This is a genomic window from Janibacter corallicola NBRC 107790 (assembly GCF_001570965.1).
Lineage (GTDB): Bacteria > Actinomycetota > Actinomycetes > Actinomycetales > Dermatophilaceae > Janibacter > Janibacter corallicola.
The window spans coordinates 1-44,600 of record NZ_BCSR01000025.1 but is presented as its reverse complement, the minus strand read 5'-3'; the positions used below and the strand labels follow the sequence as shown (position 1 = coordinate 44,600).

At 71.4% G+C, this 44,600-nt stretch carries 36 protein-coding genes and 1 riboswitch; of the genes, 12 read left to right on the top strand and 24 right to left on the bottom strand.

Annotated elements, in window-relative coordinates; translation table 11 throughout:
• Positions 1-62: 62 nt before the first annotated feature.
• The gene (gene hchA / locus JCO01S_RS10120; RefSeq protein WP_084342822.1) at positions 63-923 is read left to right on the top strand and encodes a glyoxalase III HchA; all 861 of its coding nucleotides are present in this window, start codon (positions 63-65) and stop codon (positions 921-923) included.
• Positions 924-973: 50 nt separating this feature from the next.
• On the opposite strand, the gene JCO01S_RS10115 is transcribed toward hchA, so the two are convergent.
• Entirely contained in the window at positions 974-1,870 is an 897-nt protein-coding gene (locus JCO01S_RS10115) for a dihydrodipicolinate synthase family protein (protein WP_218002259.1), read from the bottom strand.
• Between the two features lie 80 nt (positions 1,871-1,950).
• Positions 1,951-2,676 (bottom strand): hypothetical protein, encoded by a 726-nt coding sequence (locus JCO01S_RS10110; RefSeq protein WP_068254781.1) that lies wholly within the window; start codon positions 2,674-2,676, stop codon positions 1,951-1,953.
• Positions 2,677-2,750: 74 nt separating this feature from the next.
• Here JCO01S_RS10110 and JCO01S_RS10105 point away from each other — a divergent pair, with 74 nt between their 5' ends.
• On the top strand, positions 2,751-4,415 hold the full coding sequence (locus JCO01S_RS10105; protein ID WP_084342821.1) for a DNA polymerase: 1,665 nt from the start codon (positions 2,751-2,753) through the stop codon (positions 4,413-4,415).
• A 6-nt stretch (positions 4,416-4,421) separates the two neighbouring features.
• Here the strand turns inward: JCO01S_RS10105 and JCO01S_RS10100 are convergent, their stop codons facing one another.
• The 8 genes from JCO01S_RS10100 to JCO01S_RS10065 all read right to left on the bottom strand — a co-directional run bounded on the left by JCO01S_RS10100 (position 4,422) and on the right by JCO01S_RS10065 (position 14,482).
• Positions 4,422-5,333 carry a proteasome assembly chaperone family protein gene (locus tag JCO01S_RS10100; RefSeq protein WP_245634399.1) on the bottom strand — a complete coding sequence of 304 codons (912 nt, stop codon included), beginning with the start codon at positions 5,331-5,333 and terminating at the stop codon, positions 4,422-4,424.
• A 79-nt stretch (positions 5,334-5,412) separates the two neighbouring features.
• Complete coding sequence (gene hrpA, locus JCO01S_RS10095; protein ID WP_068254778.1) at positions 5,413-9,198, bottom strand: ATP-dependent RNA helicase HrpA; 3,786 nt, start codon at positions 9,196-9,198, stop codon at positions 5,413-5,415.
• A gap of 56 nt (positions 9,199-9,254) precedes the next feature.
• Positions 9,255-10,508 carry a GNAT family N-acetyltransferase gene (locus JCO01S_RS10090; RefSeq protein ID WP_068254775.1) on the bottom strand — a complete coding sequence of 418 codons (1,254 nt, stop codon included), beginning with the start codon at positions 10,506-10,508 and terminating at the stop codon, positions 9,255-9,257.
• Positions 10,509-10,548: 40 nt separating this feature from the next.
• Complete coding sequence (locus JCO01S_RS10085; protein WP_068254773.1) at positions 10,549-11,721, bottom strand: hypothetical protein; 1,173 nt, start codon at positions 11,719-11,721, stop codon at positions 10,549-10,551.
• Positions 11,718-12,011 carry a hypothetical protein gene (locus tag JCO01S_RS10080; protein WP_068254770.1) on the bottom strand — a complete coding sequence of 98 codons (294 nt, stop codon included), beginning with the start codon at positions 12,009-12,011 and terminating at the stop codon, positions 11,718-11,720. The genes JCO01S_RS10085 and JCO01S_RS10080 overlap by 4 nt, the downstream gene beginning before the upstream one ends.
• 192 nt (positions 12,012-12,203) lie before the next feature.
• Positions 12,204-13,520, bottom strand: coding sequence for a bifunctional o-acetylhomoserine/o-acetylserine sulfhydrylase (locus JCO01S_RS10075; RefSeq protein ID WP_068254767.1), 1,317 nt, complete (start codon positions 13,518-13,520; stop codon positions 12,204-12,206).
• Positions 13,521-13,537: 17 nt separating this feature from the next.
• Positions 13,538-13,652: riboswitch (SAM riboswitch) on the bottom strand.
• A gap of 43 nt (positions 13,653-13,695) precedes the next feature.
• On the bottom strand, positions 13,696-14,127 hold the full coding sequence (locus tag JCO01S_RS10070) for a hypothetical protein (protein WP_068254764.1): 432 nt from the start codon (positions 14,125-14,127) through the stop codon (positions 13,696-13,698).
• Positions 14,114-14,482, bottom strand: a complete 369-nt coding sequence (locus tag JCO01S_RS10065; protein ID WP_157074563.1) for a hypothetical protein — start codon at positions 14,480-14,482, stop codon at positions 14,114-14,116. Before JCO01S_RS10065 ends, JCO01S_RS10070 begins: the two co-directional genes overlap by 14 nt.
• Positions 14,483-14,523: 41 nt before the next feature.
• Between JCO01S_RS10065 and JCO01S_RS10060 the strand changes: the two genes are divergently transcribed.
• Positions 14,524-16,029 (top strand): carboxyl transferase domain-containing protein, encoded by a 1,506-nt coding sequence (locus JCO01S_RS10060; RefSeq protein WP_068254759.1) that lies wholly within the window; start codon positions 14,524-14,526, stop codon positions 16,027-16,029.
• On the opposite strand, the gene JCO01S_RS10055 is transcribed toward JCO01S_RS10060, so the two are convergent.
• The gene (locus JCO01S_RS10055; protein ID WP_157074562.1) at positions 16,012-16,446 is read right to left on the bottom strand and encodes a hypothetical protein; all 435 of its coding nucleotides are present in this window, start codon (positions 16,444-16,446) and stop codon (positions 16,012-16,014) included. The two genes, JCO01S_RS10060 and JCO01S_RS10055, sit on opposite strands and share 18 nt — an antisense overlap.
• Positions 16,447-16,604: 158 nt before the next feature.
• Between JCO01S_RS10055 and JCO01S_RS10050 the strand changes: the two genes are divergently transcribed.
• On the top strand, positions 16,605-17,978 hold the full coding sequence (locus JCO01S_RS10050; RefSeq protein WP_068254755.1) for an L-serine ammonia-lyase: 1,374 nt from the start codon (positions 16,605-16,607) through the stop codon (positions 17,976-17,978).
• 21 nt (positions 17,979-17,999) lie between these two features.
• Here the strand turns inward: JCO01S_RS10050 and JCO01S_RS16255 are convergent, their stop codons facing one another.
• From JCO01S_RS16255 to JCO01S_RS10035, 3 genes are all read right to left on the bottom strand, one after another.
• Entirely contained in the window at positions 18,000-19,232 is a 1,233-nt protein-coding gene (locus JCO01S_RS16255; RefSeq protein WP_068254752.1) for a DUF2510 domain-containing protein, read from the bottom strand.
• A 52-nt stretch (positions 19,233-19,284) separates the two neighbouring features.
• Complete coding sequence (locus tag JCO01S_RS10040; RefSeq protein WP_245634398.1) at positions 19,285-20,826, bottom strand: DEAD/DEAH box helicase; 1,542 nt, start codon at positions 20,824-20,826, stop codon at positions 19,285-19,287.
• 122 nt (positions 20,827-20,948) lie between these two features.
• Positions 20,949-21,443, bottom strand: coding sequence for a hypothetical protein (locus JCO01S_RS10035; protein ID WP_157074561.1), 495 nt, complete (start codon positions 21,441-21,443; stop codon positions 20,949-20,951).
• A 150-nt stretch (positions 21,444-21,593) separates the two neighbouring features.
• On the opposite strand from JCO01S_RS10035, the gene JCO01S_RS10030 reads away from it, so the two are divergent.
• On the top strand, positions 21,594-22,955 hold the full coding sequence (locus JCO01S_RS10030) for a glycoside hydrolase family 5 protein (RefSeq protein ID WP_218002258.1): 1,362 nt from the start codon (positions 21,594-21,596) through the stop codon (positions 22,953-22,955).
• Positions 22,956-22,981: 26 nt separating this feature from the next.
• On the opposite strand, the gene JCO01S_RS10025 is transcribed toward JCO01S_RS10030, so the two are convergent.
• A complete protein-coding gene (locus tag JCO01S_RS10025) occupies positions 22,982-24,529 on the bottom strand; it encodes an HNH endonuclease signature motif containing protein (protein WP_068254744.1) in 1,548 nt (515 codons plus the stop codon).
• Positions 24,530-24,705: 176 nt separating this feature from the next.
• Here JCO01S_RS10025 and JCO01S_RS10020 point away from each other — a divergent pair, with 176 nt between their 5' ends.
• On the top strand, positions 24,706-25,107 hold the full coding sequence (locus JCO01S_RS10020; protein WP_068254736.1) for a (deoxy)nucleoside triphosphate pyrophosphohydrolase: 402 nt from the start codon (positions 24,706-24,708) through the stop codon (positions 25,105-25,107).
• Positions 25,108-25,117: 10 nt separating this feature from the next.
• Entirely contained in the window at positions 25,118-28,210 is a 3,093-nt protein-coding gene (locus JCO01S_RS10015; RefSeq protein ID WP_068254791.1) for a DEAD/DEAH box helicase, read from the top strand.
• Here JCO01S_RS10015 and JCO01S_RS10010 read toward each other — a convergent pair whose 3' ends face one another.
• The 4 genes from JCO01S_RS10010 to JCO01S_RS09995 all read right to left on the bottom strand — a co-directional run bounded on the left by JCO01S_RS10010 (position 28,211) and on the right by JCO01S_RS09995 (position 33,942).
• The gene (locus JCO01S_RS10010) at positions 28,211-29,575 is read right to left on the bottom strand and encodes a hypothetical protein (protein ID WP_068254732.1); all 1,365 of its coding nucleotides are present in this window, start codon (positions 29,573-29,575) and stop codon (positions 28,211-28,213) included. It lies immediately after the preceding gene.
• Between the two features lie 158 nt (positions 29,576-29,733).
• Entirely contained in the window at positions 29,734-32,607 is a 2,874-nt protein-coding gene (locus JCO01S_RS10005) for a vitamin B12-dependent ribonucleotide reductase (protein WP_068254729.1), read from the bottom strand.
• 99 nt (positions 32,608-32,706) lie between these two features.
• A complete protein-coding gene (gene nrdR / locus JCO01S_RS10000; protein ID WP_068254726.1) occupies positions 32,707-33,174 on the bottom strand; it encodes a transcriptional regulator NrdR in 468 nt (155 codons plus the stop codon).
• A 372-nt stretch (positions 33,175-33,546) separates the two neighbouring features.
• Positions 33,547-33,942 carry a LysM peptidoglycan-binding domain-containing protein gene (locus tag JCO01S_RS09995; protein WP_068254721.1) on the bottom strand — a complete coding sequence of 132 codons (396 nt, stop codon included), beginning with the start codon at positions 33,940-33,942 and terminating at the stop codon, positions 33,547-33,549.
• Between the two features lie 238 nt (positions 33,943-34,180).
• On the opposite strand from JCO01S_RS09995, the gene lexA reads away from it, so the two are divergent.
• Positions 34,181-34,921 (top strand): transcriptional repressor LexA, encoded by a 741-nt coding sequence (lexA, locus tag JCO01S_RS09990; RefSeq protein ID WP_068254718.1) that lies wholly within the window; start codon positions 34,181-34,183, stop codon positions 34,919-34,921.
• A gap of 8 nt (positions 34,922-34,929) precedes the next feature.
• Positions 34,930-35,352, top strand: coding sequence for a glutaredoxin domain-containing protein (locus JCO01S_RS09985; protein ID WP_084342819.1), 423 nt, complete (start codon positions 34,930-34,932; stop codon positions 35,350-35,352).
• On the opposite strand, the gene JCO01S_RS09980 is transcribed toward JCO01S_RS09985, so the two are convergent.
• Positions 35,291-36,157, bottom strand: a complete 867-nt coding sequence (locus JCO01S_RS09980; protein WP_084342818.1) for a Sir2 family NAD-dependent protein deacetylase — start codon at positions 36,155-36,157, stop codon at positions 35,291-35,293. The two genes, JCO01S_RS09985 and JCO01S_RS09980, sit on opposite strands and share 62 nt — an antisense overlap.
• Before the next feature lie 38 nt (positions 36,158-36,195).
• Here JCO01S_RS09980 and JCO01S_RS09975 point away from each other — a divergent pair, with 38 nt between their 5' ends.
• Entirely contained in the window at positions 36,196-37,116 is a 921-nt protein-coding gene (locus tag JCO01S_RS09975) for a LysR family transcriptional regulator (RefSeq protein WP_068254708.1), read from the top strand.
• A 9-nt stretch (positions 37,117-37,125) separates the two neighbouring features.
• Here JCO01S_RS09975 and JCO01S_RS09970 read toward each other — a convergent pair whose 3' ends face one another.
• The 3 genes from JCO01S_RS09970 to JCO01S_RS09960 form a co-directional block, all read right to left on the bottom strand.
• Positions 37,126-39,477, bottom strand: coding sequence for a ComEC/Rec2 family competence protein (locus tag JCO01S_RS09970; RefSeq protein ID WP_068254706.1), 2,352 nt, complete (start codon positions 39,475-39,477; stop codon positions 37,126-37,128).
• Positions 39,474-40,229 (bottom strand): ComEA family DNA-binding protein, encoded by a 756-nt coding sequence (locus tag JCO01S_RS09965; RefSeq protein WP_084342817.1) that lies wholly within the window; start codon positions 40,227-40,229, stop codon positions 39,474-39,476. The genes JCO01S_RS09970 and JCO01S_RS09965 overlap by 4 nt, the downstream gene beginning before the upstream one ends.
• Before the next feature lie 87 nt (positions 40,230-40,316).
• Positions 40,317-41,174, bottom strand: a complete 858-nt coding sequence (locus JCO01S_RS09960) for a DegV family protein (protein WP_068254700.1) — start codon at positions 41,172-41,174, stop codon at positions 40,317-40,319.
• A gap of 59 nt (positions 41,175-41,233) precedes the next feature.
• Between JCO01S_RS09960 and JCO01S_RS09955 the strand changes: the two genes are divergently transcribed.
• Positions 41,234-41,698 carry a carboxymuconolactone decarboxylase family protein gene (locus tag JCO01S_RS09955; RefSeq protein WP_068254692.1) on the top strand — a complete coding sequence of 155 codons (465 nt, stop codon included), beginning with the start codon at positions 41,234-41,236 and terminating at the stop codon, positions 41,696-41,698.
• Between the two features lie 10 nt (positions 41,699-41,708).
• Complete coding sequence (locus JCO01S_RS09950) at positions 41,709-42,698, top strand: pirin family protein (RefSeq protein WP_068254690.1); 990 nt, start codon at positions 41,709-41,711, stop codon at positions 42,696-42,698.
• Between the two features lie 83 nt (positions 42,699-42,781).
• On the opposite strand, the gene JCO01S_RS09945 is transcribed toward JCO01S_RS09950, so the two are convergent.
• A partial coding sequence (locus JCO01S_RS09945; RefSeq protein ID WP_084342816.1) for a class I tRNA ligase family protein occupies positions 42,782-44,600 on the bottom strand: 1,819 nt, incomplete at its 5' end.

Sequence of the window (44,600 nt, the reverse complement as noted above, 5' to 3'; positions counted from 1 at the left end):
ACGGGCGCTCTCGGGCGTTGCGCACACCGGGACGAACATCAGCGACCCCGAAGGGACATCCCATGACGGAGAACGCGCAGGACCGCACACCCACGCCGGACCACGCGGAGGACGGCGCCTACTTCCCCTCGCCGTACTCCCTCTCGCAGTACACGGCACCGACGACCGACTACGACGGCCTCGCCACCGAGGAGACGTACACCGGTGGCCGGTGGAAGGTCCTCGTGGTCGTCACCGACGAGCGCTACATGCGCATGACGAACGGGACCTTCTTCTCCACGGGCAACCACCCGGTGGAGACCCTCCTGCCCATCCACCACATGGAGCGGGCCGGCTACGGGATCGACGTCGCGACCGTCAGCGGCGGGCCCGGCAAGTTCGAGTGGTGGGCCTACCCCAGCCGGGACGAGGCGGTGCAGGCCGCCTGGGAGGCGACGAAGGGAGACTTCAAGGCACCCAAGAAGCTCGCCGACGTCGTCGCCGGTGGCCTGGACGACTACGCGGCCGTCTTCGTGCCCGGCGGGCACGGGGCCATGAACGGCCTCCCCTCCAGCACCGACGTGCGGGACGCGCTGGACTTCTTCGTCGGCCACGACCGGCTCGTGATCACGTTGTGCCACGGGCCCGCCGCGCTCCTCGCCGCCGGTCTGGGGCGCGAGGCGAACCCCTTCGCCGGCCACCGGATCGTCGCCTTCCCGGACGCCCTGGACGTCGGTGCGAACATCGAGATCGGGTACCTGCCGGGAGAGCTGCCGTGGACGCTGGGCGGGCGCCTGGAGGAGGACGGCATCGAGGTCACCAACGGTGACATGACCGGTGCCACGACCCGGGACCGCAACCTGCTCACCGGCGACAGCCCACTCGCGGCACACCGGCTGGGGAAGGAGTCGGCACTGGCGCTGCTGGAGAAGTTCGGCCGCTGAAGCCGTCCCGCTCGGTGCCCGGTCCGGCAGACCGTATCTCGCCCGGGCGGTCAGGGCCGCAGGTCGAGCTCGCTGACGACACGGGCGATCCTCGCGCGCCCCTCGTCGGGGACCGGCTGGATCGGCAGCGGCAGACAGCCGCGCTCGGCATGGCCGAGGTGCTCGGCGATCGCCGCCATGACGCGCAGGCTGCCCCCGAACTGCGCGAACAGCTCCCAGAGCGGGGCGAGTCGCTCGGACTCCGCCACGGCATCGCCTGCCCGGCCCCGCTGGGCGTCCCGGGTGATCTCCAGCGCCGGCTCGGGCAGGGTGCCCCCGAGGACGGAGTACCAGGCGTCGCACCCTGCATTGAGGCCGGTCGCGGCCGAGGCATCGCCGGAGACGCCGATCGTGACGTGCTCGGGGACGACGGCGCGCAGGGCGGAGACGTGTCGTCGTGCCGCCTCCGCGTCGGCGGGGACGCCGGGAATCTTGATCGAGGCGACTCCGGGAAGCTCGGCGATGCGGGCGTAGAGCTCCCTGGAGAAGGCGAAATGGGTCGTGCCCGGGTTGTCGTAGACGATCACCGGCAGGTCGCTCGCCTCGGTGACCGCGCGGAACAGCTCGAAGACGTCGTCGTGCGTCAAGGGTTGGTAGGTCATCGGTGCCAGCAGCACCCCGTCGGCGCCCGCCGCTGCCGCTGCCTCGACGTGGGCCAGGACCTGGGAGGTTCGCAGCGCTCCCACCCCGACGACGACCGGGACATCACCGGAGTGCTCGACTGCGAGCCTCGCGACTCTCGCTCGCTCCTCAGCGGTGAGGTACGCGTAGGAGCCCGTCGAGCCGAGCGCGGTGATCGAGTCGACGCCTGCACGGGCCAGGCGCTCGACGAGCGACACGAAGGAGCGCTCGTCGAGCGCATCCTCCTTCAGCGGGGTCAGGGGGAAGGCGCTGAGACCGGTGAACACGTCCACACTCTCCTGTACCGACGACGATCCATCACCCAGCATGCACGCTCGTCCGGGGACGGCTCGTGGTCCCTCGAGGTTCAGGCGGTGATGGACGGCAGCGCCCCCGCGGGCGGGAACTCCTCGCGGACGTGGTCGGCCAGCTGCTTCATCAGCCACAGGTCCATGCCGCCGCCGACGGCGCCCCCGACGAGCGGGACCGCCCGGCCGAAGCGGGCGAAGGCGCCCTTGCCCGCCTGGGAGAGCAGCCGGAAGCCGACGGCCTTGTTCACCACCATGAGCGCCGGACCGGGCAGCTGGTCGGCGGCCAGGCCGGCCAGCCGTCCTCCGGGCACGGCCATCCCGGCCTTGGCCATGAGGTCCTGGGCGTCGGCCCCGACGAGGCTCAGCAGGACGGCCGAGCGCACCTCCCGCTGCGCCAGGTCGTAGCCCCGGATCCGCGCGACCGCTGCCGCCATCCGGGTGGCCAGCACGTAGAAGCCGGCGACATTGGCCGGCATCGCGACCACGAGGGTGGTGAAACCGCCGAGGCTGGTGAGGAAGCCGGAGCCGGTGGCCAGCTTCAGGTGCCGCGCGATGACGTCGTCGACCGCCTTGTCGGGGTCGCCGCCCCGGGCGGAGAGCGCCTCGTCGGCCACGACGGTGGCCGAGTGGAAGCGCCCACGACCGTCGATACCGACCTCGAGCAGGCTGGTGACGAGCCGTGTCGCGGCGGCCTCGATGCCGCCCTTCGGCTCCGGCCCGCGTGCCTGCTGCAGCGCCGTGTGGCGTCCGCCGCGGCGCTCGCTGCGTCCGAAGATGCCCATGGTGTCCTCTCGTGTCGCCGGCCTGGTCCGAACTGCCGGTCATCCTCCCACGCGGACCGGTAACGTCACTGCCCGTGCAGGTACAGCGGGTGGGCGCGGTCGTCCTCGGGGTCGGCGGTGTCGCCGCCGTGCGCTCCCCCGACGGGTCCGTCACCGAGTGCGCCGACCCGGCCGAGGCGGCCGCGGCCATGACGGAGGGCACCCGGTGGGTGACCTGGTCCGCGGAGGCGATCGCGCCGCTGGTGACGGCACGCGCACCGCTGGACCGCACCTGGGACCTCGCGGAGGCCCACCGGCTGCTCCACGGCGGCTGGGCCGCCGACCCGACCCTCGTGTGGGCCGCCGCCCACGGGCTCGACCCCTCGGCTGCCCCGAGCGTCCCCACCGGGGACCTCTTCGACCTGCTCGCCGAGGAGACACCCGCCGAGGAGCTGCTCGTCGACGGCCACCTGCGCGGGGACGCCGCGACGGGCGCCTGGCTGACGACCGCCGGGCGCTGCGCGACCTTCGCCGCCGCGGCGCTCGAGGTCGCCCGGATCCAGCACGAGGCGCTCTCCGCCCGGGGACCACGGGCCGTGAGCACGGCCCGTGCCGAGTCCGCCGCGGCGGTGCTGTGCGTGGAGCTGGAGCAGGAGGGCCTGCCGATCGACCGTGCGGCCGCCCGGGAGCTCGTCACCGACGCGGCCGGGCCGGAGCCGCGCACGATCGAGGAGGAGCTCGCCGCCCGGGAGGTACGCGACCGTCCGGTGCTGGCCGCGGTGCCCGGCATCGGGTCGGTCGACCTGCGCAACCCCGCCGCCGTGAAGACACTCCTCTCCCGGGCCGGGGTGGAGGTCCCCTCGACGCGGCGGCACGTCCTCGAGGCCAATGCCGGCGCGCACCCAGTCGTGCCCGCCCTGCTGGAGTGGCGCCGGCGCGAACGCATCGCGACGACCTACGGCTGGCGCTGGCTGCGCGAGCACGTCGGCACCGACGACCGGCTGCGTGGTCGCTGGGCCGCCTGCGACGGTGCTGCCGGGCGGATGACCGCCCAGGCCGGGCTGCACAACCTGCCGGCCGAGCTGCGCCCGGCGGTGGCGGCGGATGCCGGATGGGTCTTCGTCCGGGCCGACCTCGGTCAGGTCGAGCCCCGGGTGCTCGCCGCGGTCTCCGGGGACCGGGCCTTCGCCGCCGCCACGCGTGCGGACGACCTCTACGCCCCGGTCGCGCAGCACCTGGGGGTGGAGCGGGCGATCGCGAAGGTGGCCGTGCTCGCGGCGATGTACGGGCAGCGCTCGGGGCAGGCGGCGGAGGCGCTGCGGGGGCTGGAGCGCGCCTACCCGGTGGCGATGGACCACCTGCAGCGGGCGCAGGAGGCGGGGCGTCGCGGCGAGACGGTGCGCACCTTCGGCGGGCGGCTCGTGCCCACCGACTTCCCCGGCTCGTCGGAGGCGTCCCCGGAGACGCTCGCCGCGGCCCGTGGCCGGTTCGCGCGCAATGCGGTGATCCAGGGCTCGGCGGCCGAGCTCTTCAAGGCGTGGGCCGCGACCGTCCGGGTGGCGGTGCGCCCCCTTCGCGGCCGGATCGTGCTGTGCCTGCACGACGAACTGCTCGTGCACGTGCCCGCGGAGCACGCGGACGAGACGGCGGCCGTCGTCGACCGGGCGCTCGGTGACGCCGCCCGGCGCTGGCTGGGCAGCGAGGAGGTCCACTTCGTCGCCGACACCTCGGTCGTGCGGCGGTGGTCCGAGGCGACGTAGCGGCCCTCAGGCCTCCGGGTCGTCCACGGTGCGCAGGAAGTCCTCGAACTCCGCGCCGAGCTCGTCCGCCGAGGGCAGGTTCTGCCCTTCCGCGGCGAGCAGGCTGGGGCGCTCCAGACCCCGCAGGTGCACGTCGTACTGGCGTTCGAGGGCCTCGACGGCCTCCTTCACCTCGCCGTTCTCGGCGACCTCGCGCTCGATCTGCAGCCGGCCCTCGCGGGCGGCCTCGGCGAGCGCGTCGTTGGGCAGGTTGAGCCCGGTGAGGTCGACGATGGCGTTCAGGGCGGTCAGGGCCCCGTCGTGGAAGGTGGACTGCGCGAGGTAGTGCGGCACGTGGATGCTGAAGCCGGCCGCGTCGCGACCGGACTCCCCCAGCCGCATCTCGAGCAGTGCGGCGAGGCTGGCAGGCACCTGCACGGTGCCGAAGACCGGCTTGTGCTCGCCGATGAGCCGCTCGTCCGAGCCGTGCACGGTCATGCCGATCGGCCGGGTGTGCGGAACCGCCATCGGGATGCCGTGGGCGTGCACCGCCAGGCTGATCCGGAGGGTGTCCATGATCTCGGTGACCGCCTCGACGACGGCCTCCCAGCGGTAGTCCGGCTCGGGGCCGGCGAGGACGTAGTACGTCTGCCCGTCGCGGTCGAGCAGGTGGTAGAGGATCAGCGAGGGGTCTTCGTAGTTCGTGTACCGGTTGGCGTCGAAGGTGATGACCGGGCGCCGGCTGCGGTAGTCGACGAGGGAGTCGACGTCGAAGGACGCCACGACGGTGGGGTCGCCGGCCTCGAGCAGGTGGTCGACGAGGAGGCGCTGGGCCATGCCGGCGTCGAAGTAGCCGTCGAGGGCGACGATCATCGGCCCGGGCTGCAGCAGCGCCGGGTCGGTGTCGGCCTCGTAGCGGTAGAGGCGCGATTGCTGCACGGTGATCCTCCTGATCTGTGGTGCTCTCATCATGTCAACGGGTGGCACCCCTGCGCCATTCCCCGGGGAGTGCATCGCCTTACGTGGGGATCGCCCTGATGGCGGCCCGGACCCGCTTGGCCGAGACCGAGTACGCGGTGCCGAGGCCCTGGGCGAAGAGCGAGACGCGCAGCTCCTCGATCATCCAGCCGATGTCGCGGACGTCCTGCCCCTGCCGGCGAAGGGGGTCCAGCGCCTCGAGCAGGTCCGCGTAGGCGGACTCCACGGAGTCCACCGCCTCCATGTGGCAGGCGTCGCGGCGGGGGTTCTCCGCCGCCTTCTCCAGGCGGACGGTGATCCCCCGCAGGTACCGGCGCAGGTCCGGCAGTCGCGCCAGCCCGGTGTCGGTGACGAAGCCCGGCCGCACGAGCTGGTCGAGCTGGGCCCGCACGTCGGCGACGGTGGCCGAGAGTGCCGGTGCCTGCATCCGCTCCAGCAGCGCGAGGACCTCGGTGCGCAGCCCGAGCACCGGCTCGATCTCGGCGACGATCGTCAGCACCCGTTGGGCCGCGTGGGTGCGCACGGCCGCGAGCGCCTCGTCGTAGTCGGACCGGCTGCGCACCGGCCGGCCGACGTGCTGGGTGACGATGTCCTCGACCGCGGCGGCGAGGGCGTCCTCGAGGAGCGCGGGCACCGAGCCGTGCGGGTTGTCGGCGAGAGCGAGCTTCTGGGCATTGGTCAGCCGGGCGAGCACCCGCTTCCAGGGCGGGGTGGTGTTCAGCAGGAGCAGCCGACGTACGCCGGCCCGGTGGGCGGCGGTGGCCTCCTGCTCCTCGGGGAGCACCCGGAGGGCGACGCTGCCCCCTTCGTCCACGAGCGCGGGGTGGCCCAGCACGGTGTGCCGCCCGATCGTGGTCTCGAAGGTCTGCGGCAGGTCGCCGACGTCCCAGTCGGTCAGCCCGGAGCGCTCGATGGAGGCACCGGCCTTGGACACGCCCTGCTGCAGGTGCCCGGCGAGCTCCTCGCGCAGGCCGGCCAGGTCCTGCCCGCGGCCGAGCGGTCGGCGGCGCTCGTCCTCGACGGCGAAGGTGACCCGCAGGTGGGACGGGACCTTGGACCAGTCCCACTCCCCCTCGTCGATGCGGATGCCGGCGCGGCGGCCGAGGATCCTCGAGAGCTGGCTCGTGATGGAGGTGCCGGCCTGCGGGTCGAGCTCCTCGAGGGCGGCGCGGGCGGTCTCGGGGGCGGGCACCAGGTGGCGGCGGGTCGCCTTCGGCAGCGACTTGATCAGGGCGGTGACCAGCTCCGCGCGCAGCCCGGGTACCTGCCACTCGAAGCCCTCGGCGCCCACCTGGTTCAGCGAGGTGACGGGCAGGTGGACGGTGACCCCGTCATCGTCCCTGCCCGGCTCGAACTGGTAGCTCACGGCGAGGTCGCCGCCCTCGCTGGTCCACCGCCGCGGGTAGTCCCGGGTGTCGACGGCCTCGGCGCCCTCGCGGGTGAGCAGCTCCTCGGTGAGGGTGAGCCGGTCGGGGTCCTCGCGGCGGGCCTGCTTCCACCAGGTGTCGAAGTGCGCTCCGGAGACGACCTCCTCGGGGATGCGCTCGTCGTAGAAGGCGACGATGTCCTCCTCGTCGACGAGCAGGTCGCGGCGGCGGGCGCGCTCCTCGAGCTTCTCCAGGCGCCGGATGAGGCGGCGGTTCTGCTTGAGGAAGTCGTGGTGGGCCTCCCAGTCGCCGGCGACGAGGCCCTCCCGGATGAAGAGGTCCCGGCTGACGACGGGGTCGATCGTGCCGTAGGCGACGGGCCGGCCGATGACGAGCGGCACCCCGTAGAGGGTGACCCGCTCGGTGGCCAGGACGGCGGCGGCCCGCTTGGACCAGCGCGGCTCGGAGTAGGAGCGCTTGACCAGGTGGGCGCCGGCCCGTTCGGCCCACGAGGGGTCGATGCGGGCCGTGGAGCGGGCCCACAGCCGGGAGGTCTCGACGAGCTCACCGGCCATGACGAAGGGGGGTTGCCGCCGGAAGTTCGTGGTGCCCGGCTGGATGGAGAAGTGGGCCCCCCGGGCACCGAGGTAGTTGCGCTTGTCCTCGTCCCGGACGCCGACGTGGCTGAGCAGCCCGGTCAGCAGCGCCCGGTGGATGGTGTCCCAGTCCGGCTCGGCGCCCGGGGCGGAGGTGCGCCGGCGGGTGTCGATGCCGACCTGCTTGCCGGCCCGCACGAGCTGGTGGTGCAGGTCCTGCCACTCGCGGACCCGCAGGTAGTGCAGGTACTCCCGCTTGCACATCCGCCGGAAGGCGCTGCCGGAGAGTTCCTTCTGCCGGTCCTCGAGGTAGGTCCACAGGTGCCACCAGGCGGCGAAGTCGGAGCCCTCCTGCCGGAAGCGGGCGTGCTGCTGGTCGGCCTGCGCGCGCTTCTCGGTGGGGTGCTCCCGCGGGTCCTGCACCGACATGCCGGCGACGATGACGAGGACCTCGCGGGCGCACCCGAGCTCGTCGGCGGCGATGAGCATCCGCGCCATGCGGGGGTCGAGGGGCAGGCGCGCCAGCCGCCGGCCGGTCCGGGTGAGGCGCCGGTCCCCCTTCGCCGTGCCGACGGAGAAGGCGTGCAGCTCCTGGAGCAGGCGGACACCGTCGGTGATCTGACGCGGGTCGGGCGGCTCGACGAAGGGGAAGCGGGCGACGTCGCCGAGACCGAGGGAGGTCATCTGCAGGATGACGCTGGCGAGGTTGGTGCGCAGGATCTCCGGATCGGTGAACTCCGGCCGGCCGAGGTAGTCCTCCTCGGAGTAGAGGCGGATGCAGATGCCCTCGGCGATGCGCCCGCAGCGACCGGCGCGCTGGTCCGCGCTGGCCTGCGAGACCCGCTCGATGGGCAGCCGTTGGACCTTGGTGCGCTGGCTGTACCGGGAGATGCGCGCGGTGCCGACATCGATGACGTAGCGGATGCCGGGCACGGTCAGCGAGGTCTCGGCGACGTTCGTGGCCAGCACGATCCGCCGGCCCGGGTGCCCGGCGAAGACCCGGTGCTGCTCGGCGGAGGAGAGGCGGGCGTAGAGCGGGAGGACCTCGGTCTCGGGCAGCTTCATGCCCTCGAGGGCGTCCTGGGCGTCGCGGATCTCCCGCTCGCCGGAGAGGAAGACGAGGATGTCGCGGGGGCCGCCGGGGTCCGGCTCGGTCCACAGCTCCTCGACCGCCCGGCAGATGCCGGTGACCTGGTCGATGTCCTCGTCTCCCCCGTCGCCCTCGCCCTCCAGCGGCCGGTAGCGGACCTCCACGGGGTAGGTGCGTCCGGAGACCTCGAGGACCGGTGCGGGCTCCTCTTCCTGCGCGAAGTGCGCCGCGAAGCGGTCCGGGTCGATCGTCGCCGAGGTGATGATGACCTTCAGGTCGGGGCGGCGCGGGAGGAGCTGGCGCAGGTACCCGAGGATGAAGTCGATGTTGAGGCTGCGCTCGTGGGCCTCGTCGATGATGATCGTGTCGTAGCGGCGCAGGTCGCGGTCGCGCTGCATCTCGTTCAGCAGGATGCCGTCGGTCATCACCTTCACGGCCGTCTCGTCACTGCTGCGGTCGGAGAAGCGCACCTGGTAGCCGATGAGGCCGCCGAGCTCGACCTGCATCTCCTCGGCGATGCGCTGGGCGACCGAGCGGGCGGCGATCCGGCGGGGCTGGGTGTGTCCGATCTGCCCGGTGGTGCCGCGACCGATCTCCAGGGCGATCTTCGGCAGCTGGGTGGTCTTGCCGGAGCCGGTCTCCCCCGCGACGACGATCACCTGGTGCTCCCGCAGCGCCTCGGCGATGTCGTCCTTGCAGGCGACGACCGGCAGCGCCTCCGGGTAGTGCAGGTCCGCCGCCGTCATGGGTTCACGGATGGCGGCGTCAGACATGCACCCCACGATATCCACGGTCCCTGAGGAGGTCGCGAAGCGACCGTCTCGAAGGGTCAGAAGTCCACCGAGGCCACCGGCCGGGTCGGGGTGCGCAGCGCGGCATCGAGCTCGGCGGCCGCCCCGGGCCGGTGCTCGAGGACGTGACCGGCACGCACCCGGGCACCGACGCTCTGGTCACCGAGGCACAGCGCGCCGAGGTCGGCGATGTCCAGGGTGAGTTCCGCCGGGCCCTCGGTGGGGCGCAGCGAGCCGCTCCCCTCCGTCGCGCTCCAGTGCCAGGTGCCGGCGTTCTCCGGGAGGTGCTCGTCGCTGACCCTCAGGTTCAGGTCGAGGTCGGCCGCGTGGCCACGGTCCGCCACGGCCCTCGGCAGGTCCGTGACCCTCAACCAGAGGTCGTCACAGATGCCGCTGCCGTGCGGCCGCTGCGTCGACTGCCAGAGCAGCAGCGGGTCGTCGGTCGCGGTCCAGTACACGGTCTCGCTCATCAGGTCGAAGCTCGTCAGCCGCCGTCCGAGCGCGAGCCGGGCGCCCGCGTCGAGGTCGAGGACCCACGAGACGTCGAGCCTCCCGTCGGGAGCGCCGCGGGACCACGTGGGGTGGCGCCGGAACCACGCGCACCCGACGTCCTCGCCGTGCCGGGTCGCCCAGAGCAGGTGGGCGGGCTCGCTGCCGACGCGGGTCTGCGGCACGTCGCGCAGGATGCGGGCGAGATCCTCGGCCGAGCGCAGCACGTGCCCGGCAGCCAGGCCGCCGCAACGACGGGCCAGCGCGAGGACGCGCTCGGCCTGCTCCGGCGCGCAGCGGCTCGTCCGGGTGCTCGTCGCGGCGGCGAGCTCCTCGACCTGCGCCGGCGCCTCGAAGCGCGCCCCGGCGGGGAAGGTCTTCATCAGCTCGTGGGTGGCCGCGCCGTACCCGAAGCGCCCGTAGATGGAGGCCTCGGAGGCCTTGAGGATGCTGATGGCCCGCCCCTGCTCCTCCCGGACCCAGCGCAGATGGTGGCGCATGAGGGCGGTGAGCACCCCCCTTCGCCGGAAGTCGGGGTGCACCCCGACCCACGTGAGCCCCTCCGCGGGGCGAAGGGAGGCACCACCTCCGGTCGCGGGGACGGAGACCTCGACGTCCCACGATCCGGCGATGCCGACGTCCTCGCCGTCGATCGCGGCGATGAAGCCGGCGCGGGTGGGCACGTCGCGCAGGGCCTCCTCGCGGGGGACCTGCTGCGGATCGGACCAGACGAGCTGGTCCATGTCCAGCATCGTGGCGGCGTCGGTGGGGTCGATGCGGCGCACCCGGATCTCGCTCGGCATGGCCTCAGGTTCGCACCGGCCCCGGGACGCGGCAACGGAATTATCGACGCCTGCCCGCCTGCTGCTCCCGCTCCTCCCGTGGGTCGGTCAGGCCCTGGTTGGCCAGCTGCCGCCGGGCGCTGTCGGCATTCCTGGCCACCCGCGCGGCGTGGCGGGCCGAGTGCCCGGTGACGACGACGGCCGACCCGGCCCGACTTCCGGCGACCGCGAGCACGTCCTCCTCGAACTGCTCGAGCTGGCTGACGCCCGTCATGTCCCGGACCTTCTGCGAGGTCTTCTCCGCCAGGTCGTGCTTCGCCCGCTGTGCCGCGGCCCCGATCCGGGTGCGGGCGCCGGTGACGTCGCGCAGTCGGCGCCCGGCGATCGGGCTGGCGAAGGCCTTCCCGGACGGGTAGCGGGCGCTGGGCGGCGGGTCGGTCCAGCGGTTCCTCGGGGCGGGCGCGGACGTGGCCTTCTTCGCCCGCGCGATCGCCGCGATGCCCGCGATGTCGATGACGTCCACGGCGGTGCCCGTGGCGGAGACGCCCACGTCGCGCCAGCTGCCCTCGTCGTAGACGATCTTGCGCCCCGTCATGCCGATCGCCTCCGCCGCGCCGGCCACCCGGATCGGCTTGTTGATCATGCCCAGCGGCGTCGAGCGGGCCGAGGTCCCGAGGTTCGTCAGGCCCTCGAGGGAGTCATAGCCCTTGGGGTCGGCCAGCTCGGGCAGCAGGTCGACCAGCCGGGCCGCGGCCCGCTTCTCGTCCCCGAGCGCCTCGTCGCTCTCCCGCTCGAAGCTGCCTGCCGCCGCCTGCGCGGCGGCAGCGGCCTCCCCGCGCTCGACGGTCAGGCGCGGCCGGTCGGGGTGCTCCGCGGGCAGCTCGGCGAGCTGCTCGTCACGGGCCTCGTGGGTCCGGCTGGCCTCGGCGTGGCGCTCGTCCAGGTCGCGCAGCCGACGCTGGTTGTCCTCCAGGCGGTCCGCGTAGGGGCCGATCACCGCGGCGGCGTCGTGCAGCCGGGCGCACACGAGGTCCAGGTCCCCAGGGGTGGAGCCGACCTGCGTCGCGAAGGTCTCCCCGGCCGGTGACTCCCACACCCCGTGGGTGGAGACCGTGCGTAGCAGTCGCACCACGACGTCGATGTTCTCGGTGACCGTGCGCAGCTGGTCCACTTCGTCGCGCAGTCGCTCGGGGTCACCGGTGGCGATGTCGTTCAGGTCGTGCAGGCTGCTCACAGCAGCCCCCGGTGCCGCTGGTCGATGACGTCCTCGGTCTCGAGGTAGCAGGCACCAGCGTCGTGGGCGAGGTCGCGCAGCCGGCGCAGGTCCTCGCAGATGGTCCGGCGGGCGAGCTCGTAGTCCCCGAGCACGCTGTCGTAGGCCCCGATCGCGGTGGCGTCGACGAAGCCGTAGGAGTCCCCGGACTCCGCCCGGGTGCCCGACGCCCGCTCCTGCAGGTAGTCCGCGATCTCGCCGAGCCGGTCTCCGAGACCCGCGACGCCCTCGCTGCTGATCCGCATCGCCATGGGCCCACGCTAGAACGAAACGCGGACGGGGCCCGTGGGGTTGTCCACAGGCCCCGTCCTTCGCCCTTCGCACCTCAGGGACCGGCGCTTGCTGAGGTGCGAGGAGCGCCAGCGACGAGCCTCGAAGCCCAGGGACCCCCGGTTGCTGAGGTGCGAGGAGCGCCAGCGACGAGCCTCGAAGCACCGGAACCGCTACTTCGCGGCGGCGAAGCCCTCCTCGAGGTCGGCGATGATGTCCTTGGGGTCCTCGAGCCCGACCGACAGGCGCACCAGGCCGGGGGTGACGCCGGCGGCGAGCCGGTCCTCCTCCGGACCCTGGGAGTGGGTCGTGGAGGCCGGGTGGATGACGAGGGAGCGGGTGTCACCGATGTTGGCCAGGTGGCTGTGCAGGTTCAGGCCCTCGACGAACTTCCTGCCCGCCTCGACGCCGCCCTTGATCTCGAAGGAGATCACCGAGCCGGCACCCTTCGGCGTGTACTTCTGGGCCCGCTCGTAGCTCGGGTTGTCCGGCAGCGAGGCCCACGTGACCTTCTCGACCTGGTCGTGCCCGCCGAGGAACTCGGCCACCGTGCGGGTGTTGTCCAGGTGACGCTCCATGCGCAGGCTGAGGGTCTCGATGCCGGTGCCGATGAGGAAGGCGTTGAACGGGGAGATCGCCGGCCCGAGGTCGCGCAGCAGCTGTACGCGCGCCTTGAGCACGAAGGCGAGGTTGGCGCCGAGCGCCCCGTTCGCGCCCAGGTCGATGCCGTAGCGCAGCCCGTGGTAGCTCGGGTCCGGCTCGTTGAAGCCGGGGAACTTCTCCGGGTCGGCGGAGAAGTCGAAGTTGCCGGAGTCGACGATGACACCCGCGATCGAGTTGCCGTGGCCGCCGAGGAACTTCGTCGCGGCGTGCACGACGATGTCGGCGCCGTGCTCGATCGGGCGCAGCCCGTAGGGGGTGGCGATCGTGTTGTCGACGATCAGGGGCACCCCGGCCTCGTGGGCGACACCGGCGACCCCGGCGACGTCCAGCACGGTGGCCTTGGGGTTGCCGATCGTCTCGCCGAAGAAGGCCTTGGTGTTCGGCTTGACCGCGGCCCGCCAGGCGTCGAGGTCGTCCAGGTCCTCGACGAGGGTGACCTCGATGCCGAACTTCGGGAGGGTGTGCACGAACAGGTTGATCGTCCCGCCGTACAGCGCGGCGCTCGCGACGACGTGGTCACCGGCCTCGGCGATGTTCTGGATCGCCAGCGTGGTGGCCGACATCCCGGAGGCGGTCAGCAGGGCGCCGACTCCCCCTTCGAGTGCGGCGATCTTGTTCTCGACCGCCTCCTGGGTGGGGTTGGTGATCCGGGTGTAGATCGGACCCAGCTCGGAGAGGGCGAAGCGGTTCGCCGCCTGCTCGGTGTCGTCGAAGACGTAGGACGTCGTCTGGTGGATCGGCAGCGCCCGGGATCCGGTGCTGGGGTCGGGGGCCTGGCCGGCGTGGATCTGCTGGGTGGCGAAGCTCCACGTGGACGGGTCGGACATGACGTGCTCCTGTCGTTACTGCGCGCTTGCCCGTGGCGGTTTGCCACGGACCAGGTCTCCTCCCGGGGCACCCCACCGCGTGTGGAGGGTTGCCGGCCAGCAAGCCGGGGCTTCGCGCTGGCGCTCAGGACCTGCCCTGATGGTAGGCAGCGACCACATCGCGGGCGGGACGATCTCAGTATTCGGGCGAAGGGGGCGTCTCCCCCGCCCGACGGCGCACCCGGTGGATCCACCACAGCCCGACGAAGGGCAGCACGAGCGGCATGAACCCGTACCCGGAACCGAAGTGGGACCAGACCGTCTTGTCGGGGAAGAGCTCCGGGACGAGGTAGGACAGGGCGCCGACGGAGAGCACCCCGATGGCCTCGACGACGATCGCGGTCGTGGCCACGCGGGCGGCGCGCTCGCCCCCCTTCGCCAGGGCGGTGGTGGCGACGATGTAGATGACGGCCGCGAGCGCGGAGAGGCAGTAGGCCAGCGGCGCCCGGTCGAAGTAGTTGGTGATCTGCAGGATCGAGCGGCCGGTCGCGGCCAGCGCCAGCACGGCGTAGACGGCGACGACGACGCGGCCGGGACCGGTCCCGGTGTGCAGGTCAGGCCGGGCCACTGGTCTGCCAGATCTGCAGGATGCGGTAGGCCATGACCCCGACGGTGAAGGCGCCCGCGACGATCACGCCCATGGCCCAGCGGGTCTTCTCCTTCAGGGCGATGAAGACGACGATCGGCGGGATGATCGGCAGCGTCAGCGCGTAGGCGAGCATCGTGGCGCCCTCCCCAGCGCCGCTGACCTGCCCCTGGACGATCGCGGTGACCACGATGAGGACGAGCAGGACCAGCTCGACGATGACGCCGATGAGGAGCATCAGGTCGTCGACGACGCGGTCCAGCGCCGCGTATGCCGCCGCCTGGAGGCCCAGGATCGAGACCGCGATGATCGCGATGGTGGTCAACGGCACAAGCACCGGGCAAGGATATCGACCGGCCCGGCTGCGACGATCACCGCATGAGTCCCGATCGCCTCTCCGCCCACGAGCTCATCGAGACCGTCGTCGACCCGGGCAGCTTCGCCTCCTGGGACCGCCCCGTCGGGACCGCCGGGCTGAGCCGGGAGTACCGCGAGTCCCTTGCGCGCGCGGCCGAGCGCAGCGGGACCGACGAGTCGGTGCTCACCGGGCGGGCCACGATCCGGGGGCACGAGGTGGCGATGATCGTCGGGGAGTTCCGCTTCCTCGGTGGCTCGATCGGGCGGGCCGCGGCCGGTCGGGTCGTCGCGGCCGTCCGCCGAGCCACCGCGGAGGGTCTCCCCCTCGTCGCGGCCACCGCGAGCGGCGGCACCCGGATGCAGGAGGGAACGCCCGCCTTCGTCACGATGATCGACATCACCGCGGCCGTCGTGGCGCACAAGGCCGCCGGCCTGCCCTACCTCGTCCTGCTGCGCCACCCGAGCACCGGCGGCGTCTTCGCCTCGTGGGGGTCGTTGGGCCACATCACGATCGCCGAGCCCGGGGCCCTCGTGGGCTTCCTCGGCCCGGCGGTCTACGAGACGGTGCACGGCGAGCCCTTCCCCGAGGGGGTGCAGGTCGCGGAGAACCTCGTCGAGAAGGGCATCGTCGACGCGGTCGTGCCCACCGACGAGCTGGCCGCGATCGCCTCCCGGGCCCTCACCCTGCTCTCCGGCACGGCGAAGGGGGCCCGGCCCCCGGCCCAGCCCGCGCCCGGGGCGGCGATCACCCCCTTCGCCTCGCGGCCGGAGCCGACGCAGGAGGAGATCGACGCGCTGTGGTCGGCCATCGAGGTGACGCGGCGGGCGGACCGCCCCGGCGTGCGCGAGCTGCTGCGGCACGCCGCCGAGGACGTCATCCCGCTCAACGGCACCGGTGAGGGCGAGGCGGACAGGGGCGTGCTGCTCGCCCTGGCCTCCTTCGAGGGGCGTGCGTGCGTACTCATCGGCCAGGACCGGCGTCACCAGCTGACCGAGTCGATGGGGCCGGGTGCGCTGCGCGAGGCCCAGCGCGCGATGCGGCTGGCCACCGAGCTCGACCTGCCGCTCGTCACGGTCATCGACACCCCGGGCGCCGACCTCTCCCCGCACGCCGAGGAGGGGGCGCTGGCCGGTGAGATCGCGCGCTCGATCGCGCACATGACCACGCTGACCGTCCCGACGGTCTCGGTGCTCCTCGGTGAGGGCACCGGCGGGGGCGCCCTCGCGCTGCTGCCGGCGCGGCGCGTCGTCGCCGCCGGCAATGCCTGGCTCTCCCCGCTCCCGCCGGAGGGTGCGAGCGCGATCCTCTTCAAGGACGCCGAGCACGCCGCACTGCTCGCGGCCCGGCAGCGGGTCGGCGCGGCGCACATGGCCGAGGACGGCGTCGTCGACGTCGTCGTGCCGGAGTCGCCTGCGGCGCACGAGGACCCGGAGGGATTCGCCACGGCGATGGGCGCCGTCGTCGCCGAGCAGATCGCGCAGCAGGGCCGGGGTGACGGTGCCGGCGGGTCAGCCGACGGCGGGTAGCTGCTCCCACCGCGGCATCTCCATCACGCCGCGGTCGGTCGCGAGGTAGGTGCCGACGAGCCGCACGCCGTGGCGACGGCTGGCGGCGATGGCGGCCTCGTGCCAGGAGCGTGCCCGGTCGTCCGGCTCGTGACCGTACGGGCGGCCGAGGGCGACGACGATGGTGCCGAGGTGGTCGCCCAGCTGCTCAAGGAGCAGGTCGAAGACTCCCTCGACCTCCCTCCGGCCCGGGAGGTCGCCGACGTCGTCGATCGTCAGGGGCTGCACCATGCGGGCCTCGGCGTCGCAGAGCAGCACGCAGATGCAGCCGCTCTCGCGGTCGGTCTCGCGCACGACGAGGTCGACGACGTCGCGGGCGATGGTCGGGTCGGTCAGGGATCGGGCGGGCCAGTCATCGGGCAGATCGTTGAAACTCATGGCGGTCATGCTGCCGGGGATCGGGCCGTCCACAGCTGCCGTCGTCCACAGGGTCCGACGACGTGCCCGGCGAGTATCCTCGGGCGCGACGGGCAGGGCCGCCCACCCACGACGTGCTCCGCCCGGTGACACCTTCGAGCCCCACAAGGAGCGACCACGTGGCACTCAGCGTCTTCGACCTCTTCTCCGTCGGCATCGGCCCGTCGAGCTCGCACACCGTCGGCCCCATGCGCGCCGCCGTGCAGTTCGCCGAGCGGCTGCGCGAGGAGGAGGTCCTGGCGCGGGTGCGGCGGGTCAGGGCCGAGCTCTTCGGCTCGCTCGGCGCGACCGGTCTCGGCCACGGGTCGCCCGCAGCCGTGAAGCTCGGGCTCTCCGGCGAGCGGCCGGAGGTCTGCGACCCCCGCGACGTCGGCGACCTGCTGGCACGGATCCGGGAGCACGACCGGCTGTCGTTGCTCGGCGAGCACGAGATCGACTTCGACGAGGACGAGGACCTCGTGCTGCACCGGCGCAAGAGCCTGCCGCTGCACCCGAACGGCATGATCTTCACCGCGTGGGGTGAGGGCGAGGAGCCGCTCAGCTCGCACACGTACTATTCCGTCGGCGGCGGCTTCGTCATCGGCGAGGACGCCTCCGGCTCCACCCGGATCGTCGCGGACTCCACCTCCGTCCCCCACCCCTTCACGACCGGCGACCAGCTGCTCGCGATCTGCCGGGAGACCGGCCTGTCGATGGCCCAGGTGATGCTGCAGAACGAGCTCGCCTGGCGCTCCGAGGAGGAGGTCCGCTCCGGCCTGGTGCACCTGTGGTCGGTGATGAGCCAGTGCATCGACAACGGGATGAGCACCGAGGGGGTCCTCCCCGGCGGGCTGCGGGTCCGGCGCCGGGCCCCCGAGCTGTACCGGCGGCTGCGCTCCGAGGGCTCGAGTGACGACCCGCTGCGGGGGATGGACTGGCTCACGCTGTACGCGTTGGCCGTCAACGAGGAGAACGCCGCCGGCGGCCGGGTCGTCACCGCGCCGACGAATGGTGCCGCCGGGATCATCCCCGCGGTCCTGCGCTACTACCTGGACTTCGTGCCGGGCGCCGACGAGGAGGGCATCTGCCGCTTCCTGCTGACCGCCGCCGCGATCGGCGTGGTCTACAAGGAGAATGCCTCGATCTCCGGCGCCGAGGTGGGCTGCCAGGGAGAGGTGGGCTCGGCCTGCTCCATGGCCGCGGGGGCGATGGCAGCGGTCCTCGGTGGCACCGCCGCCCAGGTGGAGAACGCCGCCGAGATCGGCATGGAGCACAACCTGGGCCTGACCTGCGACCCCGTCGGCGGGCTCGTGCAGATCCCCTGCATCGAGCGGAACGCGGTCGCATCGGTGAAGGCGATCACGGCGGCGCGGACCGCCCTTCGCGGCGACGGCTCGCACGTGGTCTCCCTGGACAAGGTCGTCAAGACCATGCGCGAGACCGGCCGCGACATGAAGGTCAAGTACAAGGAGACGGCCCGCGGCGGGCTCGCCGTCAACGTCATCGAGTGCTGACGGGCGCCCGCCGCGGCGGCCTCACTTCTTGGACAGCTCCCAGTCGCCGCCGCCCTGGACCGCGATGTACTGCGTGCCCGACTGGACGGTGACCGTGCCGTCGTAGTCCGAGGGCTCGTTGAGGATGCGGTCCGGGGAGCCCCCTTCGGAGTCGAAGCCCACGACCTCGAAGGCCCCGGTGGCCACCGAGTCGGAGCTCTTGTACTTCACGCTCAGGTCGGCCTTCGAACCGTCCCAGGCGAAGACCTTGGCGCCCTGGCCGGTCTGGCTGTCGCCGAACTTGGGGGCCGAGTCGAGCTTCTCGAAGGTGACGCTCCACGGCGCGTCGGTCTCCATCCGCAGGCCCGCGGTCGGGTCGCCGTAGGTCGAGAGGTTGTAGACGACCGTGCCGTCGGTGGCCCCGATGGTGTTGAGGATCAGCTCGCTGTCCTTGCCGTTGGCGTCGGTGCCCCAGATGACGAAGTTGCTGTCGCCCTCGTAGTGGACCTTCATCAGCGCGGGTCCGTCGACCTCGGGCGCGGGGAGCTCGTCGTTGCCCTGGCCGGTGTACTTCTTGCCGAACGTGGCCTTGCCCTGGTCCTTCTTCTTGTCCTTCTTGTCGTCGGAGGTGCTCGAGGAGCTGGACTCATCGGTGCTCGAGGAGCTGGAGGAGTCGTCGCTGGACTCGGAAGAGCTCGAGGAGGAGTCGGAGGACTCCGAGGAGCTGCTGCTCGTGGTCTCCTTGCCCTCGTCGTCACCGGAGAGCATGAAGTAGCCGAGCCCGCAGAGCGCGAGGACGACGATGACGACGCCGGCGACGATGGCGATGATCAGGCCGGTCTTCGGCTTAGAGGGCGGGGTGCCCCCTGCGGCCCCGTACGCCGGCTGGGCGCCGTAGGCCTGCTGACCGTAGGGGTCCTGGCCATACCCCTGCTGACCGTAGGCCTGCTCGCCATACGGGTACTGCTGGCCCTGGGCCTGGTCGCCCGCACCAGCAGCGCCGTAGGCTCCGGCTGCGCCCGCGGCACCAGCCGCTCCAGCGCCGTAACCCTGGTCCTCCCCGCGGTGGACCGCCTCGGTGGGAGGAGCCTCCTCCTCGGCGGTCGGAGCGGCGTCCTGACGGGTTCCCGTCCCCGCGGCATCGGGCCCGGGCTGTCCGGTCGCGAAACCCTCCGGCGGGGGTTGGCGGTACTCCGTCCACCCGTTGCCGTCCCAGTATCGGATCAACCCCTGCTGCTCCGGGTCGTCATACCAGCCTGCTGCCCAGTTGCTCACAGGGAGCCCCCTCCTATTGCGGTGCCACGAAAGTCATTCTTCCCGCGCGAGACTACAAGGCGCGCACCCCTGCGGCACGAGCAGTACTACCCATCGGGGTGTCGTCAGCTCCCGGTGACCGGCTGCAGGAGTGCCCGGGCCACCTGCTGCTCCGCCCGGGCGATGGCCGCCTCGTCCGCGACGACCACGAGACGGTCGGTGGCGCGGGAGAGGCCGACGTAGAGCCGCGCTCCCGGGTGCCGTCCTCGTTCACGCACAGCACGACGACACGGCGTTCCATCCCCTTCGCCCCGAGGACGTGGCCGAAGAAGACGTCCTCGTCCTCCCAGAAGGTGCGCCAGTAGCCCCGCTGCCCGAGGTCCTCCTGCCGCTCGACCTGCACCGGGTGACGCCGGCCGGTCGTGAGCAGCGCGATGTCCTCCGGCCCCCATCCCTCGTCGAGGAGGAGGTCGACCTGGTCGTCGGCCACGGCCAGCGCCTCCTCGGTGCCGGTCTGGACGAAGGTGACGGCCGGGCCATCGCCGCCCTCGAGCCGCATGCGCAGCGGGGCCAACGGCTTGAAGACCCCGGCGATCTGCTTCGTGTTGCGCAGGTTGTGGTCCAGGACGAGCGGCACGAGCGGGACCGGTGGTCGGCCGAAGCGGTTGAAGAGGCGCTGGTTCTCGTCGGAGTAGATGAACAGGCCGCCGTCGGTCTCGTCGGTGAGCGCGGCGATGAGCGGGCGCCACCACGACTCGGCGAAGTCCTGCGCCTCGTCGACGACGAAGGAGTCGTAGCGCTCCCCCGGCGGCAGCTGCGCCGCGCGCTCGGCCATGAGGCGGGGCAGCGTCTCCTCCCAGTAGTCGGGATCGTCGCGGGAGCCGGAGGCCAGGCCCCAGCGGTTGGCGAGGTCCTCGAAGGTACCGACGAAGGCGGGGCGCTGCCGGTGCGGCCACGTCGCGACCTCGCGCTGGAAGTGGGTGGCCAGGCCGATGGAGTAGCACAGCAGGGCGACCCGCTCGGGCTTGCGGCCGTCGCGGCCGGCGGCGAGCTGACGCGCCTGGGTGAGGGCGAGGACGGTCTTGCCGCTGCCGGCGCCGCCGCGGATCTCGAGGCGACGCAGCAGCCGGGTGACGCGCAGGATCTGGCTCTGCTCCTCGGTGAGGCGGTCGGCGCGGTGGGCGCGCTCGTTCGCCTCGTCCACGAGGCTGCCGGCGGCATCGACCCCGCGAGCGGTGAGGATCGAGACGAGGAGGTCGCAGTCGTCCGCGGTCGGGACGCGGCGGTGGGTCTCGAAGCCGAGCGGGATGTCCGCGAGCCGGGTGGCCAGCTCGGGCAGGTCCTCGCGGTCGTGGAGCATCCACCGGGGGCAGTCCGGCAGGTCGAAGTCGATCCCCAGGCCGACGAAGGGGGTGACCACCGCGTGCGCGAACCGCACCTTGCCCCGGGAGGGGTGCGCCCACCTGGGGTCGGACTCGACGTACTGGCAGATGGCGTACTTGGCCTGCCGCACCTGCTCGACCGGGTCGATCGGGACCCGCCGCTGGTCGCGCATGATGGTCCACCGACCGTCCTCGACCTGCAGCCCGGCTCCCTTGACCTCGACGACGACCACCCCGACGTCGGGTGGCGATGAGCGTGTCCTCCGGACGGAGGGTCGCGCGGAGTCGCTCCCACACGACCTGCTCCGACTCGGTCTGGAAACGCGGGTCCTCCGGGGACAGCTGCGGTGCCATGTCAGCGGAGCGCCACGACCGCGCACACCGCGCCGACGAGCAGACCGAGGACGACACCGACCACGGCACCGACGAGCAGCGTGCCGCCGACGGTGAGGAGGAAGGAGGTCGGTCCTCCGGTCAGGAGCAGGCTCTGCAGGACGGCGTGCACGAGGCACCCGGTGACGACGGCGACGACCGTCGTGGCCCACGCGCCGGTCGCGACGCGGCCCGCGCCGCGCGGTGTCCGGGACATCCACGTGGCGAACACGAGCGGGATGGCCAGCGCGCCGAGCGACCGGGCCGCCCAGTGCGCCCACGAGGGGTCCTCGGCGAGCGGGAGGCCGAGGGTCGGCAGGGGGCCGGGCACCTGGATGCCCTCGAGCAGCGCGAGCGGCGGTGCCTGCGCGACGGTCCACAGCCGGACCGCAGGCACTCCGAGCACGAGGACCACTCCGAGCAGGACGACGACGCCCGCCCACGCAGGTCGCTCGCGCACCGCACCTTGAGCCATCACACGCCGTAGCGTATGGCCGGATCCGCGTGTTGTGGTGGAAGGAGAGGAGACGACGTGGTTGACCGGGGGCTCCCGCGAGGTCCGGGGAGTCGACGATCGCGACGGTGGACGCTCGGGATCGTCGTCGCGCTCGTCGTGGCGGGAGTGGTGGTGTCCGGGGTCCGGTCGGCGACGAGCCCGGACGAGGTGCCGACCCTCACCGACGACGAGGGCCGCGCCCTGGTGCTGCGCGGCTTCTCGACCGCGGGCAGCGCCAAATCGTCCCCGGACGGTCTGCCGACGTTGCGACCGCGGGACGTCTCGCGGGAGAACGCCGACATGGGCACGAACTTCGTGCGCTTCCTCATCTCGTGGCGGGCGGTCGAACCGCGGCCCGGTGAGTACGACCAGAGGTACCTCGACGACGTGGCCGAGCGGGTCGACTGGTACGCCGAGCGCGGGTACCACGTCATGCTCGACATGCACCAGGACCTGTACGGGGGCGGGATCGTCCCTGGCGAGGCTCTCGGGAACGGCGCCCCCGCATGGGCCACGTACACCGACGGGCTGCCGGTCGGCCAGCACGACATGTGGGAGCTGTACTACCTCGAGCCGGGTGTCGTGCGTGCCTTCGACAACTTCTGGAACGCGACCGGCGCCCACCCCGAGCTGCAGGAGCACTACGTGGATGCCTGGAAGGTGGTGGCCGAGCGGTTCACGGACGAGCCCGCCGTCATCGCCTACGACCTGATGAACGAGCCGTACGGGGGCAGCCTGCAGGGGCCGGCCTTCGAGGCGGGACCGCTGACCTCGCTCTACCAGTCGATCACCGACGAGATCCGCACCGTGGACGACTCCACCTGGCTGTGCCTCGAGCCACAGGCGATGGGCGTCAACTGGGCCACCCCGACCGGCCTCGGGCCCGTCGACGACCCGCGCGAAGGGCCGGCGCGCATCGCCTACTGCCCGCACCTCTACCCCCTTCCGATGGACGTCGGCGGCGGGTACACCGGCACGACGAAGGCCCTCGTGGACGGGACCGTGCGGACGTGGCTGGGCAACACCATGCGCACGGCCGAGCGGCTCGGCGACGTGCCGGTCGTCCTCGGCGAGTTCGGTCTCGACACGACGAAGCCGGGGGCGCTGGAGTACGTCGACGCGGTCTACGACATGGCCGACGAGCACGGCTTCGCCATCGCCTACTGGTCGCGTGACCCGGGCACGTGGGGCCCGTACGACGCGAAGGGGGAGCCCCGCAACCTCGTCGACGCGCTGGATCGTCCTTACCCGAGGTCGGTGGCCGGGGAGATCGGCTCGATCGAGGCCGCCGAGGACGGCCTTGAGTTCGAGGTTCAACCGTCCGGTGACCGCGTGGCGCGCGTGTACCTGCCGCCGGACTTCGCGGCCGGGGCGGGCCGACCCGAGGTCACGGTCAGCGGCGCCAAGGTCACCGGTTGGCACCGTAAGGAACGGGAGCTCGAGCTGACGGTGGATACCGGCGCGACCGAGGTGGAGGTGCGGCCTGGGTCGTAGCGCTCGCCGGCCCGAAGGGCGTCGGGTCAGTAGGGCGGCTCCTCCGCGAAGGCCGCCACCAGCTCGTTCGCCCCCCTGGGAGGGGGCGAACCGGGGGCGGCGGCCCCGTCCCCTTCGTCGGTGTGCACCCACTGGGCCGGGAAGGTCATCGCCGGTACCCCGGCCGGCGTCACCCACTCGGCCGTGCCGTCATCGTGCAGTTGGTGGGTCCAGCGGGGCGAGTGCTTGAGCAGGTGGTGGTGACGGCAGAGCCCGGAGAGGTTGGTCGGCGTGGACTCCCCCTTCGGCCACGGCGTCGCGTGGTCCAGGTCGGCGCCGTACCCAACCCGGTCGCGGCGGATACGGCGGCTGCACCCCCACATGCGGCAGGTCTCGTCACGGGTGGCGACGAACTCACGCATGGACTTGGTGGCCACGTAGCGCGCGTTGCTCGTCTCGACCAGCGTCCCGGTGCGGGCATCGAGCAGCGCCCGGGAGATCTTGGTGTCGAGGTTGGACATGATGGCCGCGACGACATCCGGCGGGACGTAGCCGACCCCGGGGATCTCGGTGCCGCTGATCCAGCAGTGCGGCCCGCCCGGGCCCAGGGTGCTCGGCACCTGAGACGAGGCCGTGTCCCCCGCCCACTCCTCGGCGATGACCTCGACCCGGTCGACACCGTCCCCGGTGACGAGCCGCGAGGCATCCCCTTCGCCCCCTTCGCAGGGGGCGAAGCCGATCCGGGAGGCCGCGGAGGTGATCACCGGGATCCCCAGCTGGACCTGCGCGGTGACCGAGACGTCGCGCAGGACGAGGTCGGCCAGACCCCAGGCCCGGGCGGCGCCGACCCGCAGCTCGGGGTCGGCCTCCTGGCGCAGGCGGGCGGCTTCGTCGACGGCCGCCTTGATGGCGGCGGCCATCTCCGAAGGCAGCGTGGCGGTGAGGTCACTCGTCCCGACCGGCCCAGGCTGCACCCCGACGTCGAGCTGGTGGCGGCGGTTGCGCCGGGCCTTCTCCTTGAGCAGCTCCGGCTCGGCCCGGGCGAGGATGCGCCGGATGGCCTTGCGCAGGTCCCGGTCCTCGAGCTCGGTGATGCGGGTGGACGCGGGTCGACCGCGCAGCGGCGCCAGGAGGTGGTCGAGCACGGCCCGCACGGACTCCGGTGCGGCGTCCTCGGTCTCCTTCGCGACAATGCCCAGGGCCCGCACCCGCAGCTCGCCGTCCGCGACAAGGTCCGCCAGCTCGACGAGATCCGTCACGGCCCGGGCAGCGAGGTCGCACAAGGTACCCGCCTCGTACGGTCCAGCGCGCACCGCGACACCGACTGCCTCGACCGCAAAGTCAGCCACCTCCCCCAGCTCCAGGTGCACTCGTCGGTAGATGCCGTCGTCGCCGCGCTCCTCACCCCAGCGGACCGCCTCACCGATCGTGGCCAGCTCCAGCGCATCCGCCACGCGTCGCAGCCGCTCGGTCGCCTGCAGCACCTCGGTAAGGACTCCCTCGTCGGCATCCTCCCCGCGATGTCTCACCCGCCGCCGCGCCTTGCGCACCCGCTTGCAGGACTTCTTCACCGTGGTCAGCTCTTCTTCGAACATGTGTCCATGGTGGCGCGAGGGTCCGACAACGCACTGGCGTCGGCGCTGCCTGTGGACCAGGGTGGCGAGGTAGCGAAGGCAGGTGGGTGACCGCACGACGTCTGGGGGATCGACGAGCCGAAGCACGGCCTCCGTCGCCCACCACCGCGACGAAGCGTCACCATAGGCTCACGCTCGTGAAGAAGAGCCTCGACGTCGTCGGTGCCGTCATCGAGTCGGCGGATGGGATCCTCTGCGCCAAGCGTGGCCCAGCCGGTCCTCTCGCTGGCTTGTGGGAGTTCCCCGGGGGGAAGGTCGAGTCGGGCGAAACTGCCCGCGACGCCCTCAGACGAGAGATCGCTGAGGAGTTGAGCTGCGAGATCGAGGTGGGCGATCCGATCACCACCACGCGGCATGAGTACGACTTCGCGATCGTCACGCTGCAGACATTCTGGTGCTCGCTGACCACGGGTCTCCCCCAGCTGTCCGAACACGAGGAGATGGCCTGGCTGCGGGCAGACGAGCTGCCTCCCCTGGAATGGGCACCCGCAGACATCCCCGCTGTCTCACTCATCTGCCAAGCTCGCGCATGTGGGTGATGAAGATGCACTGCCGGAGGGTCTGTACGAGTCGCTGCTGACCGCTCGACTGCAGGAGCTACTCGACCAGCACTCGGCCACGGAGCCGCTGGAACAGCCAGTAGACGATGGCGATGAGCCGCATGTCTTGGCTCGCCATGTTGGTGCGGTGGTCGAGCGGTCCTTGGCTGCAGAAAAGGACCGGGGCCGCCGCCTCGACCTTGTCAATCGGGTGCTTGGCGACCTCGACGGCGCATCAGGCATGCAGGTGGGCCGCAGCAGTCAGTTGTTCTTCGTCCACCGCCCTGCTGGCCCTGGCGTCGACTACGTGCCGCCGGAGAGGCCAGCCACACCGCTGTCAGATGCCGCGCTGCTGACGAACTCGACCGGAGAGCCAAGCCTGGGCTCCGAGCTGCGAGCTGAACTGACAACGGCCGACTCAGTGGACCTGCTCATCGCCTTCGTGAAGTGGTACGGCCTAAGACTCCTCGAGCCTCAGCTACGTCGGCTCCGTGAGCGCGGCGTCCCCCTTCGGGTCATCACGACGACGTACATGGGCGCTACTGAACGCGGCGCACTGGACCGCTTGGTCAACGACTTCGGCGCAGAGGTCCGGATTCAGTACGACGCTTACCGCACCCGGTTGCATGCCAAGGCATGGTTGTTCAACCGAAGGACCGGATTCGACACGGCCTACGTAGGATCTTCGAATTTGTCCCGATCCGCCCTGCTCGATGGCGTCGAGTGGAATGTCCGGCTGTCGGCGATCGCCACTCCTGCCCTCATGCACAAGTTCGCGGCAACCTTCGAGACCTACTGGAACGACCCCACCTTCGAGCCATATGCCCCGGAGCGGGACCGCGACCGCCTCGACGATGCGCTTGCGGAGGCCTCGGGGAAGAAGGCTCCGGATAGCTCGACCATCTCCATCTCGGGCCTGGATGTGCAGCCGTATCCCTACCAAGCCGAAATGTTGGAGTCCCTCGACGTCGAACGGATCGTGCACGACCGGCATCGCAACCTCGTCGTCGCTGCGACCGGGACCGGGAAGACGGTCCTGGCAGCCCTCGACTACCGGCGCTTGGCAGACCGGTTGGGTCGGCGGCCACGACTGCTGTTCGTGGCGCACCGGCAGGAGATCCTGACGCAAAGCCTGCGCACCTACCGAGAAGTCCTCCGGGACCAGAACTTCGGCGAGGAGTACGTCGGAGGCAAACGTCCAGAGCGGTGGGACCACGTCTTCGCATCGGTGCAGTCGCTCAACTCTTATGGGGTCACCGGCATCCCACCGGAGCATTTCGACATCCTGGTCATCGACGAGTTCCACCACGCACAAGCCCGCACGTATCGGGATCTCCTCACTCACCTTCGCCCCGAGGAGCTGCTGGGCCTCACGGCCACCCCGGAGCGCACCGACGGAGTCGACGTCGCGCAGGAGTTCTTCGACGGTCGGATCGCTGCCGAGCTACGGCTGTGGGATGCGTTGGCCTCAGAGCTGCTGACCCCCTTCCACTACTTCGCCATTGCCGATGGCACGGACCTGACTGGGCTGACGTGGAAGCGCGGCAGCTACGACACCACGCAGCTGGAGAACCTGTACACCGGCAATGACGCTCGCGCTGCGCTGATCCTCCAGGCGGTCCGTGACAAGGTTGCCGACCCACGCGGGATGCGCGCCCTCGGCTTCTGCGTGTCGGTCCAGCACGCGGAGTACATGGCCCGCACATTCACTCAGGCAGGCGTCCCTGCCGCGGCCGTCACGTCCGCCCCCGGAAGCGCCGACCGGACTCAGTCGCTCACGGATCTTCGGGAGGGGCGACTCTCCGTGGTCTTCACGGTGGACATGTTCAACGAAGGGGTCGATCTCCCCGCCGTAGACACCGTCCTCTTCCTCCGGCCCACGGAGTCAGCAACCGTCTTCCTGCAGCAGCTCGGCCGCGGCCTTCGCCGGGCACGAGGTAAGGCGGTCCTGACGGCGCTGGACTTCGTGGGTCACCAGAACAAGCACTTCCGCTTCGCCGATCGCTTTCGCGCGATGGTCGGCGGGACACGCAAGGGCCTCCGACATCAGGTCGAGAAGGGCTTCCCCTTCCTCCCATCGGGCTGTCAGATCCTGCTCGACGAGCAGACTCAGGAAATCGTCCTGGAGAACATCAAGGCACAGACGGTCTCCACGCAACGAGCCCTCGTGCGCGAGTTGAAGGCCCACCCAACAGACGAGCTCAAGACCTTCCTCGAGGACGCCGGCGCGGAGCTCGCCGATGTCATCAAGAGCCCGCGGTCCTGGACGCAACTTCGGCGTGACGCTGGCCTGCTGGTTGCCCCGCCCGGCCCCATGGAAGCCACACTCCTCAAACGTGTACGCGCCTTCTCCCATGTCGATGATCCCGAGCGTGCACAGGCATATCTGACGTGGCTGAGTGACGACGCTCCCACATATGGCCAGGCCGATCCTCGGATGCAAGAGTTCGGGCGCATGCTCTTCTTCTCGCTGTGGACCGGCGGAGGCGGTTTCTCCACCTATGACGCCGGGTTGCGTGCCCTTCGAGATGAGCACAGCCTGCGAGATGACCTCCGGCAAGTCATCAGGCTCTCTCTGGACCAAGCTCAGCACGTCACCACGCCAATGCCTGATGGCCTGGGCCCGCTACCGCTGCGTGTCCATGCGCGCTATACCCGCGAGGAGGCCGTCACGGCGCTGCATTACGTAGCTGTGGACGGTCGCGCGCCCAACAGCTTCAGGGAAGGTGTGCTCCACTCCCCGACTGTCCCTGCCGACGCCTTCTTCATCACCTTGAAGAAGTCTGAGGCGGACTACTCGCCGACCACGATGTACCGCGACTTCGCCATCAGCCCCACGAAGTTCCACTGGGAGTCGCAGTCGAGCACGTCGGTGGCATCAGCCACGGGCCAGCGCTATATCCACCATGCGAAGCGAGGCAATCACATCCTGCTCTTCGCCCGGGAGAGCAAGACCACCGACTTCGGCTCCGGAGCCCCATACGCGTTCCTCGGGCCGGCGACGTACGAGAGTCACAAGGGTGAGCGCCCCATCGCCTTCACCTGGCGACTGCACATACCCCTGCCCCAGAGCATCTACCTCACGGCGGCCGCTGCCTCCTGATCAGATCGATGCTGACGGAACGTCGCCGGACTCTTCGGTCGGACCGTCTTGTGACGAGAGGGCAGTCGAGGAGAACTTCCGGCTCTCATCCTCGATTTGAGGTAGCTGGCGCATCGGTGGTGGAGACGCCCGCCATGCCTTGAGATGTTGCACCACGTCACCGTAGAAGGAGTCGATGGCATCCAGGACCGAGTCGATAAAGGCACCGCGACCTCGCCCACGTTTGGCGCCCATCGACACAGTCGATGCAACCCTGAACTTGCGTAGCTCACGCTTGGCGTCCAGAACGAGGACGCTTGGGTCTTCCCGCACTGCCCCTAGCAGTTCCGACGCACCGGGGCCGTGCGCGTACGCAGCGAAAGCGTCCACGCGAACGTCGTCGCCTGCCAGCGTCAACTGCCTCGTGAGCCACTTGACTCGCGTGACTGCACGGCCAGTTTGGGGCGCATCGATGTCAATGTGGCACGTCACCTGAGCCGCCCGTAGGTCTGCCGTCACAGTGACATTTCCTACGGCATTGGGGATGCGGATTACGCCACTCAGGACCCCTCTGTCGACCAGATCCTGCGCGAGGTCCTGACTCCGCAATGCCGGGTCACGCGTCTCCTTACGTCGGAGAACAGGAGTCACTTCTTCGCCAAGGTCGCGTCCTAGCTGGAGGCTTGCGAATCGAAGCAACGCATCCCATCGGGCAACGACGTCGAAGAGTCCCTTGTCGCTCATGCGCAGAGTTCCCCGCGATACGCCGTCTCGAACGGCTACCCACGACTCCCCCATGTCGCCGAACTGCAAAGCACCGGATTTCGGGTGCTCCAGGTATCGGATCAGTTCGCCCAAGATCCACGCCTGATCCGGGTCCGCTACCCCTCGATACTCTTTCTGCACGACCGCTTCCACCAATATTTTGGACCACGAAAGGTGATGCAGCGCAACGGTGCGCAATTTTCGCTTGTCGACCTTGGTGGGGTGCTGGCCTGCCATCGGGGGGATCTCGTTCGAAACCGTCACCACCGCGTCGAATCCCTCGCGTCGGGCGATGTCGAGATAGTTCTCCAACTGCTGCCCCTCGAGTGGGTTCGTTCCTGTCTTTACCTCCACGAGCGCAGTCCACTCGGTCTTGCCCCGCCTTACGCGGATCAACCCATCAGGGAACAGCTTCCTGTCCTCGAGCACGAAGGGGACTTCTATGAAGCTTGTCAACGTTCCAGCCGGAGCGCCAACCTGCTTCGTAATCGTCCGTCCGTATTCGCGGACCGAGGACATCACGGCGAGGAGCGCCGAAGTCGCACGTCGTTCTTGCTCTTCAGCCCCATTGATCCCCGACGTCGGGATCAGCCTCGCTTGATGCCACGTCTCCTCAGACATAGCCCCTCCCTCTTCCTCGTGAGTGTGACCTTATCCGCGCCCACCGACATCGCGGTGGATCAGGGATCGAGAAGAGCAAAAGGCGGCAGAAGGAGCACGAGACGAAGGGGGCCAGCCGGATCGCCCGGCTGGTCCCCTTCGCTACTCGTTGCTGCGGGTCAGCTGCAACCGCTGGTCGAGCCGCAGCCCTCGCAGACGTAGCAGGAGCCGGCGGGGCGCATCTTGGTCCCGCAGGTCATGCACATCGGGGCGTCCGAGGCCTTGCCCTGGAACTTCTCCATGAGCTCGGCCGAGGAGTGGATCGTGGTGTCGGCCTCTCGAGCGGAGGCGCTGCCCGTGCCGGAGTGGTCGATCGCGATCTCCTTGGCCGCCGGCTTGGCCTCCGTGGTCGCCACCGTCTGGCTGTAGGACTCGTCGTCGTAGTCCTCGTCGTCCTCGGAGGACGACGGTGCGTACGAGCCGGTCTCGAGCTGACGGGCCCGCTCCTCGGCGGTGTGGATCCCCATGAAGGACCGGGTGTCGAAGTCCAGGTAGTCCAGCGCCAGGCGACGGAAGACGTAGTCCATGATCGACTGCGCCATCCGCACGTCCGGGTCGTCGGTCATGCCGGCCGGCTCGAAGCGCAGGTTGGTGAACTTCTCGACGTAGGTCTCCAGCGGCACGCCGTGCTGCAGCGCGATCGAGATCGCGATGGAGAAGGCGTCCATCAGACCGGCCAGGGTCGAGCCCTGCTTGCCGAACTTCAGGAAGATCTCGCCGAGCTCACCGTCGTCGTAGGTGCCGGCGGTCAGGTACCCCTCGGCCCCACCGACGGCGAAGCTCGTCGTCTGCGAGGTCCGGCGCTTCGGCAGGCGGCGACGCAGCGGCCGGTACTCGACCACCGTCTCGGCCTCTGCCTCGGCCTTGGCCCCCTTCGCCGTGGACCCGCCGTCGGAGAGCGGCTGGCCGACCTTGCAGTTGTCGCGGTAGACCGCGAGCGCCTTCAGGCCGAGCTTCCAGCCCTGCATGTAGACGTCCTCGATCTCCTCGACCGTGGCGCTCTCCGGCAGGTTGACCGTCTTGCTGATCGCCCCCGAGAGGAAGGGCTGCACGGCGGCCATCATCCGCACGTGGCCCATCGGGGCGATGGCCCGCTCGCCCATCGCGGTGTCGAAGACCTCGTAGTGCTCCGGCTTCAGGCCCGGCGCGTCGATGACGTGGCCCTTGTCGGCGATGAACTCCACGATCGCCTCGATGGTCTCCTCGGTGTAGCCGAGGAGCTTCAGCGCCCGCGGGATGGTGCGGTTGACGATCTGCATCGACCCGCCACCGACGAGCTTCTTGAACTTCACCAGGGAGAAGTCCGGCTCGATGCCCGTGGTGTCGCAGTCCATCATGAAGCCGATGGTCCCGGTCGGGGCGAGCACGGAGGCCTGCGCATTGCGGAAGCCGTTCCTCTCGCCCGTCTTGATGACCGCGTCCCAGGCCTTCGTCGCCTGGCTCTGCACGTCCTTGTCCATGGTGTGCATGGTGCGGATCTGGTCGTTGGCGGCCTGGTGCTTGCGCATGACCCGGTTGTGGGCCTCCGCATTGCGGGCGTAGCCGTTGTACGGGCCGACGATGCCGGCGATCTCGGCGGAGCGCTTGTAGGACGCGGCGGTCAGCAGCGAGGTGATCGACCCGGCCAGCGCGCGGCCACCGTCGGAGTCGTAGCCGTGGCCGGTCGCCATGAGCAGCGCGCCGAGGTTGGCGTACCCGATGCCCAGCTGGCGGTAGTCGACCGTGGTCTGGCCGATCGCCTCGGTCGGGAAGTCCGCGAAGCAGATCGAGATGTCCATCGCGGTGATGACCAGCTCGGCGACCTTCTGGAAGCGCTCGGCGTCGAAGGTGTCGTCGTCGTTCAGGAACTTCAGCAGGTTCAGCGAGGCCAGGTTGCAGGAGGAGTTGTCCAGGGACATGTACTCGCTGCACGGGTTGGACGCGGTGATCCGGCCGGTCTCGGGGTTGGTGTGCCAGTCGTTGATGGTGTCGTCGTACTGCAGACCCGGGTCGGCGCACTCCCACGCGGCCTTGGCGATCTTGCCCATGAGCTCGCGGGCGTCGACGTCCTCGATGACCGAGCCGTCCATCCGCGAGGTGAGCCCGAAGTCGGTCCCGTCGGCGACCGCCTGCATGAACTCGTCCGTGACACGCACCGAGTTGTTCGCGTTCTGGTACTGCACCGAGTGGATGTCGGCGCCGCCGAGGTCCATGTCGAAGCCGGCGTCACGCAGCGCGCGGATCTTGTCCTCCTCGCGCGACTTGGTCTCGACGAACTCCTCGATGTCCGGGTGGTCGACGTCCAGGACGACCATCTTGGCCGCGCGGCGGGTCGCGCCGCCGGACTTGATCGTGCCCGCGGAGGCGTCCGCACCGCGCATGAAGGAGACCGGGCCGGAGGCCGTGCCACCGGAGGAGAGCAGCTCCTTGGAGGAACGGATCCGGGAGAGGTTCAGGCCGGCGCCGGAGCCGCCCTTGAAGATGAAGCCCTCATCCTTGTACCAGTTCAGGATCGAGTCCATGGAGTCGTCGACGGAGAGGATGAAGCAGGCGCTGACCTGCTGCGGGCTCTTCGTGCCGACGTTGAACCAGACCGGGGAGTTGAAGCTGAAGATCTGGTGCAGCAGCGCGTAGGTCAGCTCGTGCTCGAAGATCTCGGCGTCGGTGTCGGTGGCGAAGTAGCCGTTGTCCTTGCCGGCCTTGACGTAGGTCAGCACGACGCGGTCGATGAGCTGCTTCAGGCCGGCCTCGCGCTCCGGCGAGCCGACGGCCCCGCGGAAGTACTTGGTCGTCACGATCGTCGAGGCGTTCAGGGACCAGAAGTCGGGGAACTCGACGCCCCGCTGCTCGAAGATCGTCTCGCCGGTGCGCCAGTTCTGCTGGACGACGTCCCGCTTCTCCCAGGTCACCTCGTCATAGGGGTGCACACCCTCCGTGGTGTGGATGCGCTCGATCTTCAGACCCTTCTTGCGGGTCCCGCGGCGGGTGCTGGGCTTGCCGGCGGTCTCGGTCATGCTGCCTCTCCTCGATTTCGGTCCGTGCTCGTGACGATCTGGTTGTTGATGCTGTCAGCGGGCACCGACAGCCCTCTCGTGCCGGTACCCGTGGGGTGTCTAGGGACTCTCCGCGCCCGCGGCCTGCTCGGCGCGCAGCAGGGCGATCGCGGCCTCGAAGTCGGCGAGCGAGTCGAAGGACTGGTAGACGCTCGCGAAACGGAGGTAGGCGACCTCGTCGAGCTCACGCAGCGGCGGCAGGACGGCCATCCCCACCTCGTGGGCGTCGATCTCCGCGGTGCCCAGGGCCCGGATGGTCTCCTCCACCCGCTGGGCGAGCAGCGCCAGCTGGTCCTCGGTGACCGGGCGACCCTGGCAGGCCTTGCGCACCCCGACGAGGACCTTGGCCCGGCTGAAGGGCTCGGTCACGCCGGAGCGCTTCATCACCGACAGGCTCGCGCTCTCCAGGGTGGTGAAGCGTCGCTCGCACGACGGGCACTGGCGGCGACGCCGGATGGCGCTGCCGTCCTCGGTGGTGCGGCTGTCGATGACCCGGGAGTCGGTGTGCCGGCAGAACGGGCAGTGCACTGGCCTCTCCCTTCGGCTGTGGACGCTTCGGTGGACGAAGGGGGGACAACCCGCCTCCGCCTGTGGAGAACCGACCTCGCCCTGTGCACAATATGTGGACGAACGACATCGGTGTAACCACTAGATGTAGGGACCATTAGACGCCTCTGTCGGCCGTGACGCAAGCCGGGGCGACGATGGAGTTTCGCGTGGGGACGTTTGCGCAGGTCAGCGCACCGACACGCACCCCGACACACCCGGCGACACGCCCTCCCGACCGACTCGAACACATCATGGGCGAACGCACGTCGGCCACCCACACCACATCTAGTGGCGGGGCGGCCGACGGCTCCCGGGCCGGGTCGGTAGCCCGGGAGGACTGGTGGGGCGCTCTCAGGAGGCCGGGACGAGCAGCTCCTGGCCGGCGTGCACGTGGGCGGACGGCAGGTCGTTGGCCAGCTGGATCCGGTTCACGGCCTCGTGCGTGGGCACGCCGGACATCTCCGCCTCGGCGATCTGGCCGAGGGTCTGACCGGGCTCGACGGTGACCTGCTGGCCCGACCCTCCCCCGGCGAAGGCCAGCGAGGCACCGACCACGCCCGCGGCCAGCGCGGTCGAGGTCGTGATGGCCAGGCGCCCGCGACGGGTCAGCCGGACGCGCGAGGCGGGGCGGGCGGCCACGTCCGGCCCGGTCGGCACGGAGACGAGATGCCGCGACCGGCGCGGCGCAGGGCGCCGCGGCCCCCAGGGGGTGGCGACGTGACCCGGGATGGCGGTCAGTGCAGTCATGGTGATCCTCCTCGTGGCGGTCCCTCGAACCCGTGTTCGATAGAACGTCTGTACGATGTCTAGCACGGGCGTTCGAACAAAATCAACAACTTCCTCGAACAGGTGTTTGAAATGTTCGTTCGATGCCCTTAATCTCGGTGTCACCGATAAGTCGATCAGGGACCACCGACAACGCACCCCGACCACCGGGTCGGGGGCCGGCGCAGGTCCCCTGACGACGTGGGAACGAAGGGTCGAGATGAGCGACACGGACAGCGACAACATCCACCGGCTCCCCGAGCGCGACTCCGGGGACGGCCTCACCGAACGGCAGCGCCGCGTCCTGGAGGTCATCCGCAGCGCCGTGGCCACGCGGGGCTACCCGCCGAGCCTGCGCGAGATCGGCAGCGCCGTCGGCCTGACGAGTCCCAGCTCGGTCGCCCACCAGCTCTCCTCGCTCGAGCGCAAGGGCTACCTGCGCCGCGACCCGAACCGCCCCCGCGCGATCGAGGTCGTCTCCCCCGACAGCCCGGACGCCGCCACGGCGGACATCGACTCCCTCCGCGGCGGTGCCTCTGTGGGTGACGAGGAGGTGGACCCGACGGCCTCCGGCGACCTGCGGCCCGAGGCCAGCTACGTACCGGTCCTCGGCCAGATCGCGGCCGGCGTGCCGATCACCGCCGAGGAGAGCGTCGAGGAGGTCTTCCCGCTGCCCCGGCAGGTCGTCGGCGAGGGCGCCCTCTTCCTGCTCAAGGTCGTCGGTGACTCGATGATCGACGCGGCCATCTGCGACGGGGACTGGGTCGTCGTGCGCCAGCAGCCGACCGCCGACAACGGCGACATCGTCGCGGCGCTGCTGGACGACGAGGCGACCGTGAAGACCTTCAAGCAGACCGGCGGACACACCTGGCTGCTCCCCCACAACCCGGCCTTCGACCCCATCGACGGCGACCACGCGACGATCCTCGGCAAAGTCACCGCCGTCCTGCGGCAGGTCTGAGACGGGCGATGAGAGGCGCGTTGGGCTGGCTCCCGACGATCCTGCTTCTCCCGGCCGCCGCCATCCTGCTGTGGATCGGCTACACCGGCGACGTGAGCAGCCTGCTGCTGGGTCTGCTCGCCCTCGTCCTGGCCTGGTGGTTCTCACCCCGCCACGGCAGCGACGCGACCCACGCATCCGTCACGACCGAGCCGCTCGAGCACCCCGTGGTCATCTACTGGCGCCCGGGGTGCCTGTACTGCGCCCGGCTGCGGGCCGCGCTGGGGAGCCGCGGGCGGACGGCGGCCTGGGTCAACATCTGGGCGGACACGGAGGCGGCGGCGTTCGTGCGCTCGGTCAACGACGGCGACGAGACCGTCCCCACGGTCGTCATCGCCGGCGTGGCCCACACGAATCCAGAGCCGCGGACGGTACGCGCGGCCCTGGGCTGAGGCAGTCCACGAGGGAGCGAAGGGAGGGCGCCAGCTCCCCGTCGACGCGGTGGGTGATCAGGTCATCGCCCCGGCTGGGGCCACGGGTGACCAGACCGATCGGGATGCCCCGCTTGGCCGCGTGCCGCACGAAGCGCAGCCCCGACATGACCTGCAGCGAGGACCCGAGCACGAGCAGGCTCGGGGCGGCGTCGACGAGGTCGAAGCAGCGGCGCACGAGCGGCTTGGCCACCGCTCCCCCGAAGAAGACGACGTCCGGCTTGAGGGTGTCCGCGCCGCAGGACGTGCACACCGGGGCGACGAAGCGCTCGACGTCCACCTGGTCGAGCCGCACGTCACCGTCGGGCCGGATCTCATCGCTCTCGGCGTCGAAGCCGGGATTCTCCGCAGCCATCCGGGCATCCAGGCTGGGACGGTCCACCCGCGCCTCGCAGGTGAGGCAGACGACGTCAACCAGACTCCCGTGCAGCTCGATCACGTCCCGGGTGCCGGCGGCCTGGTGCAGCCCGTCGACGTTCTGGGTGATCACCGGCCCGACGGCGCCGCACTCCTGCAGCCGGGTCACGAGGTGGTGCGCCTCGTTGGGGCGTGCGGCGTGGAAGCGGCGCCAGCCCACGAAGCTGCGCGCCCAGTACCGCTGCCGTGCCCCGCTGGAGGCGACGAACTCCGAGAGGTGCATCGGCGTGACCTTGCGGGTTCCGTCGGGCCCCCGGTAGTCGGGGATGCCGGAGTCCGTGGAGATCCCGGCGCCGGTCAGCACCAGCGCCGGCCCGTCGGAGAGCATCCGGGCGAGTTCCTCGATCACCGCACCAGTATGCGACGGGCGGGCCATACCATGGCCCCATGATCGACGCCGCTGGGCTGCGCGTGATGCGGGCCATCGCCGAGGAGGGCAGCTTCACGGCCGCTGCCCTCTCCCTCGGGTACTCCCAGCCGGCCGTGTCCCAGATGGTCAAGCGTCTGGAGCAGCGCACCGGCACCGTGCTCGTCGAGAAGTCCGGCCGCAGCGTGCGCCTCACCGAGGCCGGTGCGGTGCTCGCGCGGCACGCGGCACCGGTGCTCGCGGCACTGGATGCGGCCGAGGACGAGGTCGCCGCGATCGCCGGCCTGCGGGCCGGCCGGGTGCGCCTCATGGCCTTCCCCTCCTCCTCGGTCACCCTCGTCCCCCGGGCCCTGGCGGCGGTGCGGAGGGAGCACCCCGACCTGTCCGTCCACTTCGCCGAGGCCGAGCCGCCGGAGTCGATCGCGGCGCTGCGTTCCGGGGAGGTCGACCTGGCGGTCGCCTTCGCCTACGACGGGGAGGACCTGGCCCGCGGTGAGGACCTCGACGGCTTCGCCGTGCACACCCTGCTCGAGGAGGAGGTCGGGGTCGCGCTGCCGACGGACCACCCGCTGGCCGGCGCGGAGACCGTCTCGATGACGGACCTGACCGACGAGGACTGGATCGCCGGCTGCGCCCGGTGCCGCGGGCACCTGCTGACGATCGCCCACCACGCCGGCTTCGCGCCGAAGGTCGCCTTCGAGACCGAGGACTACGTCGCGGTGCAGGGTTTCGTCGCCGCCGGCCTCGGGGTCGCGCTCATCCCCGATCTCATCAAGGAGGCGACGTCGAACCCCGACGTCGTCATCCGCCCGCTCGCACCGAGCACCCGGCGCCGGATCCACGTCGTGACGACCGATGACCTGCTCAAGGTCCCCGCGGTCGCGGCCACGATCGAGGCGCTGGACGAGGTCGCCCGCCAGCAGCACGGAGCCGCGAGCTGACCGACCGGCTCACCCGGAGGTCACCACGACCGGGCCGTCGAGGACCGCGACGTCGCCGTCCCGATCGGTGCGGGCGAGACGATCGGTGTGCGAGCGCGCCCAGGAGATCGCCGTCGACGTCGGGTGGCCGTAGCCGTTGTCCTCCCCGACGCTGATGATCGACACCGGCGCGGCGAGCTCGTCCATGAGGTCCTCGTCGAGGTTGCTCGACCCGTGGTGGGGCATCTTGACCACGTCCAGGTCCTCGATCGCGGCAGCCGCCTCCGGGTCGCGGCGCAGCCACAGCAGCATCGCGTGGCCGGCCTCCTGCTCGATGTCGCCGAGGAGGAGGGCATCGACCGTCCCGACCCGTACGCGCAGCACGACGCTGGCGTTGTTCGCCACCGAGCCGCCGGCGATCTCGCGGGAGGGCCACCACGCCCGGGCACTCAGCTCCCGCGCGTCCAGCCTGCCTCCCGCCGTGAGGGTCTGCACGGGGATCCCCCGTTCCTGCGCCACGGCGCGGACCCACTCCGCCCCCTCCGCCGGCTCCGCCACGGGAGTGACGAGGATCCGGCCGACCTCCCGACCCGCGAGCGCGTCATCGAGACCTCCCACGTGGTCGGCGTGGAAGTGGGTGAGCACGACCGCGTCGAGGGTGCGCACCCCGAGTCGTCGCAGGCAGGCGCCCACCCCGCCGTCCGGCGGGCCGGCGTCGACGAGGACGGCCCGGCCGGGGCCGGAGGCGAGCACGAGCGCATCCCCCTGACCGACGTCGCAGGCGACGAGCCGCCAGCCCTCCGGCGGCCAGACGAGCACCCGGTCGGGCACCGCTCCCACCGCCACGACGGCCACGAGGGCGAGGGCGAGCAGCGGACTGGCCCTCGAGCGCAGCACCAGCCACGGCCCGGCGAGCAGTGCCAGCACGCTGAGTGCGGTCAGCAGCAGCGCTCCCGGTGCCCCGTCCGGCCACGGCAGGCTGCCGCCGGGGACGTCGGCGGCGATCCGCGCCACCCACGCGATGCCGAGGGCGAAGGGGGCCCCGAGCCACGCCACGCCCGTCGCCGCGAGCGTGCTCACCGCGCCGACGAGGGCGGCGACCACGCCGAGCACCGTGGCCGGGGCGACGAAGGGGGCCGAGGCCAGGTTGGCGAGCACCGCGATGAGGCTGACGTCCCCCTGCAGCAGCACGATGACCGGCGCGCACACCACCTGCGCGGCGAGCGGGATCGCGATGGCCGGGCCGAGCAGGTGCAGGCGCCTCGGCAGGCGGGCGTTGATGGCCGCGGACCACGGGCCGACGAAGAGCAGCAGCCCCAGGGTGGCCAGCGTGGAGAGGGCGAACCCGTAGGAGCGCGCCAGCCACGGGTCGACGGCCAGCAGCGCCAGCACGGCGGCGCTGAGAGCCGGTGCGCCGGCACCCCTGCGGGAGGTGCTCAGGCCGATGAGCCCGATGGCCCCCATCGTCGCGGCGCGCATGACGCTCGGCTCCGGACGGGCGAGCACGACGAAGAAGGCCAGCCCGGCGCCGGCCAGCCACGGGCGTGCCCGCCGCGGTGCGCCCAGCACCCGGCAGGTGCCGATGACCGCTGCGAGGACGACGGCCACGTTGGACCCGCTGACGGCGCTCAGGTGGCTCATGCCGACCTGCAGCATGTCCTCGCCCAGATCCGGTGGCGTGCCGGAGGTGTCCCCGATGACGAGGGCGGGCAGCAGTCCACGGGCATCGGCGGGCAGCGGCGCCACGGCCTCGCGCAGCCCGCTGCGCAGGTGGGCGGCAGCGGCCCGCACCAGCGAGCGGTCCTCGGCCGGGAGGGGCGGGCCCCGCGGGCTCAGCGCCGCCACCTCGGCGTCCGCGCGCTCCATCGGGGAGAGCTTGCCCCGCAGCCGGACCCGGTCGTGCCAGCCCAGACCCGACCAGTCCTCGTGGCTGCGCACCAGGACCGGGGCGCGGACCGTCGTCGTGAGGCCGCGGGCGCTGACCGACTCCAGGCGCACCCGCAGGAAGACCTGCTCGCCCCGCCGCACCGGTTCGGTGAGCAGCACGCCCTCGGCCCTGACCACCGCTCCCTCCTCGGCGAGCTCGTCCACCGGCCCGACGGCACTCGTGGCAGCGTGCACGGCCGAGGCACCGAGCACGAGCGCCAGGGCGACGCAGGTCAGGGCGAGGACGGCCGGCCCGTCCCGCCGCAGCGAGGCGCCCGCGTGCCGCGCGGAGTACCCGGTGACCCCCACCGCCGCGAGCAGCACCGCGAGCGCGCACCCCGCCACGACGAGCCGGGTGGTGACCGGCCAGCCCAGCGCCCACGCGCCCACCGCCCACCCGATGAGGGCGGGCAGCAGCAGGCGCAGGTCCAGCGCCTGCGCCCGCGCCCCGCTCACACCGTGACCTCCGGCGCGAGGTCGGCGAAGGTCTTCTCCCCGATGCCGCTCACCTCACCGAGCTCGTCGACCGAGCTGAAGCCCCCGTGCTCGGTGCGCCAGTCCACGATCCGCTGGGCGAGCACCGGTCCGACACCGGGGAGGGTCTCCAGGGTGGTGGCATCGGCACTGTTCAGGTCGATCTTCCCGCCGGCAGGGGCCGCCCCTCCGCCGGGCACCGTCCCTCCCCCGGGCACCGCCGCGCCACCACCGGCCTCCCCCGGCTCCGGGACGTAGACCTGCTCCCCGTCCACGAGCGGTCGGGCGAGGTTGATCGACGCGAGGTCGGCGTCCCCCTTCGTGCCGCCGGCGGCCTCGAGGGCGTCGTCCACCCGGGAGCCCGCGGCCAGCGTGACCACGCCGGGCTCGGCGACGCTCCCGGCGACGTGGACGGTGACCTTCCCGCTCGGCGACGAGGACGTGGCTGCCTCCGGCTCCCCCGCCGTCTCCGCGAAGGCGCCCTCGTCCCCCTCCTCGGCCACGCTCGCCTGCGGGCGGGGCGCGGCCTCCCCCTTCGCCAGGAGGTACCGGCCGCCGAGCACGGCCACGGCCACGAGCACCACGAGCAGGACACCGAGCACCGCCCTGCGGCTGACCGCGTACCGCCCGGTCGCCACCGACGAGGGCAGTCGCAGGACCGGACCCTCGGCCCGGTCCCCCTCCGCCAGGATCTCGGCCACCGCCGCTGACGGCTCACGCTCACGTCGGCTCATGGCCGCGACGCTAGGCAGCCCCCGTCGCCGCGAGGAGTCATCCGGAACGGCTGTGGACGGGCCGGGCGCCGGCGCGGTGGTTGTGGATCAGTCGCGGGGCCGGGGGCTCACGGCGACCCCGACCGTCCCGGTCCCCACGTGGGCACCGATGATCGCGCTGATGGGGTACAGGTCCACCGGGGCGTCGACCTGCTCGATGAGGGACTCCGCGAGCGGTTGCGCCCGCTCGGCCGCGTCGACGTGGTGCACGGCGATCTCCACGCCGTCGGCCCAGTCCGGGAGGTTCTCGCAGTCCTGCTCCGCAAGGGCCCGTAGCCGGGCGATCGCCTTGTTCGTCGTGCGCACGCGCTCCAGCGGCTGCACCTCGCCGTCGAGGACGTGCAGCACCGGCTTGATCGAGAGCGCGGAGCCGAGCAGCGCGCTGGCCCCACCGATCCGACCGCCGCGGCGCAGCTGCTCCAGGCTCGTCACGACGAGGCGCACCGACGAGGCCGCGCACCGGCGCTCCGCCCGCTCGATCACCTCGGCCACGTCCCGGCCCTGCGCCGCATCCCGGGCCGCTCCGACGGCCGCGAAGCCCAGGTCCATCGCCACCGTCCGGGAGTCCACGACGTGCACCGGCACCGGCGAGTGCTCCGCCGCCGAGCGCGCGGAGTCGGCCGTCCCGGAGAGTGCCCCGCTGATGTGCATCGAGATGATCTCGGTGGCCCCGTCGGCGGCCGCTGCCTCGTAGGCGTCGAGGAAGCTCGTCGGCGACGGCCGCGCGGTGGAGACGCTCGCCTTGCGCCGCAACGCCTCGATGACCGATGTCGCGTCCGCCTCGTCGCCCTCGACCCGGTCGACCCCGTCCACGACGAGGTGCAGGGGGACGGCACGGATCCCGTGCTCGCGCCGCAGGGCAGGCGGCAGCGACGCGGTCGAGTCCGTGACGACGGCAATGCTCACGACCCGAGAGTACCCAGCAGCGCAGGCCGAGGAGGGCAACGACGGCCTATGGTGGCGGCATGTCGACCAGCTCACGCTTCCCCTTCCTCGACAAGTCCGACCCGGAGACGTGGAAGGCCCTGGGTGGCCTCGCGCTCAAGGTCGCCGCCGCCGCGGAGACGGCCGGCGTGGAGCGCGAGACGATCGAGCTGATGAACGTGCGGATCTCGCAGCTGAACGGCTGCTCCTTCTGCCTCGACATGCACACCCGCCAGGCGGTCGAGGCCGGCGCCACCCAGCAGCGCCTCGCCCAGCTGCCCGCGTGGCGCGAGTCCACGCTCTTCGACCAGGTGGAGTGCGCGGTCCTCGACATCGCCGACGTCGTGACCCTCCTGCCCGACCCCGAGGAGCGAAGGGGGCGCCTCGCCGCCGCCCGTGACATCCTGGGCGACCAGCCGTTCACCGCCGTCGAGTGGGCGGCGATCACGATGAACGCCTACAACCGTGTCTCCATCTTCTCCGAGCACCCCGTCCGCCCTCGCTGAGGAGCCCCGCGTGACCAACACCGAGATCGACCCCGCCGAGTACGAGTGCGCCCACGTGCGCTGCGCCGAGACCGTCGACATCGTCACCGCGCGCGAGGTGCCGCTCGGCGGGCCCCGTGCCATGCTCGTGCGACGCACCCTCCCCCAGCGCAAGCGCAGCCTCATCGGTCCGTGGTGCTTCGTGGACCACTTCGGCCCCGACGAGGTGAGCCGGACCGGTGGCATGCGGGTCCCGCGTCACCCGCACACCGGGCTCGCGACGGTCACCCTCCTCTTCGACGGGCAGATCGATCACCTGGACTCGGGGGGCTTCGCCAACACCGTCCGTCCCGGCGAGGTCAACCTCATGATCGCCGGGGCGGGCGTCTCCCACTCCGAGTTCTCCACCGCCTCGACGAGCACCCTGCACGGGGTCCAGCTCTGGTACGCCCTCCCCGAGGAGCTGCGCCACGGGCAGGAGGGATCGCAGCACCACGTCTCCGAGGTCGCCCGTCTCGACGGGGCACAGGTCCGGGTCCACCTCGGCTCGCTGGCCGGGCTGACCTCCCCCATCGACACCCGGGTGCCCGCCACCGCCGCGGAGATCACCATCGAGCCCGGTCACGGGTTCGACCTGGACCTCGACCCGGCGGACGAGCACGGCCTGCTCGTCGACTCCGGCACCCCGACCATCGTCGTCGGCGACCACCGGCAGAGTGTCGCCCCCACCGAGCTGGCGCACCTGCCCGAGGGCCGTGCCTCGGTCCGCCTCGAGGCCGGGGAGGAGCCGGTGCGTGCCGTGCTCGTCGGCGGGCGGCCCTTCGGGGAGGAGATCGTCATGTGGTGGAACTTCGTGGGCCGCACCCACGAGGAGATCGTCGACTTCCGCGAGGCGTGGCAGTCCGAGATCGCCGCGGGGCCGGGGACGGTGGGGCGGTTCGGGCCCTTCCCCGCCGGCGAGCCGGACCCGCTTCCCGCCCCGCCGCTGCCGAGGGCACGGATCAAGCCCAGGCGGCAGTAGGGGAAGCCGGCACCCGGGAGCGCACTTCGGTCTTCGCCCTTCGAGGCTCACGCCCTGGCGGGCGTTCGCACCTCAGGGAGCGCCTATGCCGGGACGACGTTGACCAGCTTCGGGGCCCGGACGATGACCTTGCGCACGCCCGCCTCCGTGGCGGCCCTGACCTTCTCGCGCTCCATGGCGAGCGCCTCGAGATCCGCCTCGCTGATGTCCGCGGGGACCTCGACCCGGTCGCGCACCTTGCCCTTGATCTGGATGACGCAGGTGACGGTCGAGCTGGCCAGCTTCGACTGATCGGCGACGGGGAAGGGCTCCCGACTCAGTGACTGCTCGTGACCGAGGCGCTTCCACAGCTCCTCCGCCAGGTGCGGGGCGACGGGGGCCACCATGAGCACGAGCGGCTCGACGGCGGCACGAGGGGTCGCCGAGAGCTTGGTGAGCGCGTTGTTCAGCTCGATGAGCCGGGCGATCGCGGTGTTGAAGCCGAGCGAGGCGTAGTCCTGGGTGACCGCGGCGATCGTCTGGTGCAGCAGCTTCTCGGTGTCGGCGTCGGGCGCCTCGTCGACGACGACCACCTCGCCGGTCTGCTCGTCGATGACGTTGCGCCACAGCCGCTGCAGGAAACGCTGGCTGCCGACGACGGCTCGGGTCTCCCACGGCTTGGACTGCTCCAACGGACCGAGCGACATCTCGTAGAGCCGGAAGGTGTCGGCACCGAACTGCTCGTACATCTCGTCCGGGCTGACGGCGTTCTTCAGCGACTTGCCGATCTTGCCGTACTCCTGGGTGACCGGCTGGCCCTGCCAGGAGTGGGTGACCTCGCCGTCGTCGCCGACGTGCTCCTCGACCTCGGCGGCCGGCACCGGCTGGCCGCGGCCGTCACGGTAGGCGTGGGCCTGGATGTAGCCCTGCGAGAAGTAGCGCCGGAAGGGCTCCTCGCTGCTCACGTGGCCCAGGTCGTGGAGGACCTTGTGCCAGAAGCGGGCGTAGAGCAGGTGCAGCACCGCGTGCTCGACGCCGCCGACGTAGAGGTCGACGCCGCCCGGGTCGCGGCTGCCCTCGGGCGCGCCGGCGACCGTGGTCTCCCGCGGCCCGACCCAGTAGGCCTCGTTGCCCGGGTCGACGAAGGCCTCGTCGTTGGCCGGGTCCAGGTAGCGCAGGTAGTACCAGCACGAGCCGGCCCAGTTGGGCATCGTGTTGACCTCGCGGTGGTACTTCCTGGGCCCGTCGCCGAGGTCGAGCTCGACCTCGACCCACTCGGTGGCCCGGCCGAGCGGCGGCTCCGGCTCGCTGCTGTCGTCGTCCGGCTCGAAGGTGCGCGGGCTGTAGTGCTCCACCTCCGGCAGCTCGACGGGCAGCATCGACTCGGGCAGCGAGTGGGCGACCCCGTCCTCGTCGAAGACGATCGGGAAGGGCTCGCCCCAGTACCGCTGCCGGGAGAAGAGCCAGTCACGCAGCTTGTAGCTGACGGTCTCGTGACCGAGTCCCCGCTCCTGCAGCCACGCGGTGATCGCGGCCTTGGCCTCGGCGACGCCCATCCCATCCAGGGTCACCTCGTCGTTCGCAGAGGCGGTGGCCACGCCGTCCCCGACGAAGGGGGCCGACGGGTCCACCTCTCCCTCGCGCGGCGCGACGACGTGGCGGATCGGCAGGTCGAAGGCCCTCGCGTAGTCGAAGTCGCGCTCGTCGTGGGCCGGCACCGCCATGATCGCGCCGGTGCCGTAGCCCATGAGCACGTAGTCGGCGATGAAGACCGGGACCTGCTCACCGCTCGCGGGGTTGATCGCCCAGCCTCCGGTGAAGACACCGGTCTTGTCCTTGGCCTCGGCCTGGCGCTCGACGTCGCTCTTGCGCGCCGCGGCGTCGCGGTAGGCGGCGACCGCATCGGCAGGGGTCGCCGCGCCG

Excerpts from the sequence above, each read along its gene's own strand:
- hchA (WP_084342822.1), top strand. The coding sequence starts at position 63 with ATGACGGAGAACGCGCAGGACCGCACACCCACGCCGGACCACGCGGAG.
- JCO01S_RS10110 (WP_068254781.1), bottom strand. The coding sequence starts at position 2,676 with ATGGGCATCTTCGGACGCAGCGAGCGCCGCGGCGGACGCCACACGGCG.
- hrpA (WP_068254778.1), bottom strand. The coding sequence starts at position 9,198 with ATGTCTGACGCCGCCATCCGTGAACCCATGACGGCGGCGGACCTGCAC.
- JCO01S_RS10090 (WP_068254775.1), bottom strand. The coding sequence starts at position 10,508 with ATGCCGAGCGAGATCCGGGTGCGCCGCATCGACCCCACCGACGCCGCC.
- JCO01S_RS10080 (WP_068254770.1), bottom strand. The coding sequence starts at position 12,011 with ATGGCGATGCGGATCAGCAGCGAGGGCGTCGCGGGTCTCGGAGACCGG.
- JCO01S_RS10075 (WP_068254767.1), bottom strand. The coding sequence starts at position 13,520 with ATGTCCGACCCGTCCACGTGGAGCTTCGCCACCCAGCAGATCCACGCC.
- JCO01S_RS10060 (WP_068254759.1), top strand. The coding sequence starts at position 14,524 with ATGAGTCCCGATCGCCTCTCCGCCCACGAGCTCATCGAGACCGTCGTC.
- JCO01S_RS10055 (WP_157074562.1), bottom strand. The coding sequence starts at position 16,446 with ATGAGTTTCAACGATCTGCCCGATGACTGGCCCGCCCGATCCCTGACC.
- JCO01S_RS10025 (WP_068254744.1), bottom strand. The coding sequence starts at position 24,529 with ATGTTCGAAGAAGAGCTGACCACGGTGAAGAAGTCCTGCAAGCGGGTG.
- JCO01S_RS10010 (WP_068254732.1), bottom strand. The coding sequence starts at position 29,575 with ATGTCTGAGGAGACGTGGCATCAAGCGAGGCTGATCCCGACGTCGGGG.
- JCO01S_RS10005 (WP_068254729.1), bottom strand. The coding sequence starts at position 32,607 with ATGACCGAGACCGCCGGCAAGCCCAGCACCCGCCGCGGGACCCGCAAG.
- JCO01S_RS09995 (WP_068254721.1), bottom strand. The coding sequence starts at position 33,942 with ATGACTGCACTGACCGCCATCCCGGGTCACGTCGCCACCCCCTGGGGG.
- lexA (WP_068254718.1), top strand. The coding sequence starts at position 34,181 with ATGAGCGACACGGACAGCGACAACATCCACCGGCTCCCCGAGCGCGAC.
- JCO01S_RS09985 (WP_084342819.1), top strand. The coding sequence starts at position 34,930 with ATGAGAGGCGCGTTGGGCTGGCTCCCGACGATCCTGCTTCTCCCGGCC.
- JCO01S_RS09975 (WP_068254708.1), top strand. The coding sequence starts at position 36,196 with ATGATCGACGCCGCTGGGCTGCGCGTGATGCGGGCCATCGCCGAGGAG.
- JCO01S_RS09965 (WP_084342817.1), bottom strand. The coding sequence starts at position 40,229 with ATGAGCCGACGTGAGCGTGAGCCGTCAGCGGCGGTGGCCGAGATCCTG.
- JCO01S_RS09955 (WP_068254692.1), top strand. The coding sequence starts at position 41,234 with ATGTCGACCAGCTCACGCTTCCCCTTCCTCGACAAGTCCGACCCGGAG.